We start from the raw sequence: 42171 nt of genomic DNA on the forward strand, positions 1-42171 counted from the left end.
TCCCCGGCCTCAGCGAGGGCGGCGGCCAGCTCCCCCAGGGCCTTGGCGCGCTGCTCCGCATCCGCAATCGCCTCGGCGGCGGCGCGGGCGCGGTGGAAGATGTCGGCCACAGCCGCGCCTGCGCCCCGCTGCCGCGCGGCAGCGCCAATCGCTATCAGCATCTCCGCGCGTCGCTGCGGGTCGCTCAGCAGCTCGGCGCGGTCGCGCGCTTCGCCCACGCGCCCCATCGCCACCAGCGCCGTGAACATCTCGTCCGGCCAGCGATCGGTCTGGCTGCTCAGCGAGACGCGCAGCAGGCTGTACCGCCACAGGCGGGGCAGGCTCCGCATCAGGGCGGCGCGTTCTCCGCCGGCAGCCTCAATCACCGCAGCGCGCGCTCGATCGAGGTCGCGCGTCGCCTGACGCAAGCCGGGGTCGGCCTGCCGCTGCGCCGCGCCGAATGCATCGGCGTCGAGCACGTCCCACAGGCGCTCGTAATCGCGCGCGGCGGCCAGGTGGGTGATCAGGTGTTCCTGCCCGTAGCGACGCCGCTCGGCCTCAACCGGATCCTCGACAGCCTCCCAGAGACGGGCCGGCGTCGGGTCGTCGCACCACTGCGCCAGGCGCGCGTGGAACGCGCGGCGATCGTCGTCGGTGGGAAAGAGCTGCGCGCGCAGGTAGTCGATCACCTTGAGGTGGAGCAGATAGTAGCGCGGTCGTCCGCGCCAGTCGCGTTCGCCCAACAACCCGCCCAGCAAGCGCGCGGCCTTTTCCACCTCTTCGGGGAGGATACCGAGCGCGGCGCGCAACGCCGCCGCGCTCAACGGCGCTTGCGCGACCAGCAACACCCCTAGCATCGGTCGGATGACATTCGTCCAGCGCTGACGGTCGGCATCCATGAGCCGCTCGAAGGTCGGCGTGAAGATGTCGATTGGATTGTCCAGCACCCGCCGGATGAGATCCTCGGTTTGGGCCGTGTCCGGCTGGTTGCGCAACTCCTGGGTCAGGAAACTCAGGTCGAAGGCATTGCCGTGCAGCGCCTTGTGCAGGCGCGCCTGCTCGTCTGCGCTCAGTCGCGCGCCGCGCCGTTCGAGCAGGCGAGCAAAATCGGCCAGACTGAGCGGCGGCAGCCGGTACTCGACCGGCGGCGCGCACACCTGCAGCGGCGCCAGGGTGTCGTCGGGGCGGGCGCTGACGATGATGACGGCGCCAGTGGGCAGCCGTTCGGGCAGGAAGCTGAGGTCGCGCTCGCCGAGACGGGCATCGATCGGCAACTGGTCGAGGCCGTCAATCACCAGAGTTACCGGCTTCTCCGCGCTGAGCTGTTCGAGCAGGGTCGCAAAGCTGTTGCGCGCAGCGATCAGATTGGCGGATTCAGACAGGTAGATGGTCGCATCCGCCTCGCGCCGATGCAGGCGCAGCAGTTCGGCCATCAGGTGCCCGAGCAGCGCGACCTGTTCGTCGGCGCCGGGTCGGAAGCGGATGAAGTAAGCTGGCACCGGCAGGCGGTCGTCCTGTTGTTGGCGTTTGATCCAGGCCGCGAGCAGGCTGCTCTTGCCCTGCCCGGCCACCCCGGTCACCCGCAGATAGCCGCCGCCGCGCGCGCGCAAAGCGCCCAGATGCCGATCGAGGTCTGCCAGCTCATCCTCGCGTCCGACAAACTCCCGGGTCAGCTCAGTGATCCGGCTGGCCGTGTCCGGCGAATACCACTGGTTCAGCAGGCGCTGCGCTTCGGCCCGGCGCTGTTCTGCCTGACGCCGTTCTTCCCGGCGCGCGCGGTAATCGGCCAGCACCAGGCGGGCATTGCCCTCGGTAAGGATGTAGGGGCGTTGCCCGTGTGGAGCGTCTGCAGACTTGATGGCTTCGCCGAGCGCTTCACCCGTCAGCTCGCCGGTATCGGTCATCTGCTCGCCGCGCAGCCAGGGCAGCATAAGGCTGGTCATCCAACCGCCGCTCTCCGTCTCGCGCGCCGGCTGGCCGGGACTGGTGGCGGCGAGAATGGCGCGGTAGCGATCGGTGAAGACCGGCGCGCGATCTCTTTGCCGGTACTGTTCAATTACAGCGAACAGGTCGATCACGTGGCGTTCGCCCGGCACGGTCGCGATGTCGCCAGCGTAGCAGCAATCGAGCATGAGCAGCGCGCTGCGCGGCGCGCGCGCCGCGTACACTTGTTCGTAGAGCCAGCGCAGCGAGAGGAAGCGGTGCCGATCGCGGGCCGCGTGCGCCTGGCGAAAATCCGCAGTGACCAGGAACGTTTCGTTGCTGCCATCGTCGCATTGCACCGGCAGGCCGTGGCCGCAGAAGGCGATCAGCAGGTCGAGCGGTTTGGTTTCGACCTGACTAATCCATTCCACGATGGTGTCGCGCGCAGCGGTGGCAGTCGCTTGCTCGCCGAGCAATAGGGTCACTTCAAAGCCGCAGGCCGGCTCTTCGAGCGCTGCCGCCAGCCTGCGCGCGTCGCTTTCGGCGCTGCGCAGGGGGGCGAGGTGTGATTCGTTGGAGGCGTGGTTGACGCCGATGATCAATGCGCGTTTCATGGTCGGCGCAGGATATTTAGATCGATGTCTTAATGATAAAGTATAGCAGAAACGCAGCGGAACAGGGAGTGCGTCGGCTGCTCAGGAGCTGGGGAGAGCAGGTAACATTGCCAGCACACGCAACGCTTCCGGCAATGTCTCAGGCGACCTGGCAGAGTGTCGGTGTTCTGTTGGCGCGCGATCATAGGGCATAGGTTGCTCGCCACTCGCTCATCAGTGCATTCAATTGTAGCCGCTGCTCATGCGCTTCGTCAACCACTAGACGCAGCAGGCGTTGAGGGAATGGCCACAATTGCTGGTGTGGGCGCCGGGGTTTGGAAGCAAAGCCTAGCGGCGCGGGCTGAACAAACGCGGGCTGTGTGGATTGATCGCGCGCGCCAATCTTGTGCTATAGTTGACGTATCGACTATGGGAATGGCATACCTTCAGCGCTGCAACTTTGGCGGCAGAGCTTCAGTCAAACCACACAAACACTATCTCAAGCAGAGATCAGAGGAAGAACAGCCATGCCATTCTGCCCGCAATGTGGTGTTTCCAATCCCGATAGCGCCCGCTTTTGCGATCAGTGCGGCGCCCAATTGATACCGGTTCCGGCCCGGCCTGCGTCTGCGCCGGTAGCGCCATCGCCGCCGGTCAGCGGGACGGTAAGCGCCGGCGTTACGAGTTGCCCACAGTGTGGCGCCGGGGTGATACCGGGTGAAGCTTTTTGTGACAGTTGTGGCGCGCCGTTGTTTCGCCCGCCAGCGAGCGCGGCGGCGCCGGCGCCCGATCTGCCTTTCCCCGGCGCGCCGCCGCAACCGGTCTATCCTCCGCCACAGCCGGCCACGATGATCACGCCGCCACAACCTGCTGCGCCGCCGGTGGCGCCTCCAGCGCCACCGCGACCCGCCGTAACGCCACCCGCGTCGTCGGTCGGGCCAGTCCGCCAGACTCTGGCCGGGGTTCGGTTGCGGCTGCCAACCGGCGCAACATTGCCGCTGCCCGCCGCGATGCAGGCGCTCATCGGGCGCGCCGATCCGGTGAGCAACTTCTACCCGGAGATTGATTTGACTGCGCATGGCGGTCTCGAACGCGGCGTTGGCCGCCGTCACGGACGCTTTTTCATTCAGCAGGGCGCTGTCTATTATGAAGACCTGGATAGCACCAACGGGAGTTTTCTGAATGGGCGGAAGTTGCCGCCGCGCCAACCCCAACCGGTGCGGCACGGCGAAGAACTGCGGTTAGGGACGCTCGCGCTGGTGGTTGAATTGCAGTAATAGAGCGTGAATCGTATGACAACCATGACACCGATGCGAATTGCGATTGTTGGCGTGGGTGGAGTTGGTGGCTACTTCGGCGGTCGCCTGGCCCAGGCCGGGCACGAGGTCTTTTTTATCGCTCGCGGTGACCATCTTGCTGCGATGCGACAGCGTGGCTTGCAGGTGCGCAGCATTGCCGGCGATTTTACGTTGCCTGACGCGCGCGCGACAGACGATCCGGCGGAAGTCGGGCCGGTCGATCTGGTACTGGTGGCCGTGAAGGGCTGGCAGGTGCGCGAAGTCGCAGCGGCGATGCGCCCGCTGATCGGCGCCGAGACGGCGGTATTGCCGTTGCTCAACGGCGTCGATGCGCCGAGCGAGCTGGCCGAGACGTTGGGAGCTGAACACACGCTGGCCGGTCTCTGTCGGATTATCGCCTACCGTGAAGCGCCGGGAGTGATCGTTCACGCGGGAGTCCATCCAACTTCGATTGATTTTGGCGAGCTTGACAATCGCAAAACGCCGCGCTTGCAGCGAATCAAAGCCGTGTTGGAGAGCGCTGGCATTCAGGGCAATATTCCGGCGGACATTCACGTTGCCCTCTGGCAGAAGTTTATGCTGGTGTGCGCCTGGAGCGGTTTTGGCGCTGCGACCCGCGCTCCGATTGGCGTCTGGCGCTCGCTGCCCGAAACTCGTCCGCTGGTTCAGCGCTGCCTGGAAGAAGTGGTGGCGGTGGCGCGCGCGCGTGGCATTGCGATGCCTGAAGAGGCGGCGGCGAATATGATGGCTTTTATCGATAGTATGCCCTACGAAGGCACTGCTTCGTTGCAACGCGATATTGTTGCCGGACGACCATCTGAGTTGCAGAACCAGAATGGCGCGCTGGTGCGACTGGCGCGCGAAGCCGGTGTGTCGGTTCCGGTGAATGAGATGCTGTACGCTATCCTGCTGCCGCAAGAGCTGGCGGCGCGCGGGCAGTTGCGATGGAATGCTGCGATGATAGATTGACAGCGCAGGAAGCTGGTTTGAGCGAGCTGTTGGCGAATGAGTCAGGACATTCAGGGGTAAGGTGTGATGTCAGAGCGACTTCAGCGATTGGTCAATCGACTTGCTGAGGCGGGTTGGGTGGGCGCAGCGCTCATGCCGGCAACCAACCTGGCCTATCTCACCGGGTTGCGTTTTCATCCGGGCAAGCGGCTGACGTTGCTGCTCGTGCCGGCGAATGGCGCCACGCCGGTTATGGTGTTGCCGCAACTCGAACTCGAGCGCGTGCGCGCTTCCGCCCCCTTCCCGATGCGTTACGTTACCTGGAGCGACGATACCGGCCCCTCGGCGGCGCTGGCTGCCGGTATGGAAGCGGCGTTTGGCGCGGGAACGCCGGACAAACCGCTGGCAGTTGAGCCTGCGGCGATGCGGTTGCTAGAGCTGCGCGCGCTCGAAGCGGTTGCCCCCGGTCTGCGTACCGCCGACGTTGATCCGCTGTTGAGTGAGCTGCGCATGGTTAAAGACACCGCCGAGCTGGATCTGATGGAACGGGCGGTAGCAATTATCGAGCAAGCGCTGCGCGTTGCGCTGGATCAGGTTCGTCCTGGAATGAGTGAACGAGCGCTCTCGCGGATGTTGAGCGATGCGATCTTCGCTGCCGGGGCCGATGGCGAGAGCTTCGCCAACATCGTGGCAAGTGGTCCTAACGCAGCCAATCCCCACCATGAAAATAGCGAACGTTTGCTGCAAGCCGGCGATCTGGTCATTATCGACTGTGGCGCCATCTACCGCGGTTACCACTCGGACATTACCCGCACGATTGCTATCGGTGAACCAGACGCTGAAGCGCGCCGTATCTACGAGATTGTGCTGGCCGCCAATGAAGCTGGCCGCGCTGCCGCTCGTCCCGGCGTGACCGGCGCGGCGATTGACGCCGCTGCTCGCGCCGTGATCGAAGCGGCGGGGTACGGCGCTGCCTTCGTTCACCGCACCGGTCATGGCCTGGGCACCGAAACGCATGAACTGCCCAATATCGTCGCCGGCAGCGATACACCGCTCGCGCCGGGGACAGTCTTTACGGTCGAGCCGGGCATCTATTTGTCGGGCCGCCTGGGGGTGCGCATCGAGGATGATGTGGTTATCACTGCCGACGGTAGCCGGACGCTGACCAGTTTCCCGCGCGAATTGATCGTGGTGTAAGAGGTCACTTCCCTGTGAGAGTGGGTACTGTCGAGGGCAGAGACGCGACAGCGCTGCGCGTTGCGCCATAGCAAGCGCCTTCCGCCAGAGCAAAGGGATAGCGTTGCATCCACTGCGCTCTGACTTGCGATTACAGGAGCGAAGGCGTAAGCGCAACGCTACTGCGTCTCTATGCTGCGCGTTGCGCGCTTGCCCCGGCTGTGATATACTGCTTGCGCGATACGTTGCAGGCAAGGAAGCGATCAGTCCGATGAATAGCATTGCTCAGATCCGCAATCACCGCAACTCTCCGGTCAGGCATCGTCGCCGCCGTCGTTGCTGTTGCCAGTCGATTGCGCGATCTGGCTAGCCGTGCCTGCCCTTCAGGAGGAACCGTTCTCAGGCCAGCACTGCCAGCGCGCAGGCTGGCCTCTTCTATGCTATTCGCATATAACCAGTCGAGGACGTATGACACATCTCTATCTGATCCGTCACGGCGAATCGGTTGCGAATGTTCAGCCGATTGTCGCCGGTATGCGTGGCGATGCCGGTTTGACTCCGCGCGGGATCGCTCAGGCCGAACGGCTGCGCGATCGCCTGGCAACGAGTGGCGAGATTAAAGCCGATGTCTTCATCTCATCGACCCTGCCGCGCGCGTGGCAGACGGCTGAGATCATTCAGCCAGCGCTGGGATTGCCGATCATCTTCGATGACGAGGTGCAGGAGTTGCGCGTTGGCGAAGCTGATGGAATGTCGAATCAGGAGGCCTGGGCGCGCTTTGGGACGCCCGATTTTGATCGTTATCCGCTGCGTCCAATCGCGCCCGGTGGCGAGAGTTGGGGCGACTTTACGCTGCGGGTGAGTCGCGCTCTGACGCGCATTACCACCGAGCACGCCGGAAAGACGATTGTGATTGTCTGTCACGGTGGCGTGATCGATTGTTCATTCATCCACTTCTTCCGTATGCCGAGTCTGGTCGTGCCGCCAATCGATTTTCATACTCGCAATACCAGTATCACCTGGTGGGAGCTGGTTGAGCGGCGGCATCAACGCCTCTGGCGCTTGAATGCGTATAATGACATCGCTCATTTGCAAGGGATCGGCGCCATTGAGTCGGTACGCTGGGAAGACACCCATCCCGCCGTGCCGGTGCCGACGGAGGAGTAGTGCTATGCTCAGCCTTCTCGCCGATGGACACGTCACCAGTCCACGTGGGTGGAGTGCCGCGGTCGCCGCATGCGGGATCAAGTATGCCAATCGCGACGATCTGGCGCTGGTCGTGAGTGATCGACCGGCCACCGCCGTAGCAGTCTTTACAACCAACGCGGTTAAAGCTGCGCCGGTGCTGTACGATATGGCGTTGATGGCGTCGGTTGCTGAACTGCGGGCAGTGGTGATCAATGCCGGCAATGCCAATGCCTGCACCGGTAGCGATGGCGATGCTGCGGTGGTAGCAATGGCTCAGGCGGTCGAAGCGGCGCTCGATCTACCACCCAGGAGCGTCTTTGTGATGTCTACCGGCACGATTGGCGTGCCGATGCCGGTTGCGAAGATTACGCGCGGTATCGCTGAAGCGGCAACGCGGCTTAGCCCTGATTGCGGTATTGCCGCTGCCCGGGCAATTATGACCACCGATACGCGCCCGAAACATTGCGCAGTGAAGGTTGCGCTACCCGATGGAAGCGCGATTACTATCGGTGGAATGGCCAAAGGCGCGGGGATGATTCATCCCAACATGGCAACGATGCTGGCAGTGGTAACGACCGATGCCGCTGTGCCGCGCGATGTGCTCGATGCAGCGATGCGGCAGGCGCTCGAGGTCAGTTTCAACAGTATCAGCATCGATGGCGATACCAGCACCAATGATACGCTGCTGGTGATGGCCAATGGCGCGAGCGGCGCGCCGCCGATTGTCGATCTCGATTCGCCCGCCGGCGCGGCGTTTCGCGCCGGGCTGATCGCAGTCTGCCAGCATCTTGCGCATGCTATCGTGCGCGATGGCGAGGGCGCAACCCGCTTTGTGACCATTACGGTGCGCGGCGCGATGAGCAATGCTGATGCCCGCCTGGCCGCAATGACCATTGCCCGTTCGCCGCTGGTGAAGACGGCGTTGTTCGGAGCCGATCCGAATTGGGGCCGGGTGCTCTGCGCAATCGGGTACTCTGGCGCAACGGTCGATCCCAATCGGGTTGTGTTGCACTTTGGCGGTATGCGCGTGCTCGAGAACGGTTTGCCACTACCGTTCGACGAGCAGGCCGCTCATCAGTTGCTCGATGTGCCCGAAATCACCATCGACGCCGATCTTGGTCTCGGCGACGGTCAGGCCACGGTCTGGACATGCGATTTTAGCTACGATTACGTGCGGATTAACGCTGAATACCGGACATGAGTTCGACTTCTTGCAGGTGAGGGAGGGCGATGGATTCCACTGCGCGCCAGCAGATTGCGCGTGAACTGTGTCAGCGTCTCGCCACGACGAGGACGGATGTTGTTGTGGCCGGGATGCTGGCGCCTTCTGCGCCATTAACCGACTTTGAGCCGCTTGAGTTGCTGGTGGTAGTGGCCAATACAGTTACCCGAACGCGGCGCAGTTTCCTGATGCAGGATGTAGTAGTAACGGTACATTCCATCGCGCGCGCCGAACTCGAGTCGGTGTTGCGCGCTCCCGATCTGCGCTGGCCGCAGTGGTTGCACTGGCTGGCAACGCTACAACCGCTGATTGGCCAGCCCGAGCAGGTCAATCGATGGCTGGCCGAAGCTTCCGCCGTCGCCGAACAGGATTTTCATCGCCGCATCCTGGCTCACCTGCCAGACCTGGTCTTTGCCTGTTACGGTGAACTGCGCGCAGCCGCAGCTCGTCTGAGTGATCGCGATGCGCTGTTGCTGGTTCCGGTCTTGCTCACCGAGATGCATACGGCGCTCTGCCTGATTAACCGGCGTTGGCCGACGCAACGCGGCTTCGCCGGTCTTGAAGAGAGTTTTGCTTTTCCCTTGCAACCGCGCGACTGGCCACAACTGGCGACGGACCTGCTTGGCGCTCATCATCTCGCTGATATTGCCCGCCTGGCCGGCGCGCTGGTTAGTCAATACTGGCAACTACTCGCGCGCTGTAGCCTGACGATTGAACACCATCAAACGATTGCCACGACGCCGTTGTGATGGGGAGGAGTAGAGGAGATGGAACACCGGCTCTGGGGTGGACGGTTTAGCGAGCCTACGGCGGCTGAGATGCGCCGTTTCAACGACTCGTTTCGTTTCGATGCGCGACTGGCCGAGGTCGATATTGCCGGCAGTATTGCGTGGGCCGGCGCGCTGGCCCAGGCCGGTTTGATCAGCGAGGTTGAGCGCGCCGACCTGGTGCGTGGGTTGGAACTGGTGCGCGCTGAATTTGCGAACGGCACCTTTGTGGCCACCGAGGGCGATGAAGACATCCATACCGCTGTCGAGCGGCGTCTGCGTGAACTGATCGGCGATGCTGCGCTCAAATTACATACCGGTCGCTCGCGCAATGATCAGGTTGCCACCGATATGCGCCTGTACACCATCGGTATTGCCCGCCAGCTCGACCGTCGCCTGCGTGATGTGCAACTGGCGCTGCTGGCCCAGGCTGAACGACATACCGATACCCTCATGCCGGGCTATACCCATCTGCAACGCGCTCAACCGATCACCTTCGGCCACTGGTGTCTGGCTTATGTCGAAATGTTTGCCCGCGACCGCAGCCGGTTGCGCGACGCAATCACCCGCATGCGGGTCTTGCCGTTGGGCGCGGGAGCGTTGGCCGGCAACTCGCTGGGGGTCGAACGTGAACGACTTACCGAATTGCTCGATGAATTTGATGAACTGGCGGCCAATTCACTCGATGCGGTGAGCGATCGCGACTTCGTAGCTGAAATTCTCTTTGCCTGCGCCTTGATCGGCGTTCATCTCAGTCGGCTGGCTGAAGATGTTATTCTCTACGCCAGCGCTGAATTTGGCTTTGTGGAACTGGCTGACGCCTACAGTACCGGCTCAAGTCTGATGCCGCAGAAGAAAAACCCTGATAGTATGGAACTGTTGCGCGGCAAGAGTGGTCGGCTGCTCGGTAATCTGGTTGCGCTGTTGACCGTCTTGAAGGGGTTGCCGCTCACGTACAACAAGGATATGCAGGAAGACAAAGAGCCGCTCTTTGACAGTTTCGATACGCTCGATCTGGGTTTGCAGGTAGCGGCGGCGGCAATTGCAACGATGAAGGCGCGTCCTGAACGGATGGCGGCAGCGCTCGATGATGCGATGCTGGCTACCGACCTTGCCGATGAGTTGGTGCGGCGCGGCGTCCCTTTCCGCGTTGCGCATGGCAAAGTCGGGCAACTGGTGCAGCGCGCGCTGGCGCTGGGGGTAAGTTTGCGCCATCTGCCGTTGAGCGAGTATCAGGCGGTTGAGCCGGCGCTTGATGCCAGTGTGTACGAAATCTTCAACATGGCGCGCAGCGTGGCGCAGAAGGCGAGTTATGGCGGCACGGCGCCGCAACGAGTGCGCGAGCAGTGTAGCCGCTGGCGTGAATTGTTGCAAGAGATTGATGAAGCGTGAGCGTCGATACCACGGCGCATAAACGCAGGTTTTTGCGCAGTCACCTTGGGGAATGTAACCGTTTTGAGTTGATCACAGGAATCAAACACAACTATGACCAGCCCGTTATACACACCACCGGTCAGCCTGCCGGTATTGCACATTCGGCCTGACGTCGCCGTGACCATTCGACGCGCGCGAGTTGGCGATGTGCCGCGCCTTTACGAGATCATCAACTATTACGCCGCGCGCGGCGACATGCTGCCCAAAACGCTCGATCAGCTCTACAATCGGGTGCGCAACTTCAACGTCGCCGAGGTCGATGGTGAAGTGATTGGGTGCGCAGCTTTGCACATCACCTGGGCCGATCTGGCCGAAGTGGTTAGCGTTGCCGTTCATCCCTCGTTTCAGGGGCGCGGTATTGGCCGTCGCCTGGTTGAACCACTCTTTACCGAAGCGCGCGAATTGGGTATTCCGACGCTCTTTACGCTGACCTTGCAGGTTGGTTTTTTCAGCTCACTCGGTTTCCGCGAGGTGCCGAAATTGCGTTTGCCGCACAAAATCTGGCAAGACTGCGCGACCTGTTTCAAGCAGGATCGGTGCGACGAGGTGGCGATGATCCGGCAAGTGTAATGGTTAATCGGGAGAGCCGCTCTCACGGGCGGTTCTTTGCTCTGGTGATCTTCACTCTGTCACTGGAGTATCCTCCCTGGTAAGCAGCGCCGAATAACTCTATCGCTTGCTGAGATCCAATGCGACAATTGCTCCGTATCATTGAGTGACAATCTTGCAATGCAGGAGCATTTCTATGCTGATGAATAGCGCGATAGCTGCTGCTATGTTGCTGCTTGTGCTCGGTATCGGCGGCGTTTTTTCAACTGGCGCCGTTACGTCAGCGATTCCGGCGCTGTTTGGGTTGGCGCTGGGCGGGTTGGGGGTCGCCATTGAACGCAGCCGCGCGCCGCGCCGTTTCGAGTTGCTGGCTGCGCTGGTCGGACTGCTCGGTGTTATCGCGCCGGCTGCCAACCTGGTTCGGATTATCAACCAGACTGGCCTGGTGATCAATGCTGCGGTCTTTGCCAACCTGACAATGGCCGGGGTGTGCGCTCTCTACCTGCTGGTCTGGCTGTGGGAACAGCGCACTGGCGAGCGGTTGCGCATTAAGTGACGGCATTATGGCAGGCGACCGAGTCCACAAATGCTGCCTGATGTGGACTCGGTCTTGTTCTGATTAACTGTTGTTTTGCGGCTGGCCAACCTCAATTCCGGCCAGCCGTTCGAGCGCCTTGATCAAGGCGTGATTGCCTTCATGCCCCAGACCGGCGGCCTGGAGCGTTCGGTAGAGGTGAAAGACAGTTGATGTTGCCAGCATCGGCGCGCCGACGGCATCGGCAGCAGCCAGCACCAATCGCAGGTCTTTCTGCTGAAGATCGATGGTGAAGCCGGGTCGCCAGTCGCGCCTGATCACTTGCGGTCCCCGGTTCGAGAGCATCCAGCTTCCTGCCGCGCCGCCACTCACCGCGGCCAGTGTCTTTTCCAGATCAACCCCACTGGCCTGAGCAAAGACCAGCGCCTCGCTGATCGCCAGCATCGTGCCGACGACCAGAATCTGATTGACCAGCTTCACCGTCTGTCCGGCGCCGTGCCCGCCGACGTGGGTGATGGTTTTGCCCATCGCCTGGAAGACCGGCATGGCCCGCTCGACCAGTTCGGATGGGCCGCCAACCATAATGCTGAGCGTTCCGCGCGCTGCCCCTTCACTACCACCACTAACTGGCGCATCGAGAAAGCCGATCCCGCGCTCGCTCAGCCGGGAGGCACATTGTTGCGCGCCCTGCGGGCTGATTGTGCTCATATCGATCATCAACATGCCAGCGCGCGCGCCTTCAATAGCGCCTTGCGGTCCAAACAACACTGCCTCAACATCGGGGGTGTCGCTGACACAACTGATCACAATATCGCTGCGAGCTGCCAGATCAGCCGGTGACGAAGCAAGCTGCGCTCCGGCGGCAACTAGCTCATCGGCCCGCCCCGGTGTGCGGTTCCAGACGGTCAGCGGGAAACCGGCGCGCAGAATGTTGGCGGCCATCCCTCGCCCCATGATTCCCAATCCAATAAAACCAATCCGTTCGGCCATGGTACACTCCTCATTGCTATGCGCTGTGTGCGGCGTGTCAGAATGGTATCATACCTGCCGGCTGCGCCGGACAACTATGAGTACAGAACGTGAGGCGTGCTTCACCCTGCGCTCTGAGCAGAAAAAATCCCGCTCGCAAAAAACATCAGAAAGGATGTCCTATGCCCGCTGCGCTATCCGATCTCCTCGTTCTCGACTTTAGCCGGGTTCTGGCCGGCCCTTATGCCACTATGGTGCTGGCCGATTTAGGGGCGCGAGTGATCAAGATTGAGCAACCCGGCAGCGGCGATGAGACCCGGCAGTGGGGACCACCGTTTGCCGAAAATGGTTTGAGTGCCTATTTCATTGCCGTCAATCGCAACAAGCAGAGTGTTACCCTCAACCTCAAACACCCTGCTGGTCAGGCTATCGCGCGCAAACTAGCCCGGCAGGCCGATGTCCTGATCGAAAACTTCTTGCCCGGCACGATGACCCGGCTCGGTCTCGGCTACGAAGAGTTGCGATTGTCCAATCCCGGCCTGATCTATTGCAGCATCACCGGCTACGGTCAGTATGGCCCCGACGCAGCGCGGGCCGGTTATGACACGGTGATTCAGGCCGAAGGCGGTTTGATGAGTATCACTGGCGAACCAGACGGTCAACCGCTCAAGACAGGGGTAGCCGTGGCCGACATCACGACCGGTCTGTATGCCGCGACCAGCATTCTGGCAGCGTTGCATTACCGTTCGCAGAGCGGAGAAGGGCAGTATATCGACCTGGCGCTCTTCGATGTTCAGCTTAGCTGGCTGGCGAATGTCGCCTCGGCCTATCTGGTTTCCGGCAACCCACCCAAACGGTACGGCAACAGCCACTCTACTATCGTGCCGTATCAACCTTTTGCCACCGCTGATGGCTGGATTATGATCGCAGTCGGCAATGATCGCCAATTCGCTCGCCTGTGTGCCGTTCTTGGTCGGCCCGATTGGCCTGCTGATGAGCGATTTGCAACCAACCCGGCCCGGGTCAAACACCGGGAGCTGCTGATACCGCTGATCGCTGCTATCATCGCTCACGAACCGACGGCAGTCTGGATCGAGCGACTGCGCGCCGCCGAGGTGCCGTGCGGCCCGGTGAACGATATTCCAACGGCATTGCATAGCCCTCAAGCGCAGGCGCGCGCAATGGTGCAGACTATCGATGGAGTGCGCGTCGTTGGCCCGGCGCCAAAATTCAGCGCTACGCCGGCGTCTATTCGCTCCGCGCCACCGGCACTGGGCGCCGACACCGAAGCGGTGTTGCAAGAGCTGGGCTACACCCTTGAAGATATTAACGCTTTGCGTTCAGCCGGGGCAGTGTGACCGGATGTCAGGCGAAACACCGACTACGATAAAGGAGACCGGACGCTTTCGTGCTACAATGCCGCTACTTGCAGGCAGTGCAGGCCTGAGGTAACCAGACGGAGCAACGGTAATGCGACACGAACTCCATAGTCCAGCCGGCACGGTGTCGTTCGATGGCACCGGACGAATGATATTTGCCCACGAAGGGCGTGTAGTGCTCCAGAGTCTTGGCGCAGTGGCTCATGCGTATGGCACTGACTTCCCCATTACCGGCGTCGCCAATGCAGACATTACCGAACGCCACGCTCGCATTCACTTCACGACCACTCGTCCCGAAATCACGCTTCGCCTTGAGCTGGAAGCGACACCGACCGGTTTTCGTCTGTCGTGGTCTGGCCCGCCGCATCTGCACGCAGTGCGTGTCGAATGGCAGCTCGATCCCGGACGACCCTGGTATGGGATGGGTGAGCGGATCTTTCAGCACTGGCCGCTTGATGCCGCGCCGGTCATCTCTGACCCATTCGAGCCGATCGATCATGGCCGCGATGGAACGCTCAATATCGCCACACCCTTCTGGCTGAACGCCGCCGGAGCTGCGCTGTTGCTCGAAGAAGGCGATGGGGAGCTGGCCGTCACCATCGATCGGGCCGGCGATGGGTTGTTACAGATTACGTCTCGCGAGGCGCCGCCGCCGCCAAACCTCGGCTTCGACGAGCGTTACGCCGCGCCCGGCCCCAGTCTCACCAGTCACGTTATTTTGGCTGCGCATGCGCCGGCTGCATTCTACGCGGCCTTGCCTCTGCTCGGACGACCTACCGCAGCGCCGCCAGGCGATCTCTTCGCTCGCCCGATCTGGACGACCTGGGCGCATTACAAGATGCACGTCACCCAGCGCGACGTAACTGACTTCGCCGCTCAGATCGTGTCCCGCGGCTATCCCTACTCGGTCATGGAAATTGATGATCGCTGGCAGCGCAGCTATGGCGCCTACGTCTTCGATCAGCGAAAATTTCCCGATCCGCGCGCAATGGTCGATGAACTGCACGCCGCCGGTTTCAAAGTTACTCTCTGGACACCGATCTTTTTCGATCCGACTGATCCGGCGTTTTCCGTTGCCGCGCGTCGCGGCTACCTGGTCCGCCACCCTGCCGACGGCTCGCCCTACCTGGTGCGCTGGTGGCAAGGCTACGGTGGCGTACTCGATCTGACGAATCCAGAAGCGGTAGCCTGGTGGCTGAGCGAGCTGCGCGCGCTTCAGGCTGAAACCGGCGTAGACGGCTTTAAATTCGATGCCGGTGAAGCGAACTTTATCCCACCTGACGCGATCTGCTACGCGCGCGAGCCGCGCCGACGTTACGCCGACCGCTACACCGAGTTTGTCGCCGACCATTTTGCGTATACCGAAGTTCGCACCGGCTGGCGCAGTCAGCGCCGCGGCATTCTCTTCCGCGAGTGGGATAAGTGGAGCCGTTGGGGGATCGATAACGGGCTGCACAGTGTGTTGACGCAGGCGCTTACCCTGAGCATCTGCGGTTATCCGTTCGTGTTGCCTGATATGATCGGTGGCAACGCCTACCAGAGTGAGGTCCCCGATGGTGAGCTGATGGTACGCTGGACACAACTGAGCGCATTGCTTCCCACGATGCAGTTCAGCGTGCATCCGTGGCAGTACGGGCCGGAAGTCGATGCAATTTGCCGTCAGTACGCTCACCTGCACACCGGCCTCGCTCCGTATCTGGCCGAATTGATTGAAGAAAATCTGCGCGATGGCACTCCGCTGGTGCGTCCGCTCTTCTGGCATGCGCCAGAGGATGAAAAGGCGCTGCGCTGTGATGACCAGTTTCTGCTCGGCGCTCGCTACCTGGTAGCGCCTGTTATGCGACCCGGTCAGCGTCAGCGCGATGTCTATCTGCCGGCAGGAGTCTGGCGCGACTACTGGCGCGGCGCACTCCATCAAGGGCCGGCGGTGTTAACCGATGTGCCGGCGCCACTCGACCAGATGCCGTTGTTTGAGCGACAGGACGGGTAGAGCGTTTCTAGCGTCTCATGACTCACTGGGAAAGCTGTTGGCAGCAGAGCATATGGGGCGCAGCAACCTTGCTGTGCCCCTGTGCTTTGCTGTGTCAACGGTCATTGAACGGCAGGGATATTGCGTTTTTTGTCACAACTTTGCATTCGACAGTTGCGCCGGCCTGTGTCATGATGACAGCGCGCCGCAAGCAACGTTTGATGAGCGAGGTTTCATTATGAGTGGCAGAGTAACAGTTGGCCGCAACGGTATCGAGCTTGATGGGCGGCCATTCTATCTGCTTTCCGGGTGTATTCACTACTTTCGCTGGCCGCGCGCCGAGTGGCGGCCACTGCTTGAACAGGCACGCTGGGCCGGTCTGAACACGATTGATACGGTCATCCCGTGGAACCGGCACGAACTGCAACCAGGCGTATTCGATTTTAGCGATGAAGCCGATCTCGGCGCATTTCTCGATCTCTGTCAGGAACTCGGCCTGAAGGCAATCGTTCGTCCAGGACCCTACATCTGCGCTGAGTGGGAAAATGGCGGTCTGCCGGCATGGTTGACGGCCAACGGCAATGTGCGCCTTCGTACCGATGATCCCACTTTTATGGAAGCGGTGCTGCGCTGGTTCGATACATTGATGCCAATTCTCGCGCCTCGTCAGTACACCCGCGGCGGGCCGATCATTCTCTGCCAGATCGAGAATGAGCATTGGGCATCGGGCGTATATGGCGCTGACGAACATCAATTAACCCTGGCCCGCGCGGCCTATGAGCGCGGGATCGAGGTGCCCCAGTACACCTGTATGGGTGCTACTCCTGGCTACCCGGAATTTCGCAATGGCTGGAGCGGGATCGCCGAGAAGCTCGTCCAGACTCGTCAGCTCTGGCCTGATAATCCGATGATCGTTTCGGAACTGTGGAGCGGCTGGTTTGACAACTGGGGTGGTCATCGACAGACACGCAAGACCGCAGCGAAGCTCGATCTGACGTTGCATCAACTGACCGCCGTCGGCTGCGCCGGTTTCAGTCATTGGATGTGGGCCGGCGGAACCAATTTCGGGTACTGGGGCGGGCGCACCGTTGGCGGCGACCTGATCCACATGACAACGAGTTATGACTATGATGCGCCGGTTGACGAGTATGGCCAACTGACCGCGAAAGCGTTTGTGGCCCGGCGTCACCATCTTTTCCTGAGCTGCTTCGGCGCCGAACTATCGGCAGTGCTGGCCGATGCCGTTCCCGGCGGGATCACGGTGATTTCACCGGCCCCAATTGCTGGCCGGAGCGAGGGCGGCGCGCAGCCGTACCGCACCGCACGCGCCGGCCCAACCGCTCCGCCGGCATGGCGTGACTTCTGCGCCACCTTCCTCGCCAATCCTGGCCTTGAAGCAACTACTTACGAGGTCTTCTTACCCGCAGGCGATCATCTGAGCGTCGAAGTTGAGCCGGCTTCCATCCGCCCAATCTTTGCCAATCTCCCGCTGGGCGAAAGCGGAATCGTCATTGCCGCCCATACTGGCCGCATCCTCGGCTATTGGCCTGACCAGGGCACGCTGGTCATCTATGGTCGTGAAGGCGAGCAAGGCACGTTAAAACTGCGTCTCCCCACTCCCCCGGCAGGCATTCACGCCGATGATGCTGGCTTAACGGCGCGCGTGCAGTGGCGCGAGGATGGGTTGAGCATCGACTACTGGCTCACTGCTGAAGGTCGCCGGATCGAGATTGCCTGGGAAGATCACGCCCTCTTGATCGAGTTGCTGCCCGAAACGCTGGCCGAACGCTATGGCAGTCAGCCGCTGCCACCAGCCGCGCCGACGCATCGGCAGATCCTGCCGGCGCGCTCTTTCGCCGTCGTCGAAGCAACTGCCACTACCGATTGGCAACCGATTGCCGCCCCTGCTCCACTCGAACAACTCGGATGCCTGTACGGTTATGGATGGTATCGAGCCGAGTTTGAACTTGCTGTGCCGCTAACGACAAACCTGATTGCGCCTGAACTCAACGACCGCGCGCTGGCCCTGCTCGATGGTGAATTCGTAGGCGTGCTAGGCGCCACGCCCAACGGCCCACGCTACACGTTGCCGATCAGCCTGAGCGCCGGCTCGCACGATTTGCGCTTGCTGGTCGATAATCTTGGTCGTTTCAACTACGGTCTCAAGCTGGGTGAACACAAAGGCTTACTCGCGCCACTCTTTCTCGACGGTAGTCAGATCGACATCTCGGCGGGATGGTCAGCCTACTGGCAAGAGGTGCAATTCGCCGGTGAAGCGGTCGCTAACGTCAAGCCGTGGGCCGCTCGTCCTGATGCTGACAACGTTCATCTGGGCCGGTTTGCCTGGACGGGACCGATGGTCTGGTTGATCCGACCGATTGAGGTAGAGGCCGGGCGTCGCTATCGCGTTCACATCACCGGCGACCGCAATTCAGGCGCTTTCTTTGTGAATGGTGTTGCCGTTGAGCGGTTTAGCCGCCATCGCAGCGGTGGCCTGATCGCAGCCGACATCACCGATCTGCTGCAACCGGGAACCAACACGCTAGCGCTGCAAATCCTCAACTATGCCGGAGCGCCCTGGCGCGCCACGCTGATCAGCTATCCTGCCGACCGACCGCTGCCGGCAAACTGGAGCTTCCGCGCTGGCGTGACGGTGAGCGACCAGCCGGCGCCGCCGACCGGCCCGGCCTTCGTGCAAGCCGTGTTTACCCGGAATGAATTGCCGGCAACCCTCCGGCGTCTGGCGCTGCGGCCTGGCGTCTTCGATAAAGGTCAGATATGGCTCAATGGGCAAAACTGCGGACGATTCTGGCAGATTGGGCCACAAGAAGCGTACAAACTCCCGATCTCGTGGTTGGCTACGCACAACGAATTACTGCTCTTCGTCGAGCAGAGTCGAGGCGGCGCAATTGAGCTAATATACGCTTAAGTGGAAACATGCGCAGAGGCTGACTTCCGTGCCGGTCTGCCACAATTCCCGGCACGGAATCGCCTGCTGCCGAAACCGGAAGCAGCAGGGTTAACTTCAGTGGCGCGCGGGTTCATCACCTGCGCAGAATCAGGCAGGTCGAGGGCATTCCGCCCCGGAGCTTCACCCAACCAGCGCCGCTTCGTCGGCAACCGAAACGCCACAGATCAACTGCTCGGCAGCGGCAATCTGATCGTGGTCGCCGATCAGCCCCAGCAGATCGCCTGCCTGAAACACTGTGCTCGATTTTGGGTTGGCGATCAATTGCTGATTGCGAATCAACGCAATCACCGACGCGCCAGTGCGGGCGCGAATGTTGGCTTCAGCCAGAGTCTGGCCGATCAGCGAACTCTGCTCGCCGACCAGACGCCAGGCAATCTCGATCCCACGGGCGGCGCGCACCATCTGATCCAGCGCCTGATGTTCGGCGGGAGTCGAAACGGTTGTGTTGTACTCATCGCGCCTGACGGCATCGGTATAGCCCTGAACTTGCGTTGCCGGATAGCCAAGACAGAGCAGCGTATGGCGCATCACCTCTAACCCGCCTTCAAGTTCGGGGTGAATGACATCGCGCGCGCCGAGATTCATCAACCGGCCAACGCCGCTGGTGGTTGCTGCGCGGGCAATAATCGGCAGGTTCGGCGCAATGTTCCGCGCCGCCGCCACAACCATTTCGGTCGCCGTCTCGTCAGGCAAAGTTACCACCAGTGCCCGCGCCCGTTCGAGACCGGCGTGCATCAACACATCGGAGTTAGCCGCGTCACCGAAGAGGGTTGGAACGCCGCGAGCATTAAACTCGGCAGCCCGGCCCGAGTCAATCTCGATCACCAGGCGCGGCACACCTAACCGCTCCAGCACGGTGACGATATGCTGACCGACTCGCCCATAGCCCACCACGACCACGTGATCGGCCTGCGGCAGGGCCAGATCGCCCGGTTGGGCCGGATGGCTGTCGAACCATTGCCAGAGACGGGGTGACATCCGCTGCATGAGCTGCTCAACTGGCCTGATCAGGCGGAACATGAGCGGATTGAGCATAATCGAAAGCAGCGATCCGGCCAGAATCAGCGAATATTGTTCCTGGCTCAGCAGACCGAGCGCCATACCAGTGCTACCAAGAATGAATGAGAATTCACCGATCTGGCTGAGACCGGCGGCAACGACCAGCATGGTGCGCCCGCTGGCCGGCAGAAGGAAGCCGAGCAACTGAGTAATGAGAGCTTTCCCTGCGACGATCAATGCCGTCAAGGCCAGCACCTGGCCGGCGTTGGCCCAGAGATAGACCGGGTTGACGATCATGCCAACCGAGACGAAGAAGATCACGGCGAATGTCTCGCGGAAGGGCAACACGTCGTCACCGATTTGATGACTAAACTGCGACTCGCTCAACACTACGCCGGCCAGAAACGCGCCAAGCGCCAGTGACACGTCGAAAAAGGCTGCGGCGCCGAAAGCGGTGCCGAGCGCAATGGCTACCGCGGCCAGAATGAACAGTTCGCGCGAACGAGTGCTGGCAATCATATCGAGCAATCTGGGCAATAGTCGGCGACCGGCAAACAACATTACCGCCACGAACAGCGCCGCCTTGAACAACGACAATGCCGCCGACCAAAATGATTGCTCGTTATGCTGACCAAAGATAATCGGCAACAACACCAGGATCAAGACCGTTGCCAGATCTTCCAGCACCAGCCAGCCAATCGCGATTCGTCCGGCGCTGGTATTCAGCATGCCGTTGTCCATCAATCCGCGCAACAACACCACGGTGCTGGCAATCGAAATCGACAGGCCGAGGATCAGACCCGACACCGGCGTCCACTCCCAAACCTGACTGAGCGCAAAGCCGAGCGCCGTCGCGATGATCATTTGCAAGATGGCGCCGGGCAACGCAATCTGGCGCACAGCCCACAAATCCTTGAGCGAAAAGTGTAGTCCAACGCCAAACATGAGAAAGATAACACCGATCTCGGCCAATTGACTGATGTCGCTCACATCACCGACAAACCCTGGAGTGAACGGCCCAATCGCCATACCGGCCAGCAAATAGCCGACAATAGTTGGCAGCCCGATCCGCCGGGCCAATACACCGCCGACAAATGCTACGACGAGCGCGATTGCCAAATTTGCCAGCAACGAAATGTCGTGATGCATAGCTCAGCTCCGGCGATCAAGCGAATAATGATGAGGTCTGCTTTGGTGAATACTGGGAAAAAACCTTGCGCGCCATGGCGCAAAATCAGTGTACTGAGTATGATAAAGAAAAGATGAAGGGCTGTCAAAAGCGATGGCTTCCTGTGGTACACTACCAGCGCTGCTGAGTCATGGTGGTCGTTTGAGCAATACCTGGAGCGCCTGACAGCGCCGAATCGTGCTGACCATGAGATGGATGTCCCTCGATCCAGGCGGAACAGGTCGTAGCGCCGCCTTTCCTGCTGCGACGCTCACTGACAACGACGCAAAACGCGCTATGCTGGCCATTGTGATCGTCTCGTGGAATGTCAAAGATCTGCTGCGTCGTTGCCTCGTTGCCACGCAGGCATCGCTACAGGCAGGGGATCTCGCTGCCGAAATCATTGTGGTAGACAATGCCAGCCACGATGGCACGCCAGCCATGCTGCGCAGCGAGTTTCCAGAGGTGCAGCTCATCGAAGCCGGCGCTAACCTCGGTTTTACCGCCGGCAACAATCTGGCGCTGCGCATGTTGTTGCAGCGCCCTGATGGCGGCCCCGAATTCGCGCTCTTGCTGAATCCCGATACCGAACCGGTTGCCGATGCGATCCCACGACTGGTCGCCTTTCTCCAGCGCCACCCGGCAGCAATTGCCGTTGGGCCGCGCCTCCTCTATAGCGATGGGAGTCTGCAATCGTCTCGTCGCCGCTTCCCGACTCCGCTCACTATGATCTGGGAGAGTACGCCATGGGAACGGCTATGGCCGCGCAATCCATGGGCGCGGCGCTACCATTGTGCCGATCGTCCGGCTGACCGCGCGCAACGGGTGGGATGGCTGGTCGGCGCGGCCCTGCTGATCCGTACCTCTGCAATTCGCAAAGCCGGCTTGCTCGATGAGCGTTTCTTTATGTACAGTGAAGAGCTGGAGTGGCAATGGCGTCTGCAAGTGGGCAACCCGGCGGCTCCGCCACCTGACCGCTCGCGGCGTGAAACGGTTGAGGTTGGGAGCCAGATCTGGTATCTACCTGAGGCAGTGGTGATTCATCACGAAGGCAAGAGCAGCGAGCAGGTTCCGGTCGATCGCCATCGCTACTTTCAGCTTAGTCGCCTGCATTTGACCCGTATGTGGTATGGCTGGCATGTCGCCGCCGTAGTGCGTCGGCTGATCGGCCTTGGGTATCAGTACGAGCTAATAATTGAAGCGATCAAACTGGCCCTCGGCCACAAACCGGCGTTGCGCCGTCAGCGGATCGCGACCTATCAGCAGGTGTTATGGGCACTGGACAGGTTTGATCGATAGTGACTCCATCGCATGGTGTGGCGTCTTTGCCCGGAATGTCAGCGCTATGTTTCTCTACACCATAACCGACGGCTGGCAGATTCGCCCGGTTACCGAATTTACTCAGGGCATCTACCCGCGCCACGAGAACGGCTGGCTGCCGGCAATCGTGCCGGCGCACTGGCAACAACTGCCCGGCCTCGAAACGCATAGCGGCAAGGTTGTCTATCGTTGCCGTTTTGCCAACCCCAATCCGCCAGACCGCCTCGCCGATGAACGGCGCTGGTTGCGGATCAACGGCGCCTTCTATTACCGGCACACCTATTTGAACGGCGTAGACCTGGGAACACACGAAGGCTATTTTGAGCCGACCGAGCGCGATGTTACCGCTCTGCTCAACCAGCAGAATACGCTGATTATCGAACTCGACTGTCCCGATGAGCATAATAAGGTCGGTAAGCGCATGATTACCGGCGTCTTCTCGCACTGGGACTGCTTCGATCCCCTGTCCAATCCTGGCGGGATCTGGCTACCGGTCGAGCTTCACCGCAGCGGGCCGGTTCGATTGCGCCAGGCGCGCCTGCGCACCGAATATTGTGACGCTCGTCTTGCCCAGTTGCGCTTCGCGCTCGATCTCGATGCGGCGCAGGCGGTGACGATCAAGAGTGAGATCATCTTTGCTCCGCTCACGTTCCAGGGTGAAACACAGGTCTTTACCGTGCAACGACGCTTGCGCGGCGGCGCGCAGACGGCGCAGGGGCTGCTGAAGCTGCGCGAACCCCGCCGCTGGTGGACGCACGATCTTGGCCGGCCCGATCTCTATCAGGTGACGGTGCGCATCTGGCTGGATGGCTTGCTGAGCGATGAGCAGTCATTTGCCTTCGGTGTGCGCATGTTCGAGCTGCGTGACTGGATTCCATATCTTAACGGCGAGCGGTTTCTGGTCAAGGGCAACAACTACCCGCCGGGTGATATGCGCATCGCGACGATGAACCGCGAACGCGCCGAGCGCGATCTGGTCCTGGCTCGCGATTGCCACATGAACATGTTACGTGTCCATGCCCACATCGATCATCCGGCATTCTACGACGCTGCCGATGCCGCCGGCATCCTGCTCTGGCAAGACTTCCCCCTTCAGTGGCTGTACCGTCCAGAGGTATTGCCCGCCGCGCGCCATCAGGCGCGGGCGATGGTGCGCCTGCTCGGCAATCATCCCAGCATTGCGGTCTGGTGTATGCACAACGAGGCGATCCATCTCGAAGATACTGCCGATGAATCGTTGCCGGCTCGCCTCCGCACGTACCAGTCAGCCTTCATCTTTAGCTGGAATCGCGACGTGATGGATGTGCAATTGAAGCAGATTGTCGCCGAAGAAGACCCCACTCGTCCGGTGGTGCGTTCGTCAGGCGAGCCAGATGTGCCCTATCTGCGTTCCGGTACCGATGCGCACGCCTACTTTGGCTGGTATCGCACCTATGGCACGCTGGCCGATGGCGAGGCGGCCCGCTTGCGTTTTCCTGGCAATCTGCGCTTCGTCACCGAGTTTGGCGCGCAAAGTTTCCCCAATCTGGAAAGCAGCCTTCGCTTTATGCCCGATCCGCTTGACGAGGCAGCGATTGCCCGCCTCGTTGCTCGCCACGGTTTGCAAGCTGATATTATGTCGGCCTGGTACCCCTGGCGACAGGCTACCAGCCTGGCCGAGGTGGTCGAGATGTCGCAGACTTACCAGGCTGAGCTAAATCGCTTCTACATCGATCGCCTGCGCTATCACAAATACCGTCCAACCGGCGGGATTATCGCGTTTTTATTTGTCGATCCGTATCCGGCAGTGTTGTGGAGCGTCATCGATTACTGGCGGGTGCCCAAGCGTTCGTACTACGCTATGCGCGACAGCTTTCGCCCGCAGTACGTCTTCACGCTGATCGAACCGCGCGAGTTTGCCATCGGCGAGGCAATCGAGCTGCCGGTTTATGCGGTCAACGATGCCCGCCAGCCACTGACCGGCGCTCAGGTCACTGTTACTTTGCTTGACCCCGAGGCAAGCGAGCTGGCGACGGTTACCCGCTACTTCGATCTGCCCGCCGACTCGCTGGCGACCGAGATCGACCGATTGCGACTCACTCCAACCCGTCCCGGTCGCTATACCATCGAATTGAGTCTGATCGGGGCTGGGCCTGAGTTCACCAACCGCTACCATCTTACTGTCGCTGCGCCAATATCAGCTCGATAACGCAATGCACAATCCCTACTGATGGTACAATACAGCGGAGACAGAAAATAATTGATCGGCAAGGTTGCAGAAACGTATGCCCATCTCGTATCGCGAGCAGGCCCCACTGACGTGTCCGCATTGCGGCGCCGATTTTAGCGCCGACATCTGGTTGATTATCGACGCCGACGAAGAACCGGAAGTTGCGGCAGCTTTGCGGCGCGAAGAAGTGAATATCGTGACCTGCCCGCACTGCGGCGCGCGTGGGCCGGCAGGCGCGCCACTGATCTACCACGATGCGCGCGCTCGACGTGTGTTGTTTGCGCCGGCTCCTGGTTCAGCCGATCACGAAATCCGCGAACAGGCGCGCGACCTGCACGCGCTGCTGGTCGGCTCAATCGACCAGGAGCAGCGCCGTCCGTACCTGGCCGATGTTGACATCGCTCAGGATGTGAGCGGAATGGCGCATCTGTTGCGCCGCATCGACACCCGTCAACGCGCATCGGCAGCGCCGCCCGCCGCGCCGCCCGCCGCGCCATCACCTGCGCCTCCTTCCCCAACCGAACGGCCACCGCTGCTGGCGGCAGTCGAAGCGCTCCTGGCGGCTGATACTGCCGCCGATCTTGAACAGGCATTGTCTGACCATCCCGAATTGCTCGATCCGGCGACCATTGCCACGCTGACCCAACTCGCTGAAGTTGCCGCTGCGCAAGGCGAGCATGAGATCGCGCAAGGATTGCGCAACGCGCGCGATCTCCTGTCCGGTATGAGTAACCGGTCTGAACCTGAACGTTTAACTGAGATCCCACCGGCAGCGCTGCAAGAGTTGTTGAGTGCCCATAGTGATGCTGAACTTGAACAGGTGATTGCCCGACATCCACTGTTGCTGCGCCCTGAGATCGATGAACTCCTGGCTATCGAGATCGAAACAGCCCTGGCCAGCGATGCCGAACAATTAGCGCAATTGCTGGAAGCGCGACGGATAGCGCTGGCCGCATTTCGCGCTGCGCCGGCAGCCGGCGCCGATCTTGAGGCAGCAATCGAAGCGCTCTTGCTTGCCGATGATGAAGAGGCTTTTGCCCAGGCGCTCGATCAGTATCCGGCATTGTTAAGCGAAGCGGCAGAGCAAGCGCTCTGGGAATTTGCCGCTGAAGCTCGCGCTGGCGGGGATGAAGAACTGGCTCGTCACGCAATCGCTTGCCGTGAACTTGTGCGCCGTGTGCGCGCCGGCCTTGAACAAGACCGTTCATAGTTGACGGGAATATTGGGTATGCTGAAACGAACTCCACTGTACAACGCGCACCTCGCAATGGGCGCGCGCATGGTCGAATTTGGCGGCTGGGAGATGCCGGTTCAATACCGTGGCATCATCGAGGAACACCACGCCGCGCGCAATCGGGCAGGCCTGTTTGACATCAGTCACATGGGTCGCTTTATGGTGCGCGGGCCACACGCTGAAGGTTTCCTCCAGCACATGGTAACGTGCAACGTTGCCGCCATCCCACTCGGACACGCTGGCTATGGCCTGCTTTGCCGACCTCACGGCGGCATTGTTGATGATGTCTTTATCTATCACCTCCCCGATGAATTTATGGTCGTGGTCAATGCCGCCAACCGCGCCAAAGATTGGGAATGGTTTCAACAACATGCGACCGGGTTTGATGTGGAGATCGAAGATCGTTCGGAACGGTGGGCTATGCTGGCGCTCCAGGGGCCGCAGGCCGAACATCTGCTGGCCGGCGCAGAGGACTCGACCACGGCTGAGATCGGCTCGCTGCCGTTTCACGGTGTGGCAATGACCACGCTCTTCGGCCAGAATGCCTTGATCGCGCGCACCGGTTATACCGGTGAAGATGGCTTCGAGATCTTCTTTGAGGCAGCGCATGCCGAACGATTCTGGTACGGTTTACTGGCGCTCGGCGACAATGCCGTGCAGGCCTGCGGCCTCGGCGCCCGTGACAGTTTGCGCTTTGAGGCCTGTCTCGCCCTGTATGGTCACGAAATTGATGAAACGATTAATCCCTACGAGGCTCGACTCGGCTGGGTCGTTAAACTCGACAAAGGTGATTTTATTGGCCGCGACGCTTTGCAGGCGATTGAACAGGCCGGCGTCAGCCGTCGGCTGGTAGGATTTGAAATGGTTGGCAAGGGCATTGCGCGCGGCGGTTATCAGGTACACCGCGTGACCGGCGAACCGGTTGGTTTTGTAACCAGTGGAATGCCTTCGCCAACCCTTGGCCGACCGCTCGGCATGGCCTATGTGCCCACCGATCTCAGCAGTGAAGGAAGTGAATTCGATGTCATGGTGCGCGAGCGTCCGGTGCGCGCGCGCGTGGTGAAGATGCCTTTCTACAAGCCGCGCTACAAGCGCTAGAGGAGTTCGATATGGCTTACAACACTCCGGCAGATTTACGCTACAGCAAAACGCACGAGTGGGTGCGCCAGGAAGGCGATGAAGTGGTGATCGGCATTACCGATTACGCTCAGCATGCCCTTGGTGATGTGGTCTACATTGAATTGCCTGCCGTCGGCTCAACCATCACTGCCGGCGAGCCGTTTGGCGTGGTCGAGTCGGTCAAAGCGAGTTCAGATCTCTATGCGCCGTTGAGTGGTGAAGTGGTCGCGGTCAATACTGACCTTGAGAGCGATCAGGCTCCGATCAATAACGATCCCTATGGCGCGGGTTGGATGCTGCGCGTGCGTCCTTCCGGCGCGAGCGAGGAACTGCTCGACGCCGCGGCCTACGCCGCGTTTGTGGCAGAAATTGAACAGTAGATATTGGTGTTCAGCATGGCCCGGCAGCGAGGAGCAGGATCGCTCCCGCCGCCGGACAGTATACAAATCTAGATGGAATCTTGCCTATGACTCACTATATTCCTGTGACCGATGCCGATCGCGCTGAAATGCTTAAGGCCATCGGGGTGGAGCGAATCGAAGATCTCTTTGTTGATGTGCCGGAAAGTCACCGCTTCCCGCCGCTCAAGCTGTCACCGCCGCTGTCTGAACCGGAATTGATGGCCGAATTGCACCGCTTGAGCGAATTGAACGCCCATGCTCGCCGATACAGCATCTTCCTTGGCGCCGGAGCGTATCATCACTTCGTGCCGGCTGCGGTTGACCAGATCTTGCGCCGGGGTGAGTATTACACGGCTTACACACCTTATCAGCCCGAAATTAGCCAGGGGACGTTGCAGGCCATTTTTGAGTATCAAAGCCTGATCTGCGCCCTGACCGGCATGGAGATTGCTAACGCTTCGCATTACGATGGCGCAACTGCCCTGGCCGAGTCGGCAATTATGGCGCTGAATGTCGCGCGCAATCGGCGCAAGATTGTGGTGGCTCGCGGCGTTAACCCGCAGTATCGGGCAGTGCTGCGCACCTATCTGCAAGGGCTTGATGTTGAGATTGTGGGTGATGAAACTCCGGACGCGTCGATTGCCGATGCTCTCAATCAGGTTGATGAGCAGACGGCGCTATTGATCGTGCAGAACCCCGACTTCCTCGGTCGTTTGCGCGATCTCCGCGGGCTGGGGGCGCAAGTGCAGGCGCGCGGCGCGCTGCTCGCCGTGCACTTTGACCCGATTGCGCTTGGTCTGTTCCAGACCCCCGCTGAAGCCGGCGCCGACATCGCTACCGGCGAGGGTCAGCCGCTCGGTTTAGGGCTGGCTTTCGGCGGTCCCTACCTTGGTATCTTCACCACCCGCCAGAAGTATGTCCACAAGATTGCCGGTCGTATCGTCGGCGTGACCAAAGATGTCGATGGCCGCATGGCATATGTCCTCACGCTGCGCGCGCGCGAACAGGATATTCGCCGCGAACGAGCAACCAGCAATATCTGCACCAATCAGGGCTTGATGGCGCTAGCGTCGGCGGTCTATCTGTCCTTGATGGGCAAGCGAGGCATGCGCACCGTGGCCGAAATTACCTACCAGCGCGCTCATTATGCTGCCCGACGGATCGCCGCGTTGCCCGGCTATCGAGTGCTCGACGATCAACCCTTCTTCCGCGAGTTCGTTGTGCAGTGCCCGCGTCCGGTCGCCGAAATCAACGCTGCGCTGCGCGCGCAGGGCATTATCGGCGGTTACGATCTCAGCGCGGATGAACCGCAGCTCGGTCACGCGATGCTGGTTGCTGTCACCGAGATGAATTCACCGGCAGAGATTGACCGCTTTGTGGCGGCGCTGGCCGCGATCTGACCCGATGGAGTGTCTGGAAAGGTTGGTTGGATCGTAGCGATGGTTGAGTCGGTCTCGCTTCCTCAGATTGAACGGATAGTTACCCGCATTCTGCCCGGAGTGCGGATCCGTGACGTGGCGCCGCTCGGCGCGCGCAGCCTGCTGGTCTCTTTGAGTGACCGGCAGATTGTGCTACGCTTGCCCGCCGGCGTCGATCGCTGGGCCGGCGAGGCGCTGCGCGCCGAAGCGCTTGCGCTGCGCGCCTTGCAAGCCGAGATCGACCTGCCATTGCCCGGCGTGGTTGGTCAGACCGACTCCGGCGGCGATGACCCGCCGGCGCTGGCGCTGAGTTATCTGTCCGGCACGCCGCTGCCTGAGGTCATCGCTGCAATCGATGCCGAGTCGCGCTTCGCCATCGGCCAGGCCCTGGCCAGAGTGATGGCGCGGGTGCATAGCTACCTGACACCTGCCTATGGCCCATTGCTCGCCGAGTCCTTGCCCACCCCCGCCGATCATGCTGCCGTTCTCGGCGCTGATGTGGCCTATCTGCGCGAGCGCGTCGCGGTTGCCGCGGCTGAAGCCCTGGCTCAGGGCCAGCTCAACGATGACCAGAGCCGGTGGTTGCAACAGCGGCTCGCCGCCTGGATCACGACGACCGGACGCCCGGCCAGCCTCGTTCACGGCGATCTCCACCCCCGCCGGCTAATTGTCCGCCGTCGCGAACGTGATTGGCGGCTGGTCGGTGTGGTTGGGTGGGGTTTTGCGCAAGCGTGGCGACCGGCCTGGGATCATGCGACACTCCATCTCAACTTTGCCGATCCCGATTATTTCGATGTGCGCGTTGGCTACGGCGCCGCTTACGATGAGACAACCGATCGCCGCTACGATCAGGTGCGCGAATTTGCCCTGCTCCCATACCGGCTCGCTCTGCTCCTCGAGCGCGAGCGGGCCGATCTGGCGCTGCGCATTGCCGCCGAGCTTGATAGCGTGCATGCGCCGCCGATTATTGCTACCCCTGATGAACCTGTGAATGGAGTATCACGCGATGAATAACGAAGAACTGCCCATTTTTACCTATTCTCAGCCGGGTAAAATCGGTGTGAATCTACCGGATGCCAGCGTCGAGACAACGCCACTGCCTGCCGATCTGCTGCGCCAGGATGACCTGGCCGGGTTGCCCGAACTGACCGAGCCAGAGGTGATACGTCACTTCACCCGCATCAGCCAGCGCAACTACTCAATCGATACCGGCTTCTACCCGCTGGGATCGTGTACGATGAAGTACAACCCCAAACTGCACGAAGAAGCGGCTCGCCTGCCCGGTTTTGCCGCCGCTCATCCGCTGCAAGACGAAGCATTGAGTCAGGGCGCTTTGCAATTAATGTACGAGTTGCAGCGCGACCTGGCCGAGATCAGCGGATTTGATGCGGTCAGTCTGCAACCGGCTGCCGGCGCGCAGGGTGAATTGACCGGTATTCTCGTCTTCCGCGCCTACCATCGCGATCGCGGCGACACGCAGCGCACCGAAGTGCTGGTACCCGACTCGGCTCATGGCACCAATCCGGCTACTGCGGCGATGGTGGGTTTGAAAGTAGTTGAACTGAAGAGCGATGCGCGCGGCAACGTCGATCTGGAAGATCTCAAGGCCAAACTCTCGCCGCGCACCGCCGGGATGATGCTCACCAACCCGAACACTCTGGGCTTGTTTGAAGAGCATATTGTCGAGATCTGCCGTCTCGTTCACGAAGCTGGCGGCCTGATGTACGGCGATGGCGCCAATTTCAATGCCATCCTCGGCATCGCCAAACCCGGCGAATTGGGCTTCGACTTCATGCACTACAACCTGCACAAGACCTTCACCACACCGCACGGCGGCGGTGGCCCCGGCTCCGGCGCAGTTGGCTGCACCGCGGCGCTGGCCCCTTACCTGCCCGGCCCGCGTGTGCGCCAACGCGAAGACGGTCGGTACGAATTCTTTACGCCGGAAAAGAGTATTGGCCGCATGAAAGCGTTCCACGGCAATTTCGGCATGCTGGTGCGAGCCTGGACATACATTCGCTCGATGGGAGCCGCCGGTTTGCGCAAAGTGAGTGAAACCGCTGTGCTCAATGCGAACTATGTTCGGGTGATGCTCAAAGACATCTACCCGCAGGCGGTTGATCGCATCTGCATGCACGAAGTGGTCTTGCGCGGCCAGATTGCCGGCGCGCCGAAAGATGTGCGCGCGCTCGACATTGCCAAACGCTTGATCGATTACGGGTTCCATCCGCCAACGATCTACTTCCCGCTCATCGTGCCAGAAGCGTTGATGATCGAACCGACCGAAACTGAAAGCAAGCAGACCCTCGACCGATTCATCGCCACGATGCGCCAGATCGCCGGCGAAGCGATCGAGACGCCCGAAGTGTTGCACGCTGCGCCAACCAAAGCGCCGGTGCGCCGCCTTGACGAAGTGCGCGCCGCTCGCCAGCCGATTTTGCGCTATGACGCTGCCGCAATAAGCCGTTTGCAGAGCGAATCCTAGCGGCTGCCAGCGCGGTGTCTCGCTTATGCGTCGCCGACACATCGATCGGCGACGCATATCTACGCATTTCCTGGCATCACTCCAGACGGCATACATGCGGCCCTGGCAGCCTTCCTCTGTCAGCAGACGGATGTTTGCCCGGCAGTGACTGCGCAAAAACCCTCTCGCCAAGACGGGAAGGGCGCAGTATAATATCTTTAGAGTGAAAAAACATCATGTTCTCTAAGCAGCATTACGAGCCAGTTTGCGATTCGGGCGAGAACTATCTCGACGAGGAATGAGATATGAGTCTCTATCGCAGCCGCCACGTTGCGGCCCGTTTTGTTCCAATCCTCTTTCGCGCCTTTGTTCGGCTCTACGTGCGACCGCGCGTCGAGGGAATCGAGCACATTCCGCGGGAAGGAGCTTTCATTATTGCCTCAAATCACGTCAGCCATGCCGACACGGCGGTTATCTATACCGTCTTGCCGCGCGAAGTGCGCGCGCGCTTCGTTGCCGCCGCCGCGCAGGACTATTTCTTTCAAGGTGGCGCGATGCAATTTCTCTCGCGGATTCTGTTTAATGCCATTCCAATCGCGCGCGACCGTCGCGGAGGCCAGGATCCGCTCCGTCACGCGGCCCGCGCCCTGCGCGAAGGCTATGCCTTGCTGCTGTTTCCCGAAGGCACGCGCAGCACAACGGGCGAGATCGGCCCCTTCCGCAGCGGGGTAGGTCGGTTGATCGCCGAGTTCCCCGGCACGCCGGTCATTCCCACGTATGTTGGCGGCACCAACCGCGTCATGCCGAAAGGAAAGGTCATTCCGCGTCCTTACAAAGTCACCGTGCGCTTCGGCGAGCCAATGTACTTGAAAGCGCATCCAAAATTGCGCGCAACCTGGCAAACTGCCGCTGACGAAGTGCGCGAAGCAGTGCTCCAGTTGAGTGGAGTGGCGCTCGCGTATAGCGCAGAAACGCCGTCAAATCAGAATGGGTAATGGCAGCGTGGCTGGATGGATCGGCGACAGCAGCGCTGCTTCTTACCGTTGCTTGCACCGGGAGAAACCAAATGGCTGCTTCCTCCGATCCATCTATGATCTTTGTCGGGTATGCACAGAAAAACCTGCAACACTTGCTGCGCTTCCTGGTCACGCTGACTATTCTGGGTGTTATCGCCTATACGCTGCTGAGTCCCATCGATCCCTCGCTCATTCCCCAACGCCTGTTGATCGTTGTACCGCTGCTAGGATTGTTGTTCTTCGACCTCTGGCTGGTGCATCAACAACGTTTGCGTTTAGCAAGTCTTCTGCTTGTTGCGGCAATATGGCTGGTCTCGATCGTTGCCGCAACGATTAGCGGCGGCGTGCGCGCGCCGGCGTTCGCTGCCATGACGATTGTGGTCGTCCTGGCCGGCATTCTACTCGGCCATCACGCGACCTGGCTGGCGACGGCGCTGTCAATCGGCACTGGCGCGCTCTTTACCCTTTTTGCTGATCACCTACCGCCGCCGCCATTGCCCCATTCTGCCCTGAGCTGGTTCATCGCTTATACCATCTACCTCAGCCTGACTGCCTATACGATCACGCAGGTTATGCATCATTTTCATCAATCATTGCAGGCAACCGATAAAGAGCTTGCCGAACGGAGACAGGTTGAGCAACAACTACGCTTCTCTGAAGAGAAATTTGCCCGCGTGTTCGACTCGGCGCCGTTTGCAATGCTGATCGCGCGCCTGAGCGATGATCTTATCGTGAATGCTAATGCTGCGTGTCGCGAGTTTTTTGAACTGAGTAGCGATCAGATCATCAAGCAGCCGGTGAACGCGCTGATCCAGTCGCAATTGCCCGCTCGATGGTCAGTGATTAAAGAAATGTTGCAGCAACAGGGCGCGATCAATGGGTTTGAGTTTAGCTTCCAGCGCCGCGATGGTTCGCTCGGCTTTGGTCAGCTTGCGGCGGAAGTGGTCGAACTGACGGAAGAACTGTGCGCGCTCGTGGCGTTGCAGGATGTAACGCCATTGCGGCGCGCCAACGAGCGTCTGGCCGAGCTGGCGGCGCGCCAGGAACAACTGGCCTCGCTGGCTCGCGAAGCGCTGGCAAATTCTCATCTGGATACGCTCTTTGCCACCGCTGTTGAACAGACAGCGCAGACCCTTCATCTGAGTGGGATTGAACTGATTGAAATGGACGAAGAGGGGCCGCGCATACGCGCAAGCTGGGGGCAGACGCCTGCTCAACCGCTTCCGGCTGAACTCTTCCGCGATGTGCCTGACGATCATCCCGGCTGGAACCGGTTACCAGCCGCTTTGGCCGACCGCATCGTTCCTCCGGCAAGGCATGGCGCTACCATGCTCATTCGCGGGAAGGATCGGTTGTTCGGCGCATTGCTGGCCTACGCGCCCGATCCGCTGGATACCGAGGCTGTGTTCTTCCTGAGCGGAGTCGCAAATGTGTTGGCCGTTGCCATTGAACGGTTTTACACTGAACAAGAGCGCCGCCAGATTGAAACCCAGATGTTGCAGGCGCAAAAACTGGAGAGTCTGGGGTTGCTGGCCGGCGGCATTGCCCACGATTTCAACAATCTGCTCACGGGTATCATGGGCCACACCAGTCTGGCCTTGCTCGATCTGCCACCACATCACGAATTGCAACCACACCTGACCGCCATCGATCAGGCAGCGCAGCGCGCCGCCGAGCTGTGCAGCCAACTGCTGGCTTACGCCGGACGCGGTCAGCGTTCGCTTGAGCCGGTCGATCTCTCGACGCTGGTGCGCGAGATGGGCAGTATCTTGCGCTTGCCGGCCAATCGGAATGGGCAGGTGACGATTGCCTTCGAGCTGGCTGCCGATCTCCCTGTGGTCGTTGTCGAAGCAACCCAAATCCGGCAGGTCGTGCTCAATTTGCTGACCAACGCTATCGAAGCAATCGGCGAGCGCAGCGGCACGGTGACTCTGCGCACTAGCGCTGTGTCATTGAGCGCTGCTGATATGCGCCGTCTGCAACTTGTGCCGGCCATCCCACCCGGTCAATATGTGACCCTCACCGTCAGTGATACCGGTGTCGGCATGGACGAAGCAACCCTGCGCCAGATCTTCGATCCCTTCTTCTCGACCAAACCCAAAGGACACGGGCTTGGTCTCGCTGCGGTGCAGGGTATCGTGCGCCGCCATCACGGCGCAATTCGGGTTGACAGTCTGCCCGGCCTTGGCTCAACCTTTACTGTCTACCTCCCGGCTGTCAAGAGTGCCACAATCGCTGGTCAACCTGCGCCTGCTCCTGGCCTGATTACACTCAGCGGCACTGCCCTGATCGTTGATGACGAAGACGCCGTGCGCACCACTGTCAGCCGCATCTTTGAGCGCGCCGGCATGGTGACCATTGAAGCGGGTGATGGTCACACGGCCCTGTCATTGCTCACCGAATCGGCGATTAACGTTGACGTAGCTCTGATCGATCTGGCAATGCCGGGGATGAATGGTATCGAACTGCACGCAGCGATCCGTCGGCGCCTGCCTCGCCTGCCCATCTTGCTCATGAGTGGCAATGCCGATCATGTAATCCTGCCATCCGATCCATTCACCGACTTCCTCGCCAAACCGTACCGTTCACGCGACTTGCTCGAAAAGGTGCGTAGCCTGATGCAACGGGCCGCAATGTCGCCGACGCAACACCGCTAGCCCCGACTACGCACTACTCACCGCCAGAGACGCGATCGGCTACGATTGCGCCGGTGTCGCAGCCAGCTTGCGCGCCAGCTCGACAAAAAACTGGAGCGATTCAGGATTGCGCAGCGAATCAGGATTGGCTGCCCGCTCAACCGGCACTCCCATCAGAATCTTCTTTACCGGCACTTCCAGCTTCTTGCCACTCAGCGTTAGCGGCACTGCCGGCACCTGGAAAATGTCATCGGGCACGTGGCGCGGCGAAAGCGCATTCCGAATTGTTTGTTTGATCCGTTGTCGTAAATTGTCATCGAGCGTCACCCCCTCGCGCAACACGACAAACAACGGCATGTACGAGCGCCCCCCTAACCCTTCCAGGTCAATGACCAGGCTGTCAAGAACTTCGGGAATGGTCTCAACCGTGCGATAAATCTCGCTGGTGCCCATTCGAATGCCCTGCCGATTGATCGTGCTATCAGAGCGACCGTAAATGACAACTCCACCCCGTTCATTGATCACGATCCAGTCACCGTGTCGCCAGATACCGGGGTACTGCTCGAAGTAACTGGCTTTGTAGCGGCTCTGATCCGGGTCATTCCAGAAATAGATCGGCATTGAAGGCATCGGCGCGGTAATGACCAGTTCACCCATCACGCCGATCACGCTGTGGCCATCGGTATCGTAAGCTTCAGCCTTGCAGCCGAGAATCCGACACTGAATTTCCCCGCTGTAAACCGGTAACAACGGGCAACCGCCGACAAAACCGCTGCACACATCAGTGCCGCCACTGTACGATACCAGCCAGACATCGCGCTTGATATGGTCATACACCCACTCAAACCCTTCCGGCGGGAGCGGCGAACCAGTCGAGCCAATCGACTTGATCGAGCTGAGATCGAACTGCGCGCCCGGCTCGATTCCGCTCTTCATCAGCGCCGTGATGTAACCGGCGCTGGTGCCGAAATAGCGCATCCTGGTCTGTTCGGCCAATCGCCACAACACACCCATATCAGGGTAGGCCGGGCTACCATCGTAGAGGATCGGGATCGCGCCTACCAGCAAGCCGCCAATCAGAAAATTCCACATCATCCAGCCGGTAGTGGTATACCAGAAGAAGGTATCGCCCGGTCGCATATCGAAATGGAGATCGAGCGATTTGATATGTTCGATCAGAATCCCACCCTGGCTATGCACAATCGGTTTGGGCAGACCAGTAGTGCCCGATGAATAGAGCACCCAGAGCGGCGAGTTGAACTCAACCGGCGTAAAGGTCAACTCTGCCGGATTCTGGATCGCCTCTTCCCAGCGCATCAGCGGGCCGCGCAGGCCGGTCGGTTGGGCCATCGGATCGAGATAGGGAATAAAGATGGTTCGTTCCAGCGTCGGCAACGCCGCCTGGATCGTCGCTACCTCGGCGCGCCGATCAAACGGCTCACCACCGTACTGATACCCATCAACCGCCAGCAACACCTTCGGCGCGATCTGGCTGAAGCGATCGATCACGCTCGGGCTACCGAAATCGGGCGAACAGCTTGACCAGATCGCCCCCAGACTGGCTGTAGCCAGACATCCGATCAGCGCGTGTGGCGTATTGGGCACATAGGCAACCACCCGATCACCCGGCCCCACCCCGGCCTGACGCAGCGTCTGCGCCAGCGCCGCCGTCTGCGCCTGCAACTCGGCCCAGCTCAGCGGGGTTGGCGCCTGTCGCTCGGAAGCGACAATCACCGCCGGACGGTCAGGGGTAGCGTGACGAAAGGCGTGCTCGGCGTAATTGAGCTGCGCGCCGGTAAACCAGCGCGCCCCCGGCATCTCACGGCTCGAAAGCACCGTAGTGTACGGCGTGTAAGCCTTGATCTGATAATACTCCCACAACGCAGCCCAAAACGCTTCCAGTTCATCAACCGACCAGCGGTAGAGGCTATCGTAATCGTCAAAGCGCAGTCCATGCCGTTGCTCAAGCCAGCGCATAAAGGCGCGCATCGTGCAATGCTCGCGCAATTCCGCCGGCGGCTCCCACAACAAACGCGGCGCAGTGGTCATCATCGGCCTCCATCTGGCAGCTCAACGCCATATAAACTCATCTGAGCGGCAGTATCTTTATCATACCAGAAGGATGGCCTCCGGTTGCAGGCCAGGCAGGAAGGATGGGGAGGATCAGGCGGCAGGCGTAGCGCCAGTCGACTCGCTCAGGGGTAGCGCACGTAATCGACCAGCGCCACCACATCCGGGTCAGGGGGCGGCGTGCTCCGGCTGACCAGCCACGTGACCAGAAAATTAACCGGCAAGCCAAAAATGCCTGCAGCCGAGCTGGAAATACCGAACAGCGCCCATTCCGGCCTGATGTACGTCAAGGTCATGTAAGCGGCAGTGATCAAAAAACCGCTGACCATGCCGGCAACCGCGCCCTGGCTATTGGCGCGCCGCCAGAAGATGCCCATCACCAGCGCCGGAAAGATGGTTGCCGCCGCGAATGAAAAAGCCCATGCCACCAACTGCACGATGATCGCCAGCCGTTGCAAAGCCGTCAAGGCGGCTAAGATAGCCACGACCAGAATTGCCACTCGCCCCAACAACAACCGTTCGCGCGAGCTGGCTCGCGGATTGAGCGCGCGATGGTAAATATCGTGGACCACTGCCGAAGCGATCACCATCAGCAAACCATCGGCAGTGCTCAGCGCAGCCGCCATGCCCCCGGCGGCGACCAGGGCCACAACGGTGGCCGGCAGTTCGGCAATCTCCGGGGTGGCCAGCACGACCAGATCCTGATCGATCTGCAGCTCGTTGTACTGCAAGATGCCGTCGCCATTCCCCCCCATATCAATTTCATCAGCAATCGTCAGCAAACCAGTATTGGCCCAACGATGGATCCAATCGGGCAAGTCTGCCACCGACTGCCCCACCACCGAACTCAAAATCTCCCAGCGCGAAAAGGCGGCGTAGGCTGGCGCAGTCAGATAGAGCACACAGATCCAGACTAGCGCCCACGCCACGCTGCTGCGACTGTCGCGCACCGTCGGCACGGTGTAGAAGCGCACCAGGATGTGCGGCATCCCGGCAGTGCCCAGCATGAGACAAAGTGACAAGGCCAGATAATTCCAAATCGACCAGTCGTTGAACGGCGCGACGTAACTTTGCAACCCCTGCGCCTGCTCCAGTTGCTCGATATTGCTCAGCGCCGCGCCATACATGACTTGCGGTAGCGCAACGCCGGTTAGCTTATAGGCCAGCCACGTCACCGGCACAAGGTAGGCGAAGACGAGAATGATCCCCTGCACGCCTTGCGTCCACGTGATGGCCCGCATACCACCGAGGTATGAACAGAGCAGCACTGCCGCCAGACCCACGATCACGCCGACCATGTAATTAAGACCGAGGAAACGGCTCATAATGATGCCGATGCCGGTGACCTGAGCGGTGACGTAAGTAAAGCTGATGACAATGCTAAACACTGCGGCAATCACCCGCGCCCCGGCGCCCGGATAGCGCGCGCCGATAAAGTCAACCAGGGTATACTGGCCGAATTTGCGCAAATATGGCGCCAGCAACAAGACCAGCAGCACATAGCCACCCGTCCAGCCGGTGATATACGCCAGACCTTCAAAGCCGAGCAGGTAAAGCGCGCCGGCCATGCTGATAAACGACGCTGCGCTCATCCAGTCCGAACCAGTGGCGAGGCCATTGAGAATTCCCGGCACCTTGCGGTCGGCGACATAGTAAGAGTCGAGCGTATCGGCTCGCGAGCGAATGCCGATCACTGCGTAGAGACCTATTGCCAGGGCCAGAAAACTCCAATCGATGACGCCAGCAGGCAAACCAAACTGCGTTTCCAGCGCGATAAACAATAGCGTCAGCAGCAACAGACCGACCGCAAACGCCAGATAGCGCCTCAAATAGCGCCGGCGCGCAAGCTGCTCTTCGGTCGTCTCAGCCGGATCAATCCCGTAACGCCGGTCGAGCAACCGCATGCGCCAACTGTAGGCGAAGGTCAAGACGACGAAGCAGATCAGCGTGCCCTGCGCGCCCATGTAGTAACCCAACGGGAAACCGGTCAATACGCTAATCTGATTGAGCGGCGCGGCCAGCGCGACTGGCAACACAAAACTCAATAACCAGATCACCAGGAGCGGGCCGACCAGACGCAGGTTTTCCTGCCAGTAGCGCGGCAACCAGGCCGGCGCTGCCGGCCAGCGCAGAGGTGGCGGCGTGGCCGTGGTGGCCCTTGGCGCCGACACTGCCCTTGTGCGGAGCGTTTCGGCGCTGCCCTGTACCTGGCGCATCGGTGGAAACAGGCGGTCGATGATAAACAGCGACACCGCCAGCGCGCCGCCGACTACGAGAAAAAGTTGAAAGAGACCGATCCAGAGATTGGCGCTCATACCGCTTCCACTGCCGCCGTATCGACGCGCACTTCGGCCATGCGTGGCGCCAGCGGCAAGGTAAAGATAAACCGCGCGCCTTTGCCGATCCCGTCGCTCTCGGCCCAGATTTCGCCACCCTGCGCGTAAATTAAGTGGCGCGCAATTGCCAGCCCAATCCCGCTCCCGCCACTATTGCGCGCGCGCGACTTGTCAACCCGGTAGAACCGCTCAAACAGGTGCGGGAGATGCTCGGCAGCGATCCCGATACCGCTATCGATCACTTCCACCCGCGCCTCATGATCGTCGGCGCGCGCCCGCACCGTCACCGTCCCGCCTGACGGCGTATAGCGGTAGGCATTGGCTAAAATGTTTATCAACACCTGCGCAACCCGATCCGGATCGGCCCAGACCTGGGGCAACTGCTCGGGCGCATCGAGGCAAAGATTGACGTGGTTGCTGCTAAACAGCGGCTCAAACTGCGCAATCTGCGCTTCGAGCACCGGGCGCAGATCGATGGCGCGCGCAATCACCGGCAACTGACCGGCCTCGACTCGCGACAATAGCTCAAGGTCTTCAATCAGGCGCTGCAAGCGACGGGTTTCGCGCAAAATCAGGTTGAAGGTAGCGGGATTGGCCGAAACCACCCCATCAACCAACCCCTCCATATAGCCGCCGATTGTCGCCAGCGGCGTGCGCAGTTCGTGAGTGACATCGGCCAGCAACGCCAGACGTCGCCGCTCAGTCTGATCGAGCGCATCGGCCAGTTGATTAACGCTTTGCGCCAGTTGGGCAATCTCATCATCGGCGCTAATCGCCGTCCGTTCACGGTAAAATCCCTGCGCCAGCCGGCGGCTCACCTGCGAGAGGGTCTGAATCGGCTCGACAATCCGCCGCGACACAAACAGGCTGACGACCACTGCCGCCGCCAGCGCAGCAAAACCGCTGATCAAGAGCGATTGCTGGATCACCGACTGAAACTGTTCTTGCAGCTCAGCCGCCTCGCCGGCCACGCCTGCGCTCAGTTGACCGGTTTCCGCCGCCGCCGACCCCAGCGTCAGCGGCGCAAAGGTCGTCAACCCGAGGCTGGTCAACACCTGAGCGGCAGCCAGCAACACCACATACGCCATCAACACGATAATCAGGTGCGAGATGAACAGCTTCCAGCGAAGTTGATGCAACCACTTCATCATCGCGCGCCGCCGACAAACTTATAGCCTACGCCGCGCACCGTCTGCACCAACGGCGTTCCGTGCTGATCGTCATCCAGCTTTCGGCGCAACGTGCCGATATGCACGTCAACCACCCGGTCGATCCCGGCAAAATCCGGCCCCCAGACCCGTTGCAGCAACTCTTCGCGAGTAAACACCCGCCCCGGATAACTGGCCAGCGCGTACAGCAGATCGAACTCGCGCGGCGTCAGATCGATCCGCGCGCCGTTCCGCTCCACTTCGCGTCGTTCCGGATCGATCAGCAAACCATCAAACTGCAAAACCGGACGCTGGTGCGTTTCCGTCGCGCGCAACGCCCGATTGCGCCGCAAAATGGCCTTGACGCGCGCCACCAGCTCGCGCGGGCTAAACGGCTTGGTCAGATAATCATCGGCTCCCACCGACAAACCGATCAGCTTATCGATCTCATCGGCGCGCGCCGTGAGCATCAGCACAAACACCGCCGTTTCACGATGCAACTGCCGACAGACCTCGATCCCATCAAGGCCGGGCAGCATGACATCGAGCACCACCAGATCAGGCTTCACGCTACGCGCCAGCGCCAGCGCGCCTGGGCCATCAAACGCGCGATGGACGACGAAACCCTCATTGGTCAGATAGCTACTTACCAGATCGACGATTGGCTGTTCGTCATCGACTACCAGAATCGTAGCTGCTTCCATTGCAGCGCCCCCTGCTTCCTCCAATGGCGGCAGTGAGAGTGTCGCTTAGATGCCGGCAACGCATCCTGCGCCAAAGCATCCCTTCCCCAAACGGGAAGCGGGTTAACCAAACACCAGGTAGCGCAATGTTTGCAAACCAGACCCAAACCGGGGAAAAAGCAACTCAATAGCTGTTCACCCTGCCAGATAACGCGACCCACGTCAGGCATGACGCCCATGGCCGACGCAACGACAATCAGGATGAAACAATTCCCATTCGTGCTGTGAAGTATACCACAACTCGCGCCGCGCGCGGATCAGTCAGCGCCTTCGGCCATCGCCAGCAATCACGCCCACTGCGCTGCCGTCACCGGAACCACCGACAGCCGCCCCTGCCGCGCCAGCGCGCAATCGGCAAACAACGGCTCCGCCTTGATTGCCGCCAGCCGCACCGGGCGCGCCAGCGGATGCACCGGCGCTACCTCCACCACCACCAGGCGCGGATCGGCCTTGTTCGGGTCGGGATACGGATCGCTCACCACCTGCGCCAGGCCGACCGCCTGCCGTTCATTGCCGGTGTGATAAATCAGCGCCAGGTCGCCGGCCCGCATCGCGCGCAAATGCGCCAGCGCCACCGCATTTTCCACCCCATCCCACACCGTCCGCCCCTCGCGCATCAGATCGGCAAAGGCATAGACGGTTGGTTCCGTCTTCAGCACCCAGTAATTCGGCATCGCGCAACCTCAGATGTCAGGCTTATCCGGCGCGCGAGCGCGCGCAATCAGGGCATCCGTCTGCGCAACCTGTGACACCAACCCCCGTTCGGCAAACAGCGCTCGCGCTCGCTCGAGATAGGGCAACGCCTCAGCGTTGCGCCCGCGCTGCAGCAGGGCATTGCCATAGTTGCCGAGATCGACGCCTTCGTGGTACACATCACTCATTGCCCGCCGCAGCGCCAGCGCCTGCTCGAGCAGCCGTTGTGATGCATCAGGGTCATTATCGATATGCAGCCGGCTGAGCGCGGCCAGCACATGCGCTTCGCCCAGCCGG

The 42171-nt window shown here is 60.7% G+C and carries 29 protein-coding genes and 2 pseudogenes; 22 read left to right on the top strand and 9 right to left on the bottom strand.

Translation table 11 applies throughout. The features are described from left to right. Positions 1-2516, bottom strand: a 2516-nt coding sequence (locus tag Q0650_RS02270; RefSeq protein ID WP_298815482.1) for an AAA family ATPase, incomplete at its 3' end; no start/stop codon positions are given. A gap of 506 nt (positions 2517-3022) precedes the next feature. Here Q0650_RS02270 and Q0650_RS02275 point away from each other — a divergent pair. The 9 genes from Q0650_RS02275 to Q0650_RS02315 all read left to right on the top strand — a co-directional run bounded on the left by Q0650_RS02275 (position 3023) and on the right by Q0650_RS02315 (position 11633). Further along, complete coding sequence (locus Q0650_RS02275; RefSeq protein WP_298815484.1) at positions 3023-3772, top strand: zinc-ribbon domain-containing protein; 750 nt, start codon at positions 3023-3025, stop codon at positions 3770-3772. A 15-nt stretch (positions 3773-3787) separates the two neighbouring features. Continuing rightward, positions 3788-4762 (top strand): 2-dehydropantoate 2-reductase, encoded by a 975-nt coding sequence (locus tag Q0650_RS02280; RefSeq protein ID WP_298815486.1) that lies wholly within the window; start codon positions 3788-3790, stop codon positions 4760-4762. A 66-nt stretch (positions 4763-4828) separates the two neighbouring features. Beyond that, positions 4829-5938 carry a Xaa-Pro peptidase family protein gene (locus tag Q0650_RS02285; RefSeq protein ID WP_298815488.1) on the top strand — a complete coding sequence of 370 codons (1110 nt, stop codon included), beginning with the start codon at positions 4829-4831 and terminating at the stop codon, positions 5936-5938. 447 nt (positions 5939-6385) lie between these two features. Beyond that, on the top strand, positions 6386-7084 hold the full coding sequence (locus tag Q0650_RS02290; RefSeq protein WP_298815490.1) for a histidine phosphatase family protein: 699 nt from the start codon (positions 6386-6388) through the stop codon (positions 7082-7084). A gap of 4 nt (positions 7085-7088) precedes the next feature. After that, the gene (gene argJ, locus Q0650_RS02295; protein WP_298815491.1) at positions 7089-8306 is read left to right on the top strand and encodes a bifunctional glutamate N-acetyltransferase/amino-acid acetyltransferase ArgJ; all 1218 of its coding nucleotides are present in this window, start codon (positions 7089-7091) and stop codon (positions 8304-8306) included. 29 nt (positions 8307-8335) lie between these two features. Then, positions 8336-9076, top strand: a complete 741-nt coding sequence (locus tag Q0650_RS02300) for a hypothetical protein (RefSeq protein WP_298815493.1) — start codon at positions 8336-8338, stop codon at positions 9074-9076. Between the two features lie 18 nt (positions 9077-9094). Further along, a complete protein-coding gene (gene argH, locus Q0650_RS02305; RefSeq protein WP_298815495.1) occupies positions 9095-10486 on the top strand; it encodes an argininosuccinate lyase in 1392 nt (463 codons plus the stop codon). Positions 10487-10579: 93 nt separating this feature from the next. Then, entirely contained in the window at positions 10580-11098 is a 519-nt protein-coding gene (locus tag Q0650_RS02310) for an N-acetyltransferase (protein ID WP_298815497.1), read from the top strand. A 175-nt stretch (positions 11099-11273) separates the two neighbouring features. Continuing rightward, positions 11274-11633 (top strand): hypothetical protein, encoded by a 360-nt coding sequence (locus Q0650_RS02315; RefSeq protein WP_298815499.1) that lies wholly within the window; start codon positions 11274-11276, stop codon positions 11631-11633. A 63-nt stretch (positions 11634-11696) separates the two neighbouring features. On the opposite strand, the pseudogene Q0650_RS18825 reads toward Q0650_RS02315, so the two are convergent. Next, positions 11697-12611 (bottom strand): annotated as a pseudogene (locus Q0650_RS18825) (NAD(P)-dependent oxidoreductase); the annotation flags it as partial. A 152-nt stretch (positions 12612-12763) separates the two neighbouring features. On the opposite strand from Q0650_RS18825, the gene Q0650_RS02330 reads away from it, so the two are divergent. From Q0650_RS02330 to Q0650_RS02340, 3 genes are all read left to right on the top strand, one after another. Beyond that, complete coding sequence (locus Q0650_RS02330) at positions 12764-13939, top strand: CaiB/BaiF CoA-transferase family protein (RefSeq protein WP_298815501.1); 1176 nt, start codon at positions 12764-12766, stop codon at positions 13937-13939. 112 nt (positions 13940-14051) lie between these two features. Beyond that, positions 14052-15950 (top strand): glycoside hydrolase family 31 protein, encoded by a 1899-nt coding sequence (locus Q0650_RS02335; RefSeq protein WP_298815503.1) that lies wholly within the window; start codon positions 14052-14054, stop codon positions 15948-15950. A 217-nt stretch (positions 15951-16167) separates the two neighbouring features. After that, positions 16168-18858: a beta-galactosidase gene (locus Q0650_RS02340; protein ID WP_298815505.1), complete on the top strand. Its 2691-nt coding sequence runs from the start codon at positions 16168-16170 to the stop codon at positions 18856-18858. A gap of 162 nt (positions 18859-19020) precedes the next feature. Here the strand turns inward: Q0650_RS02340 and Q0650_RS02345 are convergent, their stop codons facing one another. Continuing rightward, positions 19021-21048: a cation:proton antiporter gene (locus Q0650_RS02345; RefSeq protein WP_298815507.1), complete on the bottom strand. Its 2028-nt coding sequence runs from the start codon at positions 21046-21048 to the stop codon at positions 19021-19023. A 235-nt stretch (positions 21049-21283) separates the two neighbouring features. Here Q0650_RS02345 and Q0650_RS02350 point away from each other — a divergent pair, with 235 nt between their 5' ends. From Q0650_RS02350 to Q0650_RS02395, 10 genes are all read left to right on the top strand, one after another. Next, a complete protein-coding gene (locus tag Q0650_RS02350; RefSeq protein WP_298815509.1) occupies positions 21284-22366 on the top strand; it encodes a glycosyltransferase family 2 protein in 1083 nt (360 codons plus the stop codon). A 46-nt stretch (positions 22367-22412) separates the two neighbouring features. Further along, the gene (locus Q0650_RS02355) at positions 22413-24575 is read left to right on the top strand and encodes a glycoside hydrolase family 2 TIM barrel-domain containing protein (RefSeq protein WP_298815511.1); all 2163 of its coding nucleotides are present in this window, start codon (positions 22413-22415) and stop codon (positions 24573-24575) included. A gap of 76 nt (positions 24576-24651) precedes the next feature. Beyond that, positions 24652-25806, top strand: coding sequence for a CpXC domain-containing protein (locus Q0650_RS02360; RefSeq protein ID WP_298815513.1), 1155 nt, complete (start codon positions 24652-24654; stop codon positions 25804-25806). An 18-nt stretch (positions 25807-25824) separates the two neighbouring features. Continuing rightward, entirely contained in the window at positions 25825-26928 is a 1104-nt protein-coding gene (gene gcvT / locus Q0650_RS02365; protein WP_298815515.1) for a glycine cleavage system aminomethyltransferase GcvT, read from the top strand. 11 nt (positions 26929-26939) lie between these two features. Beyond that, positions 26940-27329 (top strand): glycine cleavage system protein GcvH, encoded by a 390-nt coding sequence (gcvH, locus tag Q0650_RS02370; RefSeq protein ID WP_298815516.1) that lies wholly within the window; start codon positions 26940-26942, stop codon positions 27327-27329. Positions 27330-27415: 86 nt separating this feature from the next. After that, the gene (gene gcvPA, locus Q0650_RS02375; RefSeq protein WP_298815519.1) at positions 27416-28750 is read left to right on the top strand and encodes an aminomethyl-transferring glycine dehydrogenase subunit GcvPA; all 1335 of its coding nucleotides are present in this window, start codon (positions 27416-27418) and stop codon (positions 28748-28750) included. Between the two features lie 39 nt (positions 28751-28789). Next, positions 28790-29782 (top strand): phosphotransferase family protein, encoded by a 993-nt coding sequence (locus Q0650_RS02380; RefSeq protein ID WP_298815521.1) that lies wholly within the window; start codon positions 28790-28792, stop codon positions 29780-29782. Next, positions 29775-31253, top strand: a complete 1479-nt coding sequence (gene gcvPB / locus Q0650_RS02385) for an aminomethyl-transferring glycine dehydrogenase subunit GcvPB (protein WP_298815525.1) — start codon at positions 29775-29777, stop codon at positions 31251-31253. The genes Q0650_RS02380 and gcvPB overlap by 8 nt, the downstream gene beginning before the upstream one ends. Before the next feature lie 284 nt (positions 31254-31537). Continuing rightward, positions 31538-32227, top strand: coding sequence for a lysophospholipid acyltransferase family protein (locus Q0650_RS02390; protein ID WP_298815527.1), 690 nt, complete (start codon positions 31538-31540; stop codon positions 32225-32227). 71 nt (positions 32228-32298) lie between these two features. Continuing rightward, entirely contained in the window at positions 32299-34905 is a 2607-nt protein-coding gene (locus Q0650_RS02395; RefSeq protein WP_298815529.1) for an ATP-binding protein, read from the top strand. 39 nt (positions 34906-34944) lie between these two features. Here Q0650_RS02395 and Q0650_RS02400 read toward each other — a convergent pair whose 3' ends face one another. From Q0650_RS02400 to Q0650_RS02425, 6 genes and pseudogenes are all read right to left on the bottom strand, one after another. Continuing rightward, on the bottom strand, positions 34945-36933 hold the full coding sequence (locus Q0650_RS02400) for an acetoacetate--CoA ligase (protein ID WP_367280787.1): 1989 nt from the start codon (positions 36931-36933) through the stop codon (positions 34945-34947). Between the two features lie 146 nt (positions 36934-37079). Next, positions 37080-39269, bottom strand: coding sequence for a VC_2705 family sodium/solute symporter (locus Q0650_RS02405; RefSeq protein WP_298815533.1), 2190 nt, complete (start codon positions 39267-39269; stop codon positions 37080-37082). Then, a complete protein-coding gene (locus Q0650_RS02410) occupies positions 39266-40441 on the bottom strand; it encodes a cell wall metabolism sensor histidine kinase WalK (RefSeq protein WP_298815535.1) in 1176 nt (391 codons plus the stop codon). The genes Q0650_RS02405 and Q0650_RS02410 overlap by 4 nt, the downstream gene beginning before the upstream one ends. After that, a complete protein-coding gene (locus Q0650_RS02415; protein ID WP_298815536.1) occupies positions 40438-41142 on the bottom strand; it encodes a response regulator transcription factor in 705 nt (234 codons plus the stop codon). The genes Q0650_RS02410 and Q0650_RS02415 overlap by 4 nt, the downstream gene beginning before the upstream one ends. A gap of 326 nt (positions 41143-41468) precedes the next feature. Further along, positions 41469-41855 (bottom strand): EVE domain-containing protein, encoded by a 387-nt coding sequence (locus Q0650_RS02420; RefSeq protein WP_298815537.1) that lies wholly within the window; start codon positions 41853-41855, stop codon positions 41469-41471. A gap of 9 nt (positions 41856-41864) precedes the next feature. After that, a pseudogene (locus Q0650_RS02425) lies at positions 41865-42171 on the bottom strand (tetratricopeptide repeat protein); the annotation flags it as partial.

The organism is uncultured Chloroflexus sp., assembly GCF_937129525.1.
Classification (GTDB): domain Bacteria; phylum Chloroflexota; class Chloroflexia; order Chloroflexales; family Chloroflexaceae; genus Chloroflexus.

What these genes read in the sequence shown, in the direction of transcription:
- Q0650_RS02360 (WP_298815513.1), top strand. Translation starts at nt 24,652, where the DNA reads ATGCCCATCTCGTATCGCGAGCAGGCCCCACTGACGTGTCCGCATTGC.
- Q0650_RS02410 (WP_298815535.1), bottom strand. Translation starts at nt 40,441, where the DNA reads ATGATGAAGTGGTTGCATCAACTTCGCTGGAAGCTGTTCATCTCGCAC.
- Q0650_RS02355 (WP_298815511.1), top strand. Translation starts at nt 22,413, where the DNA reads ATGTTTCTCTACACCATAACCGACGGCTGGCAGATTCGCCCGGTTACC.
- Q0650_RS02415 (WP_298815536.1), bottom strand. Translation starts at nt 41,142, where the DNA reads ATGGAAGCAGCTACGATTCTGGTAGTCGATGACGAACAGCCAATCGTC.
- Q0650_RS02400 (WP_367280787.1), bottom strand. Translation starts at nt 36,933, where the DNA reads ATGACCACTGCGCCGCGTTTGTTGTGGGAGCCGCCGGCGGAATTGCGC.
- argH (WP_298815495.1), top strand. Translation starts at nt 9,095, where the DNA reads ATGGAACACCGGCTCTGGGGTGGACGGTTTAGCGAGCCTACGGCGGCT.
- Q0650_RS02285 (WP_298815488.1), top strand. Translation starts at nt 4,829, where the DNA reads ATGTCAGAGCGACTTCAGCGATTGGTCAATCGACTTGCTGAGGCGGGT.
- Q0650_RS02280 (WP_298815486.1), top strand. Translation starts at nt 3,788, where the DNA reads ATGACAACCATGACACCGATGCGAATTGCGATTGTTGGCGTGGGTGGA.
- Q0650_RS02420 (WP_298815537.1), bottom strand. Translation starts at nt 41,855, where the DNA reads ATGCCGAATTACTGGGTGCTGAAGACGGAACCAACCGTCTATGCCTTT.
- Q0650_RS02380 (WP_298815521.1), top strand. Translation starts at nt 28,790, where the DNA reads ATGGTTGAGTCGGTCTCGCTTCCTCAGATTGAACGGATAGTTACCCGC.
- gcvPB (WP_298815525.1), top strand. Translation starts at nt 29,775, where the DNA reads ATGAATAACGAAGAACTGCCCATTTTTACCTATTCTCAGCCGGGTAAA.
- Q0650_RS02290 (WP_298815490.1), top strand. Translation starts at nt 6,386, where the DNA reads ATGACACATCTCTATCTGATCCGTCACGGCGAATCGGTTGCGAATGTT.
- gcvT (WP_298815515.1), top strand. Translation starts at nt 25,825, where the DNA reads ATGCTGAAACGAACTCCACTGTACAACGCGCACCTCGCAATGGGCGCG.
- Q0650_RS02310 (WP_298815497.1), top strand. Translation starts at nt 10,580, where the DNA reads ATGACCAGCCCGTTATACACACCACCGGTCAGCCTGCCGGTATTGCAC.
- Q0650_RS02405 (WP_298815533.1), bottom strand. Translation starts at nt 39,269, where the DNA reads ATGAGCGCCAATCTCTGGATCGGTCTCTTTCAACTTTTTCTCGTAGTC.
- Q0650_RS02395 (WP_298815529.1), top strand. Translation starts at nt 32,299, where the DNA reads ATGGCTGCTTCCTCCGATCCATCTATGATCTTTGTCGGGTATGCACAG.
- Q0650_RS02390 (WP_298815527.1), top strand. Translation starts at nt 31,538, where the DNA reads ATGAGTCTCTATCGCAGCCGCCACGTTGCGGCCCGTTTTGTTCCAATC.
- gcvH (WP_298815516.1), top strand. Translation starts at nt 26,940, where the DNA reads ATGGCTTACAACACTCCGGCAGATTTACGCTACAGCAAAACGCACGAG.
- Q0650_RS02335 (WP_298815503.1), top strand. Translation starts at nt 14,052, where the DNA reads ATGCGACACGAACTCCATAGTCCAGCCGGCACGGTGTCGTTCGATGGC.
- Q0650_RS02330 (WP_298815501.1), top strand. Translation starts at nt 12,764, where the DNA reads ATGCCCGCTGCGCTATCCGATCTCCTCGTTCTCGACTTTAGCCGGGTT.
- Q0650_RS02350 (WP_298815509.1), top strand. Translation starts at nt 21,284, where the DNA reads ATGTCCCTCGATCCAGGCGGAACAGGTCGTAGCGCCGCCTTTCCTGCT.
- Q0650_RS02345 (WP_298815507.1), bottom strand. Translation starts at nt 21,048, where the DNA reads ATGCATCACGACATTTCGTTGCTGGCAAATTTGGCAATCGCGCTCGTC.
- gcvPA (WP_298815519.1), top strand. Translation starts at nt 27,416, where the DNA reads ATGACTCACTATATTCCTGTGACCGATGCCGATCGCGCTGAAATGCTT.
- argJ (WP_298815491.1), top strand. Translation starts at nt 7,089, where the DNA reads ATGCTCAGCCTTCTCGCCGATGGACACGTCACCAGTCCACGTGGGTGG.
- Q0650_RS02315 (WP_298815499.1), top strand. Translation starts at nt 11,274, where the DNA reads ATGCTGATGAATAGCGCGATAGCTGCTGCTATGTTGCTGCTTGTGCTC.
- Q0650_RS02300 (WP_298815493.1), top strand. Translation starts at nt 8,336, where the DNA reads ATGGATTCCACTGCGCGCCAGCAGATTGCGCGTGAACTGTGTCAGCGT.
- Q0650_RS02275 (WP_298815484.1), top strand. Translation starts at nt 3,023, where the DNA reads ATGCCATTCTGCCCGCAATGTGGTGTTTCCAATCCCGATAGCGCCCGC.
- Q0650_RS02340 (WP_298815505.1), top strand. Translation starts at nt 16,168, where the DNA reads ATGAGTGGCAGAGTAACAGTTGGCCGCAACGGTATCGAGCTTGATGGG.